Here is a 55081-nt window from a genome sequence, read left to right as displayed (position 1 = left end):
GTTGACCGCGACGGTCGGCACGATGCCGAGCCGGTCGAGCATCCGGGTCACCACCTTGCGGTTGACCGGGTCGTCCTCGACCACGAGGACGCTGAGCCCGTCCACCTCGGGGAGGTCCAGGGGCTCGTCGAGGACCGACGGCGCGAGGACGGAGCGCTCGTGGGCGATCCGCACCTCGACCCGCGTGCCGCGGCCGACCTCGGAGGTCAGCGCGATCGTGCCGCCCATGGCCTCGACCAGGCCGCGGGAGATCGCCAGCCCGAGCCCGGTGCCGCCGTGCTCGCGCGTGGTTGAGGCGTCCCCGCGCGCAAAGGACGAGAACAGCGCCGGGATCCGGTCGTCGGGGATGCCGATGCCGGTGTCGGTGACCGTGACCCGCAGCTCGGTGCGGCCGTCGCCGAGGTCCTCGGCGTCGCAGCGCAGCTCGACCGAGCCCGCCTCGGTGAACTTCACGGCGTTGCCGACGACGTTGACGAGCACCTGGCGCCACCGGGAGGTGTCGCCGCGGAGCGAGTCGGGGAGGTCGTCGGCGCAGACCAGCCGCAGGGCGACACCCCGGCGGGCCGCGACCGGGGCGAACCTCGCGACCGTCTCGTCGAGGAGCCCGCGCACCGAGAACGGCTCGTCGGCGTAGGAGATCCGGCCCGACTCGAGCGCGGAGTAGTCCAGGACGTCGTTGAGGAGCGCGAGCAGGTGGCCGCCGCTGTGGTGCGCGGTCCGGACGAAGTCGCGCTGGTCCTCGTCGAGGTCGGTGCGCAGGAGCAGGTCGGTGAGCCCCAGCACCGCGTTGAGCGGCGTCCGGATCTCGTGGCTCATCGTGGCCAGGAAGGCGGCCTGCTCCTCCGCGGCCAGCTCGGCGGTGCGCCGGGCCGCCTCGTGCAGCTGGGCCACCTCGTGCCGCTCGGTCAGGTCGGTGAGCACCGCGAAGTAGCCCTCGACGGCGCCCCCGGAGCCGTGCACCGGCGAGGCGCCGAGCGCCACCCAGGACTCGCGCCCGTCGGCGGCGTACAGCGCCAGCTCGACCCGGACGTGCTCCTCGCCCGCCATGCAGGCGTGCAGGTGGCGGACGGTGTCCGGGTCGGTCGCGGGGCCGTCGAGGAACTCCATGGCGTCGCGGCCCCGCACGTCAGCCAGCAGCCAGCCGGAGGACCGCTCGAAGGCCTTGTTGGCCCAGACGATCCGGCCCTCGGGGTCGGTCGCGATCAGCGCGCTGTCGGTCGCGCGCACCACGCGGGAGTAGAACGACAGCTCGTCGTTCACCGCCCGGAGCTCGCGCACCGCGCGCTCACGCTGGCGGAGCAGGACGACGACCAGGACGCCCGCCACCAGCGCGGCGACGAGCGGCACGCCGGGCATCAGGTCGGACACGTCCTCCACCGTGGCAGGGCTGCCGCAAGTCGGCCCCAAGGGACCGTGTGGATTCCGGCAAGACCGGGTGGGGCCTAGTCGCCGGACTCGAGGCGGTAGCCGATGCCCCGGACGGTGACGATCGGGTCGGGCGCGCCGGGGGCCTTGCGCAGCTTGCGGCGCAGGTTGCCGATGTGCACGTCGACGACCCGCAGGTCGCCGTGCGCGTGGCCCCAGACGTCCTCGAGCAGCTCGCGGCGGGCGAAGACCCGGCGGGGCGCGCCGGCCAGCGCCCGGAGCAGGTCGAACTCGATCCGGGTCAGCGGCAGCGGGTGGCCGCCGATGCTGACCTCGCGGGCGGCGACGTCGAGGACGATCCCGCAGGCGGTCCGCACCTCCGAGGCGCGCGGGGCGCGCGGACGGCGGCGCACGGCGCCGATCCGGGCGGCCAGCTCGGCCGGGGAGTACGGCTTGGTGACGTAGTCGTCGGCCCCGAGCCGGAAGCCGATCACCTTCTCGACCTCGGTGTCGTGGGCGGTCACGATCAGCACGTAGGCGTCGCTGAAGGTCCGCAGCTGGCGGACGACCTCGAAGCCGTCCATGCCGGGCAGCGCCACGTCGAGGAGCAGGAGGTCGTAGTCGTGCACCCGGGCGATGTCGATCGCCCGCTCCCCCGACTTCGCGATGTGCACCTCGAACCCCTCCCGCTCCAGGATCCGCGCCGAGATCCGGACGAACTCCTCGGCGTCCTCGACGACGAGGGCCGTCGGCCGGTTGGCGGGCGCGCGACGGGACCGGTCGGCGGCATGCTCGAGGGAGTGCGCGGCGGTCATGCCGGGGTCATCGGCACGTACCCCCCTCCGTATGAGGGCTCCGGCGCGAGGAGCTACAGAGCCGCGAGCACCGCGGCGGCGCGCTCCGCGTCGTCGCGGGACACGTCGAGGTGGGTGACCAGCCGGACCGCCGTGGGCCCGACCGTGCTCACGAGCACGCCGGCCTCCCGCGCGCGGGCGACGTACTCGGTGGCGTCGGGGCGGTCGACCACGACGATGTTCGTCTCGACGGTGGCGGGGTCGCCGCCGCACGCCTCGGCCAGCAGCCGGGCGTGCTCGTGGTCCTCGGCGAGCCGCTCGACGTGGTGGTCGAGCGCGTGCAGGCCCGCGGCCGCGAGGATGCCGACCTGGCGCATGCCGCCGCCCATCCGCTTGCGCCAGACCCGGGCCTCCGCGATCGCGTCGGCGGTCCCGATCATCAGCGACCCGACCGGCGCGCCCAGACCCTTGGACAGGCAGACGGCGAGGACGTCGGCGAGCGCGCCGTACTCGCGCAGCGGGGTGCCGGTGGCGACGTGGGCGTTCCAGATCCGCGCGCCGTCCACGTGCACGGCGGCACCGGCGGCGGTGGCGAACTCGCGCAGGTCCTGGAGGTCCTCGAGCGGCAGCACCGCTCCCCCGGCGAAGTTGTGGGTGTTCTCGACCGAGATCGCCGCCGTCGGCACGAAGAACGGGCCCATGTCGGGAGCGAACAGGCTGCGCACGACGGGCAGGTCGACCTGGCCGCGCGGGTGGATCCAGGTGCGCATCGTGATGCCGGAGTACGCCGCGTGCGCGCCCAGCTCGGCGCGCGCGATGTGGGCGCGCGACTCGCAGAGCACCTCCTGGCCGGGACCGACCAGGGACCGCACGGCGAGCACGTTGGCCATCGAGCCGGTGGGCGTGAACAGCGCCGCCTCGTGGCCGAACAGGTCGGCGACCCGCTCCTCGAGGGCGCGGACGGTCGGGTCCTCGCCGTACACGTCGTCGCCGACCTCGGCGCGCGCCATCGCGGCGCGCATCGCCTCCGTGGGCCGGGTGAGCGTGTCGGACCGGAGGTCGATCACGCCCGTCAGGCCTTGCGCAGCATCTGCGCGACGAGGAAGGACAGCTCCAGCGACTGCACGCGGTTGAGGCGGGGGTCGCAGACCGACTCGTAGCGGTTGCCCAGGTCGACCTCGGCGAGGTCCTCCCCGCCGCCGACGCACTCGGTGACGTCGTCGCCGGTGAGCTCCACGTGCACGCCGCCGGGCCAGGTGCCGAGCGCGCGGTGCACGTCGAAGAAGCCCTGGACCTCCTCGATGACGTCGTCGAAGCGCCGGGTCTTGTAGCCCGAGCTGGCCTCGAAAGTGTTGCCGTGCATCGGGTCGCAGACCCAGGCCACATCGATGCCGGACGCCGCGACCTTCTCCACGAGGTGCGGCAGCCCCTCGCGGATCTTGCCGGCGCCGAAGCGGGTGATGAACGTCAGTCGCCCGGGCTCGTTGTCGGGGTTGAGCCGCGCGGCGAGCGCGAGCGCGTCGTCGGGCGTGGTCGTGGGGCCGAGCTTGACGCCGATCGGGTTGCGGATGTGGCGCAGCAGCTCGACGTGCGCGCCGTCGAGCTGGCGGGTGCGCTCGCCGATCCACAGGAAGTGGCCGGACACGTCGTAGGGCAGCTGGGTGCGCGAGTCGATGCGGGTCATCGCGTGCTCGTACTCCATCACCAGCGCCTCGTGGCTGGAGTGGAAGTCGACGCGGTGGAACTCGTCGGGGTCGGCACCGATGGCCTGCATGAAGGTCAGCGCGCGCTCGATCTCGTTGGCCAGCTGCTCGTACTGCTGGCCGACGGGCGACTCGCGGACGAAGTCGGTGTTCCAGGTGTGCACCTGGCGCAGGTCGGCGTACCCGCCGGTGACGAAGGCGCGCACGAGGTTCAGCGTGGCCGCCGAGGAGTGGTAGACGTCGACCAGCCGCTGCGGGTCGGGCACGCGGGACTCGGGGCTGAACTCGAAGCCGTTCACGGCGTCGCCGCGGTAGGCCGGCAGCGTGAGCCCGTTGCGGGTCTCCATGTCGCTGGAGCGCGGCTTGGCGTACTGGCCGGCGATCCGGCCGAGCTTCACGACCGGGACCGAGGCGGCGTAGGTCAGCACGACCGCCATCTGCAGCAGCACGCGGAGCTTGTTGCGGACGTTGTCGGCGGTCACCCCGGCGAAGGTCTCGGCGCAGTCGCCGCCCTGGAGCAGGAACGCCTCGCCGCGGGAGACCGCGGCGAGCTTGTCCTTGAGCTCGTCGCACTCGCCGGCGAAGACGAGCGGCGGCATCGTGCGCAGCCGCGCGACGGCGGCGTCGACCGCGCCACGGTCGGGGTAGGTCGGCTGCTGGGCCGCGCCGAGGGCGTGCAGGCTCGCGAGGTCGGGGATGCTGCTCACCCCTCCAGGGTACGGCGGGACGCCGCACGGCCCCGATTCGGCGGAGGGGCGTGAGACTGCCCCGGCCGGCGGGTCCCGGCCGGTCAGTCCTCGAGGTGCTCGATGTCGCGGAAGCCGGTCTTCTTCGCCCGGATGCCGCGGTTGGTCAGCCAGGTGAAGACCCACAGCACCAGGCCGACGACGAGCAGGCCGAGCGCGACGCGGTACTGGACCCAGTCCTCGCGGTCGCGCGCCCAGGGCCCGACCAGCGCCAGGCAGGCGAGCGCCCCGACGTACGGCGTCCAGGTCGGCGCCGTGAACCGGCCGTCGGGAACCCGGCGCAGCACCACGCACGCGATGTTCACGACCGCGAAGACGCAGAGCAGCAGCAGGGCGGTGGTGCCGGAGAGCGCCGCGATCACGGAGGTGTCGGCGAGGAAGGTGACCGCGATGATCAGGCCGAGCGCGAGCACGGTGGAGAACAGGATCCCGACCCACGGCGTACGACGGATGGGGAGGACCTTGCCGAGCGAGCGCGGCAGCACGTCCTGGCGGGCCAGGCCGTAGAGCAGGCGGCTGGCCATCAGCATGTTGATGAGCGCGGTGTTGGCCACGGCGACGACGGTGAGGAACGGGAAGATCTTGTCGATCGGCAGGCCCGGCGCGCCGGTGGTGACGACGTTGAGCAGGACCCGGCCCTCCTCGGCCACGACCGTCTCGATCTCGCCCTCGGGGATGACGGCGACGACGGAGATCGAGACCAGGACGTAGAAGACCACGGCGATGCCGAGGCCGGTGAGCATGATCCGCGGGAAGGTCCGCTCGGGGTCCTTGACCTCCTCGACCATGTTGACCGAGTCCTCGAAGCCGACCATCGCGAAGAACGCGATCGCCGTCGCGACGGTGACCGCGAGGAAGAGGCCGCGCTCCGAGCCGGACTCGAAGACCACCATCCGGCCGAGGTCGCCGTCCCCGCGACCGACCACGACGAGGCCGATGACGATCACGATCACCAGGGCGCTGATCTCGATGAGGGTCAGGATGACGTTGAACTTCACGCTCTCGCCGACGCCGCGGAGGTTGATGCCCGCGAGCACGACCATGAACCCCATCGCCACCACCGTGATCGCGGTGTTGCTCTCGCTCGGGATGCCGTCGATCCCGGCGGAGTCGAGCCCCGCCAGCAGGTTGGTGGCGAGCAGGTTCGACGCCGTGGACGCGCTGGTGATGCCCGAGCAGATCACCGCGAAGGCCACGAGGAACGTGACGAAGTGGATGCCGAACGCCTTGTGCGTGTAGAGCGCGGCGCCCGCCGCCTCGGGGAACTTGGTGACCAGCTCGAGGTAGGACATCGCGGTCAGGGTGGCGACCGCGAACGCGACGAGGAACGGCACCCAGACGATGCCGCCGACCTCCAGGGCCATCTCGCCGGTCACGGCGTAGATGCCGGCGCCGAGGATGTCGCCGACGATGAACAGCAGGAGCAGCTTGGGCCCCATCACCCGCTTCAGCTCGGGCTCGGAGTCCTGCTCGCCGACGGTCTCCGCGCCGCTGCTGGTGCTCATGTGATCAGGGTCCCCTCAGTCGTTAGCAGGAAACGTTGCGGCGGGCTCGATGACGCCGAGTCGCTCGAGCAGCACCACGAACGCGACCGCGAAGTCGTTGCCTTCAGTCTCCCGCCGGACCTCGTCCCAGTCGACCTGCTCGCGCACCGCGCGGGCCACCGGCAGCACCGTGCCGAAGTCGCAGGCGTGCTCCTCGAGCGCGTTGAGCTTGTGGCCCATCAGCGCGGTCGCGGAGAGCACCGGCATCCGGACCGACTCGACCTCGACCTCGTCGACCTCCGCCAGCGCGCCCCGCTCGACGGTGCGCCCGTTGACGCGGAACAGGACGTCGACCATCGAGCGGCCGACGTACACCTTGAACAGCCAGTCCTCCGGCGGCTGGACGACCTCGAGGTCGCGCTCGGCCAGCAGCTCGGCGGCCCGCGCGGCGTCGTCCTCGGCGACGACGAAGTCGACGTCGTGGTCGGGCTCCGGGCCGCCGCGGGCCCACAGCGCGTAGCCGCCGGCGAGCGCGAACGGGACGCCGCCCTCCTTGAGGGTCACGGCGACCAGCTTCAGCGCCTCGCGGAGCTCACGGCGCACGTCGGCGACGGGGTCAGCAGCGGGGTCGGTCACGCCGCGGTGTACCCCCCGGGTGCGGGCCGCATGCCGGGACGGCCGGCGGGGGTACCCCTGCCGCAATGCGCCTCGTCACCTTCAACATCCTCAACGGACGCTCCCCCGACGACGACCAGGTCGACCTGTCGGCCTTCCAGGACGCGATCGCCTCCCTGGACGCCGACGTCCTGGCGCTGCAGGAGGTGGACCGCAACCAGCCGCGCTCGCAGCACGCCGACCTCACCGCCGCCGCCGCGGAGGCGATGGGTGCGGCCGACCACCGGTTCGTGGCGGCGCTGAACGGCAGCCCGGGCGCGACCTGGGTCGCGGCGACCGGCGAGGAGCAGCCCGACGCCGCGGCGTACGGCATCGCGCTGCTGAGCCGGCACCCGGTCACGTCCTGGGAGATCGTCCGGCTGCCGGCCCTGCGCACCCGGGTGCCGATGTGGTTCAGGGGCAGCCGGGTCCCGACGATGGTCGGCGACGAGCCCCGGGTGGGGGTGGCCGCGCACGTCGAGGGACCGGGCGGCCCGCTGACGGTGGCGAACACCCACCTGTCGTTCGTACCGTGGTGGAACAGGCGTCAGCTGCGGGCGCTGACCGGCGCCCTCACCGCCGCCGCGCGACCGCTCGTGCTGGTCGGCGACCTCAACATGGGGCCGGACCGGGCGCGGTCGATCACCGGCATGCGGTCGCTGGTCACGGCGCCGACGTTCCCGGCGCAGCGGCCCTGCCTCCAGCTCGACCACGTGCTGGCCGACGGCCCGCTCGAGGTCGCGCACGCCGAGGCCCGCCGGCTCCCGCTCTCCGACCACCGCGCCCTGGTCGTCGACCTCGACCTCGCCACCCCCGCCGAGTCGGCGTGAATGTTCGGGTTCTCCACAGCTCGCCTGTGGGGAACCCGGACATTCACGCCGACTCGGCGTGCAGGTTCCACGGGCGGGGTCAGCCGAAGAAGACCTCGGCCTCGGCGTACTCCTCGGGGCTGACCAGCTTGAGCTCGCCGGTGCCCTCGATGAGCGGGAGCCGGACGATCCTGGTGCCCTGGAGGGCCATCATGGTGCCGAAGTCGCCGTCGGCGACCGCGTCGATCGCCTGCAGGCCGAAGCGGGTCGCCAGCCAGCGGTCGAACGCCGTGGGGGTGCCGCCGCGCTGCACGTGGCCGAGGACGACGGCGCGCGCCTCCTTGCCGGTGCGGTGCTCGATCTCGCTCGCGAGCCGGTCGCCGATGCCGCCGAGCCGGACGTGGCCGAACGCGTCGACCTCGCCCGAGGCGAGCGTCATGTCGCCGCCCTCGATCGGGACCGCACCCTCGGAGACCACGATGATCGGCGCGTAGTGGGTCTCGAACCGGGTCTCGACGTGGGCGCAGATCGCCTCGATGTCGAAGGGCTGCTCGGGGATCAGGACGGCGCTCGCGCCGCCCGCGATGCCGGCGTGCAGGGCGATCCAGCCGGCGTGCCGGCCCATCACCTCGACGACCAGGACGCGGTGGTGCGACTCGGCGGTGGTGTGCAGCCGGTCGATCGCCTCGGTGGCGACGTTGACCGCGGTGTCGAAGCCGAAGGTGAAGTCGGTGCCGCTGAGGTCGTTGTCGATCGTCTTGGGGACGCCGACCACCGAGACGCCGAGGTCGGCGAGCTTGGTGGCCACGCCGAGCGTGTCCTCGCCGCCGATCGCGACCAGGGCGTCGACGCCGTCCGCGGCGAGGTTCTCCCGGATCCGCTCCACGCCGCCGTCGATCTTGAACGGGTTCGTCCGCGAGGAGCCCAGGATCGTGCCGCCGCGGGGCAGGATGCCGCGGCACTCCTCGACGCCGAGCGGCATGGTGAGGCCCTCGAGCGGGCCCTTCCAACCGTCGCGGTAGCCGACGAAGTCGAAGCCGTGCTGCTGCACGCCCTTGCGGACCACCGCCCGGATGACGGCGTTCAGGCCGGGGCAGTCCCCGCCCCCCGTGAGCACTCCGACGCGCATCGACACTCCTCTGCAGAACGGGCCGACCCCTCGTTGGATCGTTCACAGGGACCCTAGTGGCGCAGCCTCCCGGCGGCTACCGGAAGACGCCGACCCTCCTGACTACGCTGCGGCCATGACGTTCTCGATCGTGGCCCGGTCCGCCGACGGAGAGTCCTGGGGGGTGGCGGTCGCCTCGAAGTTCCTCGCGGTCGGGTCCGCCGTGCCGGCCGCGGTCGCCCAGGTGGGCGCGATCGCCACCCAGGCCGACGCCAACGTGGCCTACAAGGGCCTCGCGCTCTCCCACCTCGACGAGGGCGCCACCGCCCCCGTCGCGCTGCAGCGGCTGCTCGAGGAGGACGACGGGCGCGACCACCGCCAGGTCGGCCTGGTCGACGTCGACGGCGGCGCGGTCACCCACACCGGGTCCGCGTGCCTGGACTGGGCGGGCGGCCTCACCGGCGACGGGTACGCCGTCCAGGGCAACGTGCTCACCGGCGAGGAGGTGGTGCTCGCGATGCGCGACGCCTTCGAGGCCTCCGCCCCCGACCTCCCGCTGGCCCACCGGCTGCTCGCGGCGCTGGCCGCCGGCGACGAGGCGGGCGGCGACAAGCGGGGCCGTCAGTCGGCCGCGCTGCTCGTGGTCCGCGACGGTGCCGGGTACGGCGGGCGCGACGACGTCGCCGTCGACCTGCGGGTCGACGACCACGCCGCTCCGGTGACCGAGCTGGCCCGCCTGCTCGACCTCAACGACCTCTACCTCACCGCCTCCACCGAGGAGGAGAAGGTGCCGGTCACCACCGAGCTCGAGGCCGAGCTGGCGGCGTACGCCGAGGCGCAGGGCCACCGCGACTTCGCCGCGTGGGTCGGCACCGAGAACTACGAGATGCGGGTCGCCGACGACCTGTCCTGGATCGACGAGAAGGTCCTCGCGGTGGTGCGGGGCGAGTCGTGACCGTCCTCGCGATCGACGCCGGCACCACCGGCGTGACGGCGGTCGTCGTCACCCCCGAGGGCACCATCGAGGCGACCGCGACCGAGGAGTTCGCCCAGCACTTCCCCCACCCCGGCTGGGTCGAGCACGCCCCCGAGGGGATCTGGCAGGCCACGCTGGACGCGGTGCGCTCCGTGCTCGCCCAGGTCGACCGCTCGGCGCTCACCGCGGTCGGCATCACCAACCAGCGCGAGACGGTGCTGCTCTGGGACCGGGAGACCCTCGGCTCCCCGCGCCGGGCGATCGTCTGGCAGGACCGCCGCTCGGCCGACATCTGCACCCGGATGCGCGACGCGGGCCACGAGAAGCGGGTCGGCGAGCTGACCGGCCTGCGGCTGGACCCCTACTTCTCCGGCACCAAGCTGCGCTGGCTGGCCGAGGAGGAGCCGCACACCTGGGCGCTCGTCGAGTCCGGCCGGTACGCCGTGGGCACGGTCGACTCCTACCTGATCGCCCGGATGACCCGCGGCACCTACCACGTCACCGACGTCTCCAACGCGTGCCGGACGCTGCTCTTCGACCTCGCCGAGGGTGACTGGAGCGACGAGCTCTGCGGCCTGTTCGGCGTACCCCGCGACGCGCTGCCGGAGCTGGTGCCCAGCTGGGGGGAGGTGGCGGTCACCGACCCCAAGACCTTCCTGGACCTGTCGCTGCCGATCTCGGGGATCGCCGGCGACCAGCAGGCGGCGCTGTTCGGGCAGACCTGCTTCGACGTGGGCGACTCCAAGTGCACCTACGGCACCGGCTCGTTCATCCTCACCAACTGCGGCACCGAGGTGCCGCGCTCCGACGCCGGGCTGCTCTCGACGGCCGCGTGGCGCTCCCCCGACGGCGAGCTGACCTACGCGCTCGAGGGCTCGATCTTCGTGACCGGGGCGGCCGTCCAGTGGCTGCGCGACGGCCTGCAGATCGTCGGGTCCGCCGCCGAGACCGCCGCGATCGCGGCCACCGTCGACTCCAGCGAGGGCGTGGTCTTCGTGCCGGCCCTCACCGGGCTCGGCGCCCCCCACTGGGACCCGCACGCCCGCGGCCTGATCGTGGGGCTGACCCGGGGCACCACGCGCGCCCACCTGGTGCGGGCCACGCTGGAGGCGATCGCCTTCGAGGTGCGCGACGTCCTGGAGACGATGCCCGCCGACCTGTCCTCGCTGCGCGTGGACGGCGGCGCGTCGGCCAACGACCTGCTCTGCCAGATCCAGGCCGACCAGATCGGCGTCCCCGTCGAGCGGCCGCGGCTGGTCGAGACGACCGCGCTCGGGGCGGCGTTCCTCGCCGGCCTCGGCACCGGCGTCTGGGGCTCCACCGACGACCTGCGCGAGACCTGGCAGCTGGACCGGTCGTTCACGCCGGGCCCCGACCGGGCGGGCGCGGACGCGGCGCACGCCCGGTGGAGCGCCGCCGTCGACCGCTCGCGCGGCTGGGCGCAGGTCTAGCCCTCGAGCTTGTCGAGCGCAGCGCGCGCGGCGTCGCGCGCCCGGGTCGCCTCGGCGAGGGCGTCCTCGGCCTCGCTCCGGCCGTCCTCGGCCTCGGCGAGCTCGTCGTCGACCTCCTCGGCGGCGGTCTCGAGCTCGGCCAGCCGGCGCCGCAGCTCGTCGGCCTCGGCCTGCACCTGCATGGTGCGCGCCTCGAGCTCCTTGACCGAGGCGACCACCTCGTCGAGCGCCGCCCGGGCGGCGGCGACCTCCTCCTCGGCGCCCTCGAGGACCTCCTCGGCGGCGGCGCGCGCCTTCGCGTCCGCGTCGGGGTCGGGCACGACCTTGAGGTCGGGCCGGGCCGGCGCCTCGACCTCGCGCGGGGTGGCGCTGAACCCGAGCGCGTCGGGCACCGCCACCGCGCCGGCGAGGTCGACCTCGTCGACGCCGGTCGCCGCCAGCGCGGTGACCAGCAGCCCGCTGCGCACCGCGGCACCGCACCGCTCGTCGACCATCGCCGCCGTGAGCGTCGCCTCCACCTGGTCGGCCACCGCCTCGGTCACCTTGACGCCGCGGTCGCGGGCGACGCTGCGGGCCTGCGTCGTGATCGCCGCGGTCAGCTGGCGGCGCTGCCGGGTCAGCGCCCGCAGCTCCTCGCCCGACATGTCCGCCTGGGCCTGCCGGAGCGCGGCGCCGACGGCCAGCACCTGCTCGACCTGCTCGGTCTCGTGCCGCACCAGCACGTTGACCACCCAGGCCGCCGTCGACGCCTTGCGCAGCGCCTTGACCTGCTGGGCGAGGTCGGTGCCCCGGTGCTGCTTGGCCAGCGCGTCGCGGGCGGGCGTGAAGTCGGCGAGGGCGAGCCCGTAGAGCTCGTCGGCGATCTCGAGCAGCGCGCTCACCGCAGCTCGTCGTCCTCGTCGAGACCCTGCTCGATGGCGTAGCGGGTCAGCTCCACCCGGTTGTGCATCTGCAGCTTCCGCAGGGTGTTCTGCACGTGGTTCTGCACGGTGCGGTGGGAGAGCACGAGCCGCTCGGCGATCTGGCGGTACGAGAGCCCCTTGGCCACCATCTTGAGCACCTCGGTCTCGCGCTCGGTGAGCTCGGGGTTGGCGGGGCCGGACGCCGCGGGCTCGCTGAGCCGCCGGTACTCCCCCAGCACCAGGCCGGCCAGGCCCGGGGTGAACACGGTGTCGCCCGCGGCCACCCGGCGTACGGCGTCGAGCAGCTCCTCGCGCGACGCCGACTTCACCAGGTAGCCGGTCGCGCCCGCCTTGACCGCCTCGAGGACGTCGGCCTGCTCGCCCGACGCGGACAGGATCAGCACCCGCGCCGCGGGGTCCTGGCGCAGCACCTCCGCGGTCACCTCGACCCCGCCCGGCGCGGGGATCTGCAGGTCCAGCACCAGCACCTGCGGGCGCACCGCGGGGAACCGGGCGAGCGCCTCCGGCCCGTTCGCCGCCACCCCGACCACGTCGAAGCCGGCGGCCTGCAGGTCGCGCTCGACCGCGTCGCGCCACATCGGGTGGTCGTCGACGACCATCACCCGGATCGGCTCGTCCGTCATGGCCGGGACCCTAGTGGGTGCCGGGGCTGCCGGCGCGCACCCAGCGACCCCGCCGGTGGGCGAGCGGGTCGTCGTCGTCGCCGACGTGGACCTCCTCGACGACGCAGGTGAGCAGGTCCGACCAGCCCACGGACGCGGACGACTCGACGACGAGGCCGGCCCACACGGTGGTCCCGACGAGCCGCGGCCCCCAGGGCGTCTGCTCGAACGGCGCCGCGCGGAACGGTCCGCCGGGCGCCGGCGCGGTGCCCGCGAACGCCTCGGCCAGGTCGCGGTGCCTCCAGGACAGAAGCTGGACCACGCAGCGCCCGGTGTCGGCGACGACGTCGGCGAGGTCGGAGTCGGGGTCGACCAGCGCGAGCAGCCGAGCCGGCTCCCCGGCGGCCACCATGAGGGAGGTGACCGTCAGCCCGGCCCGGCCGTGCGGGTCGTCGAGCGCGCCAGCGGTCCACAGCGAGACCGCGCCGCCGAGCCGGCCCCGGAACCGGCGGACCGGGTCGGGCTCGGGGTCGGCGAACGGGTGGGTGTCGTGGATGGTCATCGGTCCTCCCGGGGCACGCAGAGCTCCCACTCGGTGCCGTCCGCGCCGGTGGTGAGGGTGGCGGTGCCGCCGAGGTCGAGCACCCGGCCGCGGACCGACTGGCTGACCCCGAGCCGGCCCTGGTCCTCGGCCGCCGCGAGCCGGCCCGCGGGGATGCCCGGGCCGTCGTCGCGCACCGCGACCTCCACCCGGTCGGGCAGCTCCTCGAGCAGCACCCACGCGGTCGAGCCGGGGGCGTGCCGCGTCACGTTGTCCAGGCAGGCGCTCACCGCGGCGGTCAGCTCGTCGACGACGTGCGCGTCGAGCTCGACCGGGGCGCCCGGCCCCACCACGACGACGCCCGGCCGCTCGAGGCGGGCGAGCTCGGCGGCGAGGTCGCGCCGGCCGCCCGGCACGCCGGCGCCGGAGGGTACGGCGTCCTGCGCGCGGATCAGTCGCCGCAGCTCGGCCTCCTGCTCGCCGGCCAGCCGCCCGAGCTCGGCCGCGTCGCCGCCGAGCTCCGCACCCCGGCGCTGCACGAGCGCGAGCACCTGGAGCACGCCGTCGTGGACCGCGCGGGCCAGCCGGGCGCGCTCCCTCGCGGCGGCCGCCTCGTGCTCGGCGCGGTCACGCTGCTCGGCCATCCGGTGCAGCGACTCGGCCATCCCGCCGATCACCACGCCGCCGATGACCAGCAGGTAGACGTTGCCGTAGTTGGTCTGGCTGACGTCCTCGCGCACCGACAGGTCGACGACGGCCAGCGCGAGGGCCGCGACCAGCCCGCCGCGCCAGCGCAGGTGGATCGCCCAGGCGAGCAGCGCGGCCATCACCCAGAACCCCGGCACGCTGGCGCTGAACCCGTCCCCCTTGACCAGGGGCGTGACCGCGAGCGCCCCCAGGGCGACCAGCAGGTCGAGCACCAGCACCGGCAGCGTGCGGCGGGCCGGGTCGGCGTACGCCCAGACGGTGAACGCCGTCCACGCGACCATGACCAGCACGACCAGCAGGCCCGCGACCGGGCGCTGGAAGTTCTCGGCGCGGTAGAGGTTCAGCCCCACCGCGTTGAGGAGCAGGACGACCCGCAGCACCGCCAGCGACCGGAACAGCCGGTCCTCGACGGTCGCCTCCGGACGGCGCCAGCCGACCGGTCGGGTCAGGACGCCTTCCTCTGGTCGACCGCGTCGCGCTCGTCGCGGGCGTCGCTCGCGGCCTTCTCGGCCTTGCGGGACTCCTCCTTGGCGCGGGAGGCGTACACGTCGACGTACTCCTGGCCGGAGAGCTTCATGATCTCGTACATGATCTCGTCGGTGATCGAGCGCAGGATGTAGCGGTCGTTCTCCATGCCCTCGTAGCGGGAGAAGTCCAGCGGCTTCCCGAAGCGCACGACGGGGCGGGTGAACCGGCCGAACTTCTTGCCCGGGGGCGCCACCACGTCGGTGCCGACCACGGCGACCGGGATGACCGGGACCCCGCTCTCGAGCGCGAGCCGGGCCACGCCGGTCTTGCCGCGGTAGAGTTTGCCGTCGTGGGAGCGGGTGCCCTCGGGGTAGATGCCGAACAGCTCGCCCTGGTCCAGGATCCGCTTGGCCGCCGACAGCGCGCCCTCGGCGGCGCTGGCGCCGCTGCGGTCGATCGGCACCTGGCCGGCGCCGGAGAAGAACAGCCGCTGCAGGCGGCCCTTGACGCCCGGCGTCGTGAAGTACTCGGCCTTCGCGACGAACGTGACCCGCCGCGGCAGGGTCAGCGGCATGAACAGCCAGTCGGCGTACGAGAGGTGGTTGCTGGCCAGGATCGCCGGCCCCTCGACGGGGACGTGGTCGGCGCCCTCGGCCTGGGGGCGGAAGACCACCCGCAGCACCGGGCCCAGCGCGATCCACTTCAGGAACCAGTAGAACACCGAGCAACCCACCCTCCACCGACCGACCGAGACACCGGAACTGTAGACCTAGAGTGCCGCCATGACGATCCACCCGCTCGCGTCCCCGCTCTCGGTCCCCGCCCGCCCCGAGCTCACCGACGGCCGACGGGTCGCCGTGCTGCTCAGCCACGGGTTCACCGGCCAGCCGGCGTCGGTCAAGCCGTGGGGCGAGCACCTCGCCGAGCGGGGGTACGCCGTGGAGGTGCCGCGGCTGCCCGGCCACGGCACCACCTGGCGGGAGATGAACGCCACCACCTGGGAGGACTGGTACGGCGAGCTGGCGCGGGTCTTCGACAAGCTCTGCCTCGACAACGACGCCGTGGTCGTCGGCGGGCTCTCCATGGGCGGCGCGCTGAGCCTGCGCCTGGCGGCCGAGCACCCCGACCGGGTCTCCGGCGTCGTGGTCGTGAACCCCGCCGTCGCCACCAAGCGCCTGGACGTCAAGCTGCTGCCGGTCCTCAAGCACCTCGTGCCCTCGCTGCCCGGCATCATCAACGACATCAAGAAGCCCGGCGTCGAGGAGCACGGCTACACCCGGACGCCGCTCAAGGCGGCGCACACGATGTTCCGCGCCTGGCCGACGCTCGCCGCCGACCTGCCGAACGTCACCGCGCCGCTGCTCTACTTCCGCTCCACGGTCGACAACGTCGTCGACGAGCTGTCCGAGCCGCTGATCACCCGCTCGGTCTCCTCCCGCGAGGTGCGCGTCGTGCGCCTGGAGGACAGCTACCACGTGGCGACCCTCGACCACGACGCCCCGCGGATCTTCGCGGACACCGCGGAGTTCGTCGCGCGGGTGAGCGCCCCCTAGCCAGCGGGAGGTACGGCGGGCTGGGGACTCCGCGTCCGACCGCCTACGCTCGCAGGGTGCAGCGGGACGAGGACGAGGACGCCGTCTGGCGCTCCATCGTCGACAACTACGGCGAGCGTCCGGCCCTGGACGGCGAGGCCGGCGCCGCTGCTGAGCCCGCAGCGGAGCCCGCGGCAGAGACCGCGGCGGAGCCCGTGCCGGACCCGGAGTCCACGCCCGAGCCGGAGCCGGACTGGTTCAGCTCGACCTCGGTCGACCCCGAGGACCGGTTCGTCCCGCCGCCCGCGCCGCCGCTCCCCCGGCCGACCCGCGACCGGCTGTTCGCCTGGCTGGGGGTCTTCGGCTCCCCGACGGTGCTGCTGGTGTGCCTGGTCGCCGGGATCTCGCTGCCGCGGCTGATCGCCTACCTGCTGGTCGCGTCGTTCGTCGGCGGCTTCCTCTACCTCGTCTGGCAGATGCCGCGCGGCCCCCGGGACCCCTGGGACGACGGCGCGCAGGTCTAGGCAGGTCCAGGCAGGTCCAGGCGCGGTCAGGCCAGGGAGTCGCGGGCCAGGTCGGCCGCACCCACGGCGCCGGCCTCCGGCCCGAACCGGGCCCGGACCACCGGCGGCACCGTCCGGTGTCCGCCGCCGACCAGCGACCGGGCCAGCGCGGTGCGGGCCGGCTCCAGCAGCCGGTCCCCCGCTGCGGACACCCCGCCGCCGATGACCACCAGCTCGGGGTCGAAGGCCGCGACCAGGTTGGCGAGGCCGACGCCGAGCCACTCACCCACCGAGGCGAAGGCGCCGCGCGCGACCAGGTCGCCGTCCTCGGCGGCCGCGGTCACCATCGGCCCGACCAGCAGGTCCGGGTCGCCGGAGCAGAGCTCCTCCAGCAGCGTGGGCTCGTGGCCGAGCCTCGCGCGGGCGTGCCGGACCAGCGCGTTGCCGCTGGAGTACTGCTCCCAGCAGCCGCGGCCCCCGCACTCGCAGGCCCGGCCGTCGGGGACGACCTGCATGTGGCCGAACTCCCCCGCCATGCCGTTGCGCCCCCGGTGCACCCGGCCGCCGAGCACCACGGCGCCGCCGATGCCGGTGCCCATCGTGACGACCAGGACGTCCCGCGCGTCCCGGGCCGCGCCGTACCGCAGCTCGGCGCGGGCGGTGCAGTTCGCGTCGTTGTCCAGCGCCACCGGGACGCCCCACAGGTCGGTGAGCCGGCGGCGTACCTCCTCGCCGCGCCAGGGCAGGTGCGGCGCGAACATCACCCGCTCGCCCGCGGCGTCGACGAACCCGGCCGCGGCCAGGCCGACCCCGTCCACCTCGCGACCGGCGGCGACCTCCTCGACGGCCTCGGTGAGCGCGGCCTCCAGGAGGCGTACGTCGACCCGGCGGCCCGGCGTCGAGCGGCGGGCCGTGCGCGCCACGGCGCCGGTCGCGTCGACCTCCGCGGCGAGCACCTTGGTACCGCCGACGTCGACCCCGACGAAGAGCCCCACCGCGCTACCGCCGCGCGAGGTCGGCGGCGCCGATCAGGCCCGCGCGGTTGCCGAGCCGGGCCTTGCGGATCTCCAGCGACGGACGGTGGCCGCGACCGGTGAGCTGCGCGGCGAACGCCGCCCGGGCCGGCCCGATCAGCAGGTCGCCCGCCTCGCTGACGCCGCCCCCGATCACCACGACCGCGGGGTCGAGGATGGCGGTGAGCGAGGCGATCCCCTCGCCGAGCCAGCGGCCGAGCTCGGCGAGCGCCTCGACCGCGAACGGGTCGCCGGCGCGGGCCGCCTCGGTGACCAGCGGGCCGGTGATCCGCTCCGGGTCGCCGCCGGCGAGGTCCAGGACGTGGCGGGCCAGCAGCGAGCCGCCGCGGGCCGAGGCACGCACCTCGCGCACCATGGCCGAGCCGCTGGCGTACTGCTCGAAGCACCCGTGGTTGCCGCAGCCGCAGAGGATCCCGCCCGGGACGACGCGCATGTGCCCGATCTCGGCGCCCACCCCGAACGCGCCGCGGTAGAGCGAGCCGTCGAGGACGACGCCGCCGCCCACGCCGGTGCCGACCGTGACCAGCAGCAGGTCGTCGACGTCGTGGCCGGCGCCGTACCGGAACTCGCCCCACGCGGCCGCGTTGGCGTCGTTCTCGACGACGACCGGGAGGTGCACGCGCTCCTCGAGCTCGGACTTCAGGTCGACGTTGCGCCAGGCGATGTTGGGGGCGAACATCACGACCGCCCGGGCCTTGTCGATGTAGCCGGCGGCGCCGACGCCGACCGCGGAGATGTCGTGGCGCGAGCGCAGCTCGAGGACCAGCCCGGCGATGGCGTCCTCGATGGCCTCGGCGTCGGTGGCCGGCGACACGACCCGCAGCTCCTCGAGGATGGCGCCGTCCTCGTCGACGACCCCGCCGGCGATCTTGGTGCCGCCGACGTCGACCCCGCAGGACAGGGTCATGCGTCCTCCGCCCACTCGTCCGCGTCGTCGAGGTCGATCGGCTCCACCCCCGCGCCCTGCGCGCGGGCGCGCGTCTCGTCGGGCACCGCGGTCGCCAGCAGGCCGGCGGCGGCCTGGGCCAGCGACGAGACCGCGGCGCTCAGGTGCGCCCGGACCTCGGGGCTGGTGCGGCGCAGCACGTGCACCGTCCGGCAGACCGGGCACAGGGTGCACTCGGGGCTGTCGGTGGCGACGTGCTCGCCGACGTCGTGGAGCGTGGCGGCGGCGCGGTCGGCGAGACCGGAGACCCCGGCACCCAGGTCGGCGCCCTGGTCGCGTGCGAGGTCGGCGAGCACGCCGAAGAGCTTGGCCGCCTCCTCCCCGACGCTTCCGGTCTCCTCGGTGCTCATCCGTGTCGCCTCTCTGCGGTGCCTGCGGTGCCTGCGGTGTCTGTCGTGTCTGTCGTGTCTGTGGTGGTCTCGGTGGTGGGTCCGGTGGCCGCCGGTGTCTCGCGGAACCGCACCTGCAGCTCGCCGTCCACGACCCGGGCGCCGGCCACCTGGAAGCGGGCCAGCCCGGCGGGCAGCGTCAGGAGCCGACGGTAGGACCCCACGGTGACGACCAGCTCCTCGCCGTTGCGCGCCAGGTCGACGTCGTCGCGCGAGACGCCGGGCAGCGCCAGGTGGAGCACCGCCCCCGTGGCGGTCCGCTGGACACGGAACGGCCCGTCCCCGGCCGGGGGCGCGAGCGGGTCGGTGCCGGCGTACACCTCGCGGGCCAGGGCGGTCAGCGCCTCGACCCCGATCGGCTCGCGCGGGCGGTAGACCGAGCGCCACACCGGCAGGTCGCCGAAGGACTGCTCGACCTGCGCGAGCACCTCGTCCTGGGCGAGCACCCAGCCGGCCCGCCAGTCGTCGGCGTCCTCGGCGGGGAAGACCCGGTTGGCGACCACGCCGTCGACGCGGTAGCCGTACAGCGAGAGCGTGGTGTGCGAGCGCCGGGCCTCGGCGAGGACGACGGACTCGGGCGTCAGCACGATCCGCACGCTCGAGCCGGGGCCGGACAGCAGCTGGCGCACCTCGTCGAGCTCGGCGTGCAGCCGCTCGACGGCGTCGAAGACGTCGTCGGCGGGCATCGGCACCCCGGCGGCGCGGGTCAGCACCGGGCGCAGCGCCTTGACGATCCGCCGCTCGGCGGGGAACACCCGCTGCATGTACCAGCCGAGCGCCTCGGGCAGGGCGAGCAGCCGCAGCGTCTCGGCGGTCGGGGCGCAGTCGACGACCACGACGTCCCAGGCGCCGGAGAGCGCGTGCAGCCGCAGCTCGAGAAGCGCCAGCACCTCCTCGGCGCCGGGGATGACCGTCAGCTCCTCGGCGGCCACCGGGTCGACGCCGGCGACGTCGAGCACCGAGAGCAGGTAGCCCTGGATCTCCGCCCAGGACTGCTGGAAGCGCAGCTGCGCGTCGACCTGCTGGACGAAGAGCCGGTCGGCGACCTGGGTGGGCTCGGCGCCGACGGGCACGCCGTACGCGTCGGCGAGGGAGTGCGCGGCGTCGGTGGAGAGCACGAGCGTGCGGTGCCCTCCGGCCGCCGCGAGCGCGGCCGTGCCGGCCGCGATCGTCGACTTGCCGACGCCGCCCTTGCCGGTGAAGAGGAGGATGCGCACGCGGGTCAGAGCGACTCGACGCGCTTCTTGAGCCCCTTCAGCGCGGTGTCGATGAGGATCTTCTCGCCCTTGCGCTTGAGCATGCCGATGAGCGGGATCGAGACGTCGAGCGCCAGCCGGTAGGTCACCTCGGTGGACCCGTCGCCGCGGTCGCGCAGGACGTAGGCGCCGTCGAGCGCCCGCAGCATCTTGCCCTCGACGAGGGTCCAGGTGACCTCGCGGTCGCCGTCCCAGTCGTAGGCGAGGGTGTACTCGTCCTTGATCGGCGAGACGTCGAGGGCGAAGAACACCTGCTCGGCGCGGCCGTCGACCCCCGCGGTGGTGACCTCGGCGACCGTGACGCCCTTGGCCCACTGGGGGTAGGACTTGAAGTCGGCGATCACCGCCATCACGTCGGCAGGGGGGGCGTCGACGACGATCGAGGAGGTGGTCTGCTCGGCCACGGGTGCCCCCAGTTCCGGTGCGGGTGTGCGGTGCGGTGTCGTGCGGGCGGCGCAGGGCCGGTCGGTCAGGCAGCGTACCGGATGAGGAGCCCCCCGCCACCCGGCGGTAACCTGCCCCGGGGCGCCGCTCGGGGCGGCTCCCGTGACCCGCGCCGTCGGCGCGACGAGGAGGAAGAGTGCGGGAGTACTCCACGCCCCTGACCATCGAGGTGCCGACCACCGGCAACCTCACCGACGACGTGGTGCGCAACGCCCGCGACGCCGGGGACGCGGTGGCCTTCAGCCGCCCGGTGGGCGAGGCCTGGCAGGACGTCACCTGCGCGGAGTTCCTCGTCGAGGTCAGCGGCGTCGCCAAGGGGCTCGTGGCCGCCGGCATCGAGCCCGGCGACCGGGTCGCGCTGATCTCCAAGACCCGCTACGAGTGGACGCTGCTCGACTACGCCATCTGGTTCGCCGGGGCGGTGACGGTGCCGGTCTACGAGACGTCCTCGACCGAGCAGATCGCCTGGATCCTCCAGGACTCCGGAGCGCGGGCGATCGTCGCCGAGACCCCCGACCACGTGTCCCGGGTCGCCGAGGTCCGCAGCGACCTCGAGCACCTCAACCACGTCTGGTCGATCACCGACAACGCGGTCGACGTGCTCCGCCGGCTCGGCGCCGACGTGAGCGACGAGGAGCTGGAGAAGCGGCGGACGACGGCCACGCCGCTCGACCTGGCGACGCTCATCTACACCTCGGGCACCACGGGGCGGCCCAAGGGCTGCATGCTCACCCACGGCAACTTCATGTTCGAGCTCGGCGTCGCGGTCGACGAGCTCGAGCGGCTCTTCGAGACCGAGGGCGCCTCGACGCTGCTGTTCCTCCCGCTCGCGCACGTCTTCGCGCGGATCATCCAGATCGGCTCCGTGCGGTCCCGGGCCCGGCTCGGGCACAGCGCCGACATCAAGAACCTCCTCGCGGACCTGCAGTCGTTCCGGCCGACGTTCATCCTCGCCGTCCCGCGGGTCTTCGAGAAGGTGTTCAACACCGCCTCGCAGAAGGCCACCGCCGACGGCCGCGGCAAGATCTTCGACCGGGCCGCCGAGACCGCCATCGCCTACTCCCGCGGGCTCGACAAGGGCCGGCCCTCGCTCGCCGTCCGCGCCCGGCACGCGGTGTTCTCGCGCCTGGTCTACGGCAAGCTCCGCGCCGCCCTGGGCGGCGAGTGCTCGTACGCCGTGTCCGGCGGCGCGCCGCTCGGCGAGCGGCTCGGCCACTTCTACCGCGGCATCGGCCTGACCGTGCTCGAGGGCTACGGGCTGACCGAGACCACGGCGGCGCTCACGGTGAACCTGCCCGACGCCGTGAAGATCGGCACCGTGGGCCGCCCGCTGCCCGGCACCGCCGTGCGCGTCGCCGACGACGGCGAGCTGCTGTTCCGCGGCGGCCAGGTCTTCGCGGGCTACTGGGACAACGAGACCGCCACGGCCGAGGCGCTGGAGCGCGACGGCTGGTTCCACACCGGCGACGTCGGCGAGGTCGACGACGAGGGCTTCGTCCGGATCACCGGGCGCAAGAAGGAGCTGATCGTGACCGCCGGCGGCAAGAACGTCGCCCCCGCCGTCCTCGAGGACCGGGTGCGCGCGCACGCGCTGGTCGACCAGTGCCTCGTGGTCGGGGACGGCCAGCCGTTCATCGCCGCGCTGGTCACCATCGACGCCGAGTCCTTCCCGGTCTGGGCCGTCGCGCACGGCAAGTCCGGCCCGGTCTCCGCCCACGTCGACGACTCCGACCTGCGGGCCGCGATCGAGCTCGCGATCGAGGACGCGAACAAGGCGGTCTCGCGGGCCGAGGCGATCCGGAAGTTCGTCATCCTGCCCGGTGGCTGGACCGAGGAGGGCGGCCAGCTCACCCCGAGCCTCAAGCTCAAGCGCCAGGTCGTCATGCGCGAGCACCGCGAGGACGTCGAGGCGCTCTACTCCTGACCGCTACTCCTGACCGCTGCCGACCCGCTCGGCGAGGGCGATCCGGACGAGCACGGTCGGGTGGCTCGCGAACCACAGCCGCTCCCAGGCCGGCGGCGTCGGGTCCGCGAGCGATCGGATGGCGAGCTGGCGCTGCAGCTCGATGAACGCCTCCGGGTCGCCGGTCGCCCGCAGCGCGTCGACGTCGGCCCGGAGCTCGAGCTGCCGGCTGATGCCGTTCTGCACCGGGCTGCTCACCAGCATCGCCAGCAGGTAGAGCGCGAGCACGAGCGGGACGACGGCCGGGCCGGTCGTCGCCACGCCGCGGCGACGGGCCGCACCCCAGGCCAGACCGAGCAGGCCGATCGCGAAGCAGGTGCCGGCGGCCCCGAGCACCGTGCCGATCACCACGTCCCCGTGCCGGGCGTGGGCCAGCTCGTGGGCGACGACGGAGAGGACCTGCTCCGGGGGCTGGTCGGCGACCAGGTTGTCGTAGACCACCACGCGGCGGGTGCCCCCGATCCCGGAGACGTAGGCGTTGAGCGTCGTCGTGCGCCGGGAGGCGTCGGACACCAGGATCTCGTCGACGTCGACGTCCTCCTCGTCGGCCAGCTGCAGGATCTGGGTGCGCAGCTCCCCGTCGGGCAGCGGCTCGAAGTCGTGGAAGAGCGGCTCGACCAGCAGCGGGTAGGCGATCGAGCCCACCACGACCAGCAGGGCCGCCACCGAGCCGGCGATCGCCGGCCAGGCCCGCTGCCAGCGCCGCGCGCACCCGATGAGCAGCAGCAGCGCCACCGACCCCACGGCGATGTCGACCGCCTCGCCCTTGACCAGGTCCAGCGCCCAGGTCGGCCACGACTGGGTGCTCAGCCCGTAGGCCAACAGCTGGCGGCGCACCAGCACCGCGAACGGCAGGGTCACCACCCGCAGCACGACCTCGAAGAGCGCGACCGCCAGGACCACCCCCGCCCACCAGGGACCGGGGAGCCGCGCGAACACCGCCCTCCCCCGCCGGGTCAGCCCCAGCAGGCAGGCGAGCAGCACCCGGACGGCGAGCGAGAGGTGCGACCAGGGGTCGGTGCGCGACGCGAACCGCTCGGCGCGCTCGATCTGCTCGGGGGTCAGGACGGCACCGGGGTCGACGGCGGGCAGCGGCCCGCCCGGCACCGGGTCCCACGGCACCAGGACGGCGGCCAGGACGGCGAGGACGAGCCCGCTGAGGACCGTCACCCCGAGGGCGACCCTGCGCTCGGGCGACGTCACGCGGCCAAGTCTGTCAGGCGCTCCCGCCACGCCGAGACCAGCGCCGCCTCGCTCAGCCCGGCGTGCCGGCGCAGCGCCGGCCCGAGCGGGCTGCCATCGGCGAGGTCGCGGTTCAGGGCGACCAGGGCGCGCTCCCCCGCACGCTCGACGATCACCTCGCACGCCAGCCAGGCGCTCTCGTAGACCGCACCGAGGTGCCCGGCGCGGACGTCGAACTCCGCGGGGCCGGGCAGCGCGTCGGGCGGCCCGTCGCGCCGGACCTGCTCGATGGCCTGGGCCGCGGTGCGGGTCACCGGGAGCGCGACGTCGCGCAGCGCGACGTGGTCGGCGAAGCCCTCGAGCAGCCACAGCGGGGTGCGGCTGGTCGGCGCCCCGGTCGCGACGTGGGTCGCCTCGTGGCTGATCACGACCTGCGCGCCGGTCGGCTGCAGTCGGCCGAGCTCCTCGGGGTTGACCAGGACGTGCACCGGGCTGCCGGGCGCGAAGGACCCGTCGACGCTGGTGGTGACCGCCGCGATGCCGGCGTACGTGCCCGGCTCGGCGCCCAGGGCGAGGTCCAGGTCACCGGCCGTGGCCGGGACCTCGACGACCAGGCGGGGCCGCCACCGGTCCAGGACCCGGCGCACCACCGGCACCGCGGCGGTCGCCAGGTCGGCGTAGCGCTCCGCGTCGGCCGCCTCGGCGGCGAGGACGAGCGTCCCCGGCGTACGGCGCACAGTGACCGGCGCGGTGAGCCACACCGGGGCGCGCGCCCCGCCGTCGCCGACCGAGACCAGGTGCACCTCGCCGGCCCCGGACCGCAGGCCGAAGCCGACCTCCGTCCGGGCGGGCCGGCGGTCGAAGCCGGCGAACCGCCAGGTGACGTCGGCCCGCGCCGTCCAGGTGCCGTCGGCGGCCACCGGCCCCGCCCGGTCGACGTAGCGCAGTGCGAGGTCGCGCACCCGCAGCTGCTCGGCGTTGGCGACCAGCGCCGCCAGCAGGTCCGCGGCGGCCGGGTCGTCCGGCGGGGCGAGCGCGCGGGCCGCGTCGGCGTCGCCGGTGGCGGCGGCGTCGGCGAACTGCGTCAGCAGGTCGCGGGCGGCCGCGGTGTCGACCTCGCCCGCCGGGGCGGCGGGCGGCGGCGCGGCGACGTACGGGTCGTCGTTGAGGACCTGCCAGGTGACCAGCCCGGCGACGAGCACCAGGGCGAGCGAAAGGCCGGCCGCCCACCGAGGTGGACGACCGGCCTTCGACGACGGGAGGTCAGCCAGGGCGGACGGCCCCGACGTACGGCATCGAGTGGAGCGGGGCCACCGTGACGCCGCTGCCGGGGTTGGCCGCGTGCACGATCATGCCGTCGCCGATGTACATGCCGACGTGGCTGATCGGGCTGTAGTAGAAGACCAGGTCGCCGGGCTGCAGGTCGCTCGTGCCGACGCGCGCGCCGGAGGAGTACTGGGCGCTCGAGGAGTGCGGGAGTGCGACGCCGGCCTGGGCCCAGGCCATCATCGTCAGGCCGGAGCAGTCGAACGCGCTGGGGCCGGCCGCGCCGTAGACGTAGGCGTCGCCGACCTGGGCCATGGCGTACTGGACGGCCGCGCCCGCGCGGCCGGACTCGGGCGCCGGGGCGGGCACCGAGTCCGGGACCCGCGGGGAGGAGTCACGCGACAGCAGCTGCTCGCGCTCCTCGTCCTCGAGACGGGAGAGCAGGGACTCGGCCTCGGCGAGCTTCTCCTCGGCGGTGGCCTTCTCCTCGGCCAGCGCCTCCTCGGTCTTCTCGACATCGTCGGCGCGCCGCTCGGTGGCCCCGCGACGGATCGCGAGCGCCTCGACCTCGGCGGTGTAGGTGCCGATCAGCTCGCCCTGGAGGTCGTTGTAGGAGGACACCGTGGAGAGCTGGGTGAGGAACGCGGACGGGTCTTCGGCGACGAGGACCTCGGCGGCCGCGGAGACGCCGCCGGAGCCGGAGTACTCGTGCACGAGGGAGTCCGCGACCTGCTCGCGGACGGACTCGAGCCGGTCGTCCTGGCGGCGCTCGTCGGCACGGAGCGCCGCGAGGTCGCGCTCGAGCTCGTCGAGCTCGATCCGGGCGTCGTTGTAGCGCTCCGAGGCCTGCTCGGCCTCGTGGTACAGCTTGTCGACGCGGGCCTTGACGTCGGCGATCTCGGGCTCCGCCTGGGCTGGCGAGGCCGGGACGAGCCCGACCGAACCTGCGAGGGCGAGGCCGACGAGGGCCGTGATGTATCGCTTCCGACCGTGGAGCAAGGCGGACGGTCTCCCTAGGGTGTCGTACGTCTACCAGGTCAGCTGACGGGTTCGGGCACGACTTGCCCTACTCCCGCTCCTCGTACGACGCCCGAGCGCCGCCGCCTTGCGGGAGATTCACCCCAGAATGTTGGGTCCCCGGCTCCCGGACCGCACGCGGTCCGGAACTCGACGCGGTGCTCGCGCGAACCTGGTCGGTCCACTTCCACGGGCACCTGAGTGCGACACGGTAGTCGTCCCCGTGGGGACCGGCCAAACCTTCGGTCCAGGTGGTGGTGGATTTAACTCCCGGGTCTCACGCGGACTCCACGATCGGGGGGTCCACCGGCCGGACGAGGCGCAGCGGCGGGACCAGCCCGCCCTCGGCGAGGACGTCGAAGGCGCGCTGCTCCTCGTCGTCGAAGGTGAGCTCGGGCGGCGGGCCCAGCAGGACGGTGACCACGCAGTCGTGGCACGCGAGGCCGCGCACCACGCAGCTGTCGCAGTCGATTCTCGTCGTCATGCGGCACACGCTGCCAGCGACCACCGACAGTCCCTCAGGACGAGCGGGCCAGCAGCGCGAGCAGCGCCTCGGACGCCACCGAGCGGGCACCCGCCCGGGCGACGTCGCGGGCGACCTCCCGGTCGCTGGAGACCACCACGACCACCCGCCCCCGGGGCTCCGCGGCGACCAGGTCGCGCAGCACGTCGTCGGCGATCACGCCCTCCGGGCTGAAGACGACCTTGACCCCCCGCGGGGTGTGCACCACCGGCCGGGTCGAGGAGGACGCGGCGTCGAAGACGACGGTGGTCTCGGCGCCGGTGCGCGCCACCACGGCCGCCAGGGCGGCCAGCAGCCGGGTGCGCTGCGCCTCCAGGGACGACTCCGGCCAGGCGGTCTTGCTCACGTTGTAGCCGTCGACGAGCAGCCGGGCCCGCGGGAGGCCGAGGAACTGCTCGAGCATCGTCGCCGTGGCCCCGCCCGGCACCGGGCCGGCGGTCGCGGAGGGGGCGCCGGCCGCCGCCAGCTCCTGTTCGACCCGGTCGCCGGGCGCGCCGGAGACCGGCGGGAGCGCCAGCTCGCGCTGCAGCCCCCCGGCGGCCTCGAGGACGGTGTCGAGCAGCATCCGGGCCCGCAGGGTCCCCTCGTCACGGTCGTGGCGCGCGGCGCGGCGCCCGGCCGCGAGCTCGGCCTCGGCCCGCTCCACCTGCGCCCGCAGCCGGCGTACCTCCTTGTCCTGGGCGGCGGCGAGCGCCTCCGCGCCCGTGCGCGCCTCGGCCGCCGCGCGCAGCGCGTCCTCGGCCTCGGCCCGGGCGGCGCGCTCGGAGGCGCGCGCCTCGCCCAGCTTGCGGCGGAGGGTCGCGATCTCGGCCTTCTGCTCCTCGACCTGCACCCGGTGCGCGGCCCGCTGCTCCCGGGCGGCCTGCTCGGCCTGGCCGAGGCGCTCGCGGAGGCGGGCGGTCTCGGCGACCGCGCGCTCGTCGGCGTCGGTGCGCTCGGCGAGGGCGGCGGTGGCCTCCTCCAGGGTCGCGGCCCAGTCCGCGGGCCGCACCAGCCAGGCGTACGCCGCCCGGTCGGCCGGCTCGGTCGTCGCCGGGTCCGTCGCCGCCGGGGTGGTGCGGGCGACCACCTGGGTGGCGACCCGCTCGCGCAGCTCGTCGTCGGCCAGGGCGGCGGCGATCGCGCCGGCCCCCAGCCGGGCCCGGCGGGAGGGCGCGAACTCCGCGACCCGCCGCAGGGCGGGCGGCAGCCGCACGACCTCCGGGAGCACGTCGGCGGTCAGCCCGACGACCCGCGCCCGCGCGGCCGCGGGCAGCGCCTCCAGCGCCGGGCCCGACGTCCCCTCCGGCATGTCGACCTCAGCCCACCGCCGGGTCGTCGGCGAGCGCGGCGTCGGTGCGGGAGACCAGCTCGATCGCGTCCGCGCGGCCGCACCAGCGGCAGGTCACCGAGGACACGGTCTCGTCGTCGACCGACATCTCCTCGACCCGGTGCTCGCCGGCGAGGTCGAAGTGCCAGTACTCCGTCGTGCGGCGGGTGCGCGTGACGTCGAAGCGGGTCAGGTTGCCACAGCCGGCGCAACGCCAGCGGTGGGCCGCGTCGGGGATCACGGTGCTCACAGGGGACTCCTCGCTCGGTGCCTCGGTCGTGCCGGCGGGCGTGCCGTCCGCCGCACCAACCCTAGGGCGGCGCCCCCCGGCCCAGGCGCGCCGCCCACCGATTGTCGGTGGCCGGACCTACGTTCGTCGCCATGAGCAGCGCCACCCACGGTGCGCGCTCCCGCTGGGAGTCGCAACGCACCTTCGACGAGCTGGGCCGGCGGCTGAGCGACCTGACCTTCTGCGTCGTCGACCTCGAGACGACCGGGGGCTCCGCGCAGGGCGGGTCGATGATCACCGAGATCGGGGCCGTGAAGGTCCGCGGCGGCGAGGTCCTCGGCGAGTTCCAGACCCTGGTCAACCCGCACACCGCGATCCCGCCGTTCATCGCGGTGCTCACCGGCATCAGCAACTCGATGGTCGCCGACGCCCCCTCGATCGAGTCCGCGCTGCCGGCGTTCCTGGAGTTCGCGGCCGGCTGCGTGCTGGTCGCCCACAACGCGCCGTTCGACGTCGGGTTCCTCCAGCACTTCGCCGCCCAGCAGGGCCGGCCCTGGCCGTCGTTCGAGGTCCTGGACACCGCCCGCCTGGCGCGCCGGGTGATCACCCGCGACGACGCACCCAACTGCAAGCTCTCCTCGCTCGCCCGCGTGTTCGGCTCCACCACCACCCCCAACCACCGCGCGCTCTCCGACGCCCGCGCCACCGTCGACGTCCTGCACGGCCTGATGGAGCGCCTCGGCGGGCTCGGCGTGCACACCCTCGAGGAGCTGCAGACGTTCTCGGCCCGGGTGAGCACCGCCCAGCGCCGTAAGCGCCACCTCGCGGAGGGCCTGCCGCACTCCCCCGGCGTCTACCTCTTCCGCGACGACGCCCGGCGCGTGCTCTACGTCGGCACCTCCCGCGACCTGCGCACCCGCGTCCGCTCCTACTTCACCGCCTCCGAGACCCGCTCCCGGATGGGCGAGATGGTCGGGGTGGCCACCGAGGTCACCGGCATCGAGTGCGCGACGGCGTTGGAGGCCGAGGTGCGCGAGCTGCGGCTGATCGCCGAGCACAAGCCGCGCTACAACCGACGCTCCCGGTTCCCGGAGAAGGTCCACTTCGTCAAGCTCACCCGGGAGACCTGGCCCCGGCTGTCCCTGGTCAAGCGGGTCCTCGACGACGACGCCGACTACCTCGGGCCGTTCGGGTCCCGCAAGACCGCCGAGAAGTGCCTCGCCGCGCTCCACGACACCTTCCCCCTGCGCCAGTGCTCGGACCGGATGGGCCGCGTGCCGTCCCGGGCGCCGTGCGTGCTCGCCGAGCTCGGTCGGTGCCTGTCCCCGTGCGACGGCAGCGTCGACGCCGCGACGTACGCCGAGGTCGTGCGCCGGCTCCGCGACACCCTGCTGCGCCGGCCCGACGAGGTGGTCGAGGCGATCAACGTCCGGATGGCCGCGCTGGCGGCCGACGAGCGCTTCGAGGAGGCGGGCGCCCACCGCGACCGGCTCGCGGCGTTCGTCCGGGCCGCGGCGCGCACCCAGCGGCTCTCCGCGCTGTCCCGGTGCGCCGAGGTGGTCGCCGCCCGGCGCGAGGACGACGGCCGCTGGGCGGTCCACGTCGTCCGGCACGGCCGGTTGGCGGCGGCCGGGGTGATCCCGCCCGGCGCCGACGCCCACCAGTTCGTCCGTGAGCTCCGCGCCAGCGCCGAGACGGTGGCCGACGCTCCCGGGCCGGTGCCGGCCGCGACCGCCGAGGAGACCGAGAAGGTGCTGCGCTGGCTGGAGTCGCCGGGCATCCGGCTGGTCGAGGTCGACGGCGAGTGGGTCTGCCCGGTGGCCGGCGCCACCCGGCACCTCGCGCTGCACGACGCCGTCGCCGAGTCGCGCCGCACCCTGGTGCCGTTCGCCGAGCGGCGCGACCTGGTCCCGGTCCACCAGCCCGCACGGTGAGTCGCGATAGGTTCGCCCCATGATCACCGCCATCGTCTTCGTCAAGGCAGACGTCGCCCGGATCCCCGAGGTGGCCGAGGCGATCGCCGCGCTCGACGGGGTCAGCGAGGTCTACTCCGTCACCGGGCAGATCGACCTGATCGCGCTGGTGCGGGTGCGCGACCACGACGACGTCGCCTCCGTGGTCGCCGACCGGCTCAACAAGGTCGCCGGCGTCACCGCGACCGAGACCCACATCGCCTTCCGCGCGTACTCCCGCCACGACCTGGAGTCGGCGTTCTCCCTCGGGCTCGACTGAGCTCGCGCGATGTGGCTCGACCTGCTCGGCTGGGGCGGGAGCGCGCTGCTGGTCTACTCCCTCCTCCAGGCGCGGGTGCTGCGGTTCCGCGCCCTGAACCTCCTCGGCTGCCTGGTGCTGCTGGTCTTCAACACGCTGATCGAGGTGTGGCCGATGGTCGGGATGAACGCCGTCCTGGTGGCCATCAACGTCTGGTTCCTCGTCAAGCTCCTCGGTGAGGCCCACGACCAGGCGGTCTTCGAGGTCCTCGAGGTCGGCACCGACGACGCCTACCTCGCCCACGTGCTGCGCGGGCACGCGGCGGACATCGCGCGCTTCCAGCCCGACTGGCACGGCGTGCGCCCGGGCGACCACGCCTTCGTGGTGCAGCGCGGGGACGAGACCGTGGGCGTGTTCGTGGTGCGCCCCGACGGGGACGTCGCCCGGGTCCGGCTCGACTACGTGACCCCGAGGTACCGCGACTTCACGCCCGGGGAGTTCGTCTGGCGGCGCAGCGGCGCGCTGGGCGAGCTGCACGAGGCCGGCTTCCGCCACGTCCTCACCTCGCCGCACATGGTCGGCGCGTACTACCAGCGGGTCGGCTTCCGCCCGCAGGGCCGCGAGTACGTCCTCGACCTCTGAGGCCGCTGGGAGGGCTGCGGACCCGGCTCAGGCCGAGGAGGCCGCCACCCAGCGGTCCAGCAGCGCCGCGGCCGCCCCGCTGTCGACCGCGGCCCGGGCCCGCTCGATGCCGGCCGCCAGCGCGGTCTCGACCGGCTCGCCGGGCGCACCGTGCACCGCGAGGGCCGCGCCGGCGTTGAGCAGCACCGCGTCGCGCACCGGTCCCTGCTCCCCCGCGAGCAGCCGGCGCACGACCTCGGCGTTGTGGGCGGCGTCGCCGCCGCGGAGGTCCTCGGTGGTCGCCGGCGCCAGGTCGTACGCCGCGGGGTCGACGCGCGCCGTCGTGACCTGGCCGTTGTGGACCACCCAGAGCGACGAGGTGGTCGTGGTGGTCAGCTCGTCGAGCCCGTCGTCGCCGCGGAAGACCCACGCGTCGACGCCGCGCGCGGCGAACACGCCGGCCATCACCGGCGCCATCCGCGGGTCGGCGCAGCCGATCGCCTGCGCGGCGGGTCGGGTGGGGTTGGTGAGCGGGCCGAGGAAGTTGAACGTGGTGCCGATGCCGAGCTCGCGCCGGGCGACCGCGGCATGCCGCATCGCCGGGTGGAAGGCCGCGGAGAAGCAGAAGGTGATGCCGGCCTCGACGGCGACCTCCGCGACCCGGTCGGCCGGCAGGTCGAGCCGGATGCCGAGCTGCTCGAGGACGTCGGCGGAGCCGGACTGGGAGGACGCGGAGCGGTTGCCGTGCTTGACCACCCGGGCCCCGGCACCGGCGGCCACGATCGCCGCCATCGTGGAGATGTTGACCGACATCGAGCGGTCGCCTCCGGTGCCGACCACGTCGAGGAGCCGGCCCTCGACCGAGATCGGCGTCGCGCGGGCGAGCATCGCGTCGGCGAGGCCGGTGACCTCCTCGATCGTCTCGCCCTTGGCGCGCAGCGCGACCGCGAGCCCGGCCACCTGCACCGGGGTGGCGGCGCCGGCGAGCAGCTCGCCCATCGCCCACGCCGTCTGGTCGGCGGACAGGTCGGAGCCCGCGACGAGCGCGCCCAGGACCTCGGGCCAGGTCGTCACCGTCAGCCGGTGGAGGACGTGGCGGCGGGGACCCGCGGGCGCAGCAGCGCGACCACGGTGTCCGCCAGCTGGATGGGGTCGATCGGGTGCGGCACGGCGGCCTCCGCGCGCGACCAGGTGGCCAGCCACGCGTCCTGCGGGCGGCCGGTCAGCACGACCACCGGCGGGCACTGGTAGATCTCGTCCTTGAGCTGCTTGGCGATGCCCATGCCGCCGGCCGGGACCGCCTCGCCGTCGAGGATCACCAGCGCGATCTGCCCGGCGTCCATGTTCTGGATGACGACCGGCTCGGTCGCGACCTCGACGTACTCCACCTCGGGCAGGTCGGGGTGCGGGCGCCGGCCCAGGGCCAGGATCACCTGCTGACGGGTGTTGACGTCGTCGCTGTAGACCAGCACCCGGAGAGGCTTCGTCGCGTCGCTCACGGCCGCGATGCTACCGCTCGGCCGGTACGTCGGGGGCCGGGGCTCGACTCGGGGCGGCCGCGCGCGCCTCCGCCAGGTCCAGGCGCCGGTCCTCCCGCTCGGCCTCCTTCATCGAGGAGCGGACCCACTGCACGAACAGCACGCCGAAGAACAGCAGGCCCACCAGGTCGCCGGAGGCCCAGAGGATCCCGCCGGCCAGGTGCTGGTTGTCGGCGATGTCCGGCAGCCACGACGCCATCGGCCCCTCGCGCAGGGCCAGGTAGTGCTCCTCGCCGATCAGCGTCTCCTGGCCCATGATCGTGACGCCGAGGAAGGCGTGGAACGGCAGCGTGAGCACCGTCAGCGCCACCCGGAAGGGGTAGCCGACGCGGCCGGGCACCGGGTCCACGCCCATCAGCGGCCAGAAGAACAGCGCGCCCACCATCACCAGGTGCAGGTGCATCATCTCGTGGACGTACGTCGAGCTGAGCGAGGCGTCGTACCAGCCGGTGAAGTAGAGCGCCCACGGGGAGATCACGTAGAGCCCGAAGGTCAGGGGCGGGAAGGACAGCACCCGCGCCACCCGCGAGTGCAGCACCGCGAGCAGCCACCGGCGGGGACGCACCGGGAGGGTCCGCAGCGCCAGGGTCACCGGCGCGCCCAGGGCGAGGGCCATCGGCACGACCATCGACAGCACCATGTGCTGGATCATGTGCATGCTCAGCAACGTCGTGTCGTACGCCGCGAACCCGGACGAGGTGGCGAGGTGGAAGGCCCCGAGGCCGATCCCGACGAAGGCCAGCGTGCGGCCCACCGGCCACCGGTCGCCGCGGCGGTGCAGGACCCGGACGCCGAGCAGGTAGAGACCGCCGAGCCAGACGGTGACGACGAACGGGAGCGGGGGCAGCGACCACTCGCTCAGGAAGGCTCCGAAGGAGGGCTCAGGAAGCGTCGCGGCGGCCTCCAGCACAGTGGTGGTGAGGGCGCTGGGCATGGTGGAAAGTTTAAGACCCCCCTGGACGAGGGGGGCGTGGTGGTGGTCGGGGCGGGTCGGGACATAATGGCCCGGTGGCGACAGCAGCAGTCATTCCGGCATCCCGTCTGCACGGGCATCACGACCGGCCGAGCATGGTCAGCGTGGGGACGATCATCTGGCTCGCAAGCGAGCTGATGTTCTTCGCGGCGCTGTTCGCCGCCTACTTCACGATCCGGTCCGTCAGCCCCGACCTGTGGGCGGCGAACACCGAGATCCTCAACGTCCCGTTCGCGGCGGTGAACACCACGATCCTGGTGCTCTCCTCGCTCACCTGCCAGCTCGGCGTGTTCGCCGCCGAGCGCGGCCAGGTCGGGCGCACCGGGTCGGTCTTCGCCGTCAAGGGCTGGGGCCTGCGCGAGTGGTTCGTGCTCACCTACGTCATGGGGGCGATCTTCATCGCCGGCCAGGTCGTCGAGTACGCCACGCTCGTGCAGGAGGACATGACCATCCAGAGCTCGGCGTACGGCTCGATGTTCTACCTCACCACCGGGTTCCACGGCATCCACGTCACCGGCGGTCTGATCGCGTTCCTCTTCGTCCTCGGACGCACCTACCTCGCACGCCGCTTCACCCACGAGCAGGCGGTCAGCGCGATCGTCGTCTCCTACTACTGGCACTTCGTCGACGTCGTGTGGATCGGGCTCTTCGCCACGATCTACCTCGTCAAGTAGCCCGCCCGCCGACACCGCCAAGGACTCCCACGTGCGTCTCCTCAACCGCTCCGCCGGTCGACTCTCGCGGTACCGCCGCAGCCGCCTCGCCGGACTGGTACTTCTCCTGCTCGGCCTCGTGATCACCGGCGGCCTCACCTACGCGGTGATGCCGACCTCCCAGGCCGACTCCGCCCAGACCAACGCCGTCGAGGTCGAGGAGGGTCGCAAGCTCTTCCTCCAGGGCTGCTCCTTCTGCCACGGACAGAACGGCGAGGGCGTCCGCACGATCAACGGCGACAACCTCGGCCCCTCCGTCGTGGGCGCCGGCGCCGCCTCGGTGCACTTCCAGGTCGGCACCGGCCGGATGCCGATGACGCGTCCCGGCGTGCAGAGCCAGACCAAGCCGCAGGTCTACAACGAGGAGGAGATCCGGCAGCTCGCCGCGTACGTCGCGTCGCTGGCTCCGGGCCCCGCCATCCCCGAGGAGCAGGACTACACCTTCGAGGGCCTCGACGAGGAGGAGCGGGAGGCCGCGATCGCCCGCGGCGGCCAGATCTTCCTCACCAACTGCACCGCGTGCCACAACTTCGCCGGCAAGGGCGGCGCGATGCCGCGCGGCGGCTACGCGCCCTCTCTCGATGGCACCAGCGCCATCCACATCTACGAGGCGATGCTCACCGGCCCCGGCCAGATGGACACCTTCTCCAACGGCAACCTCTCCCCTGACGACAAGCGCGACGTCATCGGCTACCTCTACTCGCTGCGCGAGCAGCCGGCGTACGGCGGGTTCACCCTCGGGTCCCTCGGTCCGGTCACCGAGGGCCTGTTCGCCTGGCTCGTCGGGATCGGCGGTCTGGTGGCGTTCGCCGTCTGGATCGCCGCCCACACCACCCGTACGTCGAAGAAGAAGAAGGTGGAAGCGTGAGCGGCCACGGCGACAACCTCCCCGCACTGCCGGAGGAGGAGCCGATCCCGAACCCCGGCCTGCCGGAGCACACCTGGCGTCCGACCGACGTCGACCCGAAGGCCGCGAAGCGCGCCGAGCGGCAGGTCGCGGCCCTCTTCGGCCTCTCCGCCGTCTTCACGGTGCTCTTCGTGGTCGCCTACTTCGCCTTCGAGATCGGCGACAACCACGACACGATCCTGGGCCTCGGCGCCTCGACCGTCGCCCTGGGGACCACGCTGGGCATGGCGCTGCTCCTCATCGGCATCGGCATCATCCAGTGGGCCCGCAAGCTGATGGCCGACCACGAGATGGTCGAGATGCGCCACCCCGCGGCCTCGAGCGACGAGGACCGCGCGGAAGCGGTCGCCGCGCTGCAGGCCGGTCTCGAGGAGTCCGGCATCGGCCGGCGCCCCCTGGTCCGCAACTCGCTGCTCGGTGCCGTCGCCCTCCTCGGCGCGCCCGCCGTCGTGATGCTGCGCGACCTCGGTCCCACGCCCCAGCAGGTCGCCGACAGCGGCGGGATCGGCGCCGGCCTGGAGCGCACCGTCTGGGAGCCCGGCATGCGCGTCGTCCGCGACGTCGTCGGCACCCCGATCCGGCCCTCGGACCTCGAGATCGGCGACCTCGTCAACGCCGAGCCGGCGATCATCTTCGAGACCGACGAGGACGGCGAGCCGATCCTGAACGGCATCGAGATCCAGGTCGCCAAGGCCAAGGCCGCGGCGCTCCTGCTCCGGATGGAGCCCTCCGACATCATCCCCGGCCCGGGCCGGGAGAACTGGACGATCGAGGGCATCACCGCCTACTCCAAGATCTGCACCCACGTGGGGTGCCCGATCTCGCTGAACGAGCGCAAGACCCACCACCTGCTCTGCCCGTGCCACCAGTCCACCTTCGACCTGGCCGATTCGGGCCGGGTCATCTTCGGGCCCGCCGCCCGAGCCCTGCCGCAGCTGCCCATCGAGGTCGACGCCGAGGGGTACATCGTCGCCCAGAGCGACTTCACCGAACCCGTCGGACCGAGCTACTGGGAGCGTGACTCCGAATGAGCATCGACACGAGCAAGGTCGCGCGGACCAACAGCTCCGCCGCGACCGCCTCGAAGCCCGGCCGTGCCGGTGCCGTCGCGACCTGGGCCGACGAGCGCCTGGGCCTCGCGTCCGCGATGAAGAAGAACCTGCGCAAGGTCTTCCCCGACCACTGGTCCTTCATGCTGGGCGAGATCGCCCTGTGGAGCTTCGTGGTGCTGCTGCTCAGCGGCGTCTTCCTCACCTTGTGGTTCAACCCGAGCATGGGCGAGATCCACTACGAGGGCTCCTACGACCAGCTCCGCGGCGTCGCCATGTCGGAGGCCTTCGCCTCCAGCCTGGACCTCTCCTTCGACGTCCGTGGCGGCCTGCTCATGCGGCAGATGCACCACTGGGCGGCGATGCTCTTCATCGCCTCGATGATGATCCACCTGCTGCGCGTCTACTTCACGGGCGCGCACCGCAAGCCGCGTGAGCTCAACTGGGTGATCGGCTCGCTGCTGCTGCTCCTCGGCACCCTCGAGGGCTTCACCGGCTACTCGCTCCCCGACGACCTGCTCTCCGGCACCGGCATCCGGGCCGCCGACGGCTTCATGAAGTCGATGCCCGTCGTGGGCACCTACATGTCGTTCTTCCTCTTCGGCGGCGAGTTCCCCGGTGACGCGATCATCCCGCGGCTCTACATCGTCCACGTGCTGCTGATCCCCGGCCTGCTGCTCGCGCTGATCGCGGCGCACATGCTGCTGCTCGTCTACCACAAGCACACCCAGTGGCCCGGTCCCGGCCGCACCGAGCAGAACGTCGTGGGCTTCCCGATGCTGCCGGTGTACGCCGCCAAGGCCGGCGGGTTCTTCTTCATCGTCTTCGGCGCCTCCGCGCTCATGGGCGGCCTGATGACGATCAACCCGGTCTGGATGTACGGCCCCTACGACCCGTCCAAGGTGACCGCGGGCTCCCAGCCCGACTGGTACATGGGCTGGCCCGACGGCGCGCTGCGGATCATCCCGGGCTGGGAGTCGCACTTCCTCGGCGTGACGCTCTCCTGGAACATCTTCCTGCCGATCATCGTGCTCCCGGGCCTGATGTTCACGATCCTGATGCTGCTGCCGTTCCTGGAGTCCTGGATCACCGGCGACAAGCGCGACCACCACCTGCTCCAGCGGCCGCGCGACGCTCCGACGCGCACCGCGGTCATGGTCGCCCTGATGACGTTCTACGGCCTGCTCTGGGCCGCCGGCGGCAACGACATCATCGCCATCACCTTCGACCTCTCGATCAACCAGATCACCTACTTCATGCGGGCGGCTGTGTTCATCGGACCGGTGATCGCGTTCTTCATCACCCGTCGTTGGTGCATCTCGCTGCAGCGTCACGACAACGAGAAGCTGCTGCACGGCTACGAGACCGGCGTGATCATGCGCTCCCCGGAGGGCGGCTACTCCGAGAAGCACCTGCCGCTCGACCCGAACGAGGCGTACACGCTGACCGCTCGGGACCGCGACGAGGTCTACACGCCCGACGCGGAGACCGACAGCAACGGCGTCCCGGCGCCGAGCAGCCGCAAGAAGGCACTGCGGGCCCGGCTCTCCCGGCTGTGGTTCGGCGACAACGAGCAGAAGCCCACGGCCCAGGAGCTCGAGGAGGCCCGGCACCACCTCGAGCACGACCAGGCCGAGCTCGCCCCGCTCGAGGGTCACCCCGCTGACGGCCACCAGTTCGACGGCCTCCACGAGGTGGAGAGCGAGACGCTCCGCGGCGACAAGCACTGAGCGATCGGCACACCACGAGGGCCCCGGGATGATCCCGGGGCCCTCGTGCGTTGTCCGGCCGTGACCACCCTCCAGCTCGGCCTCGACACCTTCGGCGACGTCACCGTCGCCCACGACGGCTCCCCGATCCCCCACGCCCAGGTGGTCCGCGACGTCGTGGAGCAGGGGGTGCTGGCGGACCGGGTCGGCGTCGACGCGTTCGGCGTCGGCGAGCACCACCGCGACGACTACGCGGTCTCCGCCCCCGAGGTCGTGCTCGCCGCCATCGCCGCCCGCACCACCCGGATCCGGCTCGGCAGCGCGGTGACCGTGCTCAGCTCCGACGACCCGGTGCGGGTCTTCGAGCGGTTCGCCACCCTCGACGCGATCTCGGGGGGCCGGGCGGAGGTCACGCTGGGCCGGGGCTCGTTCACCGAGTCCTTCCCGCTCTTCGGCTTCGACCTCGCCGACTACGAGGTGCTGTTCAGCGAGAAGCTCGACCTCTTCGCGCGGCTGCGCGCCGAGGGCCCGGTGACGTGGGAGGGCACCGTCCGCGGGCCGCTCCGCGGTGCCGAGGTGTTCCCCCGGACGGCGTCCGGCGCGCTGCCGACCTGGGTCGGGGTCGGCGGGTCACCGGAGTCGGTCGTCCGCACCGCGCGCCACGGCCTGCCGATGATGCTGGCGATCATCGGCGGCGAGCCGACCCGGTTCGCGCCGTACGCCGACCTGTACCGCCGGGCGCTCGCCGAGCTCGGGCAGCCGGACCAGCCGATCGGGGTGCACTCCCCCGGCTTCGTCGCAGAGACCGACGCCGAGGCGCGCGAGCTGCTCTGGCCGCACTTCCGGGCCAACCGCGACCGGATCGGGCGGGAGCGCGGCTGGCCGCCGGCGACCCGGCAGCAGTTCGACGCCGAGGCCGACCACGGGTCCCTGTACGTCGGGTCGCCCGAGACCGTGGCCGGACGGATCGCGGCGACCGTGCGGGCGCTGGGCGTCCAGCGCTTCGACCTCAAGTACAGCAACGGGCCGATGCCGCACGACCACCTGATGCGGGCGGTCGAGCTCTACGGCACCGAGGTGGCGCCGCGGGTGCGCGAGCTGGTCAGCGGGCGCTGAGCGCCGAGCCCTGCCGGTAGTCCGCGAACGAGGTGTTCCAGTCGCCGTACCCGTTGTCGAGCGTCATCGGGCGGTCGGTGCCGGTGTACTCGACGACGTCCCCGCGGCGGGTCATCGCGTAGAGCCACGCGGCGTTCTCGGTGCTCATGCCGGTGCAGCCGTGGCTGACGTTGGCGTACCCCTGGGAGCCCTCGGACCAGGGCGCGGCGTGGATGAACTCACCGGAGTAGGTCAGCCGCATCGCGTAGCGCACGTCGTTGATGTCGTAGGCCTCCGAGCTGCCCGCGGGGATGCCGACGGTCTCGGAGTTCATCCGCCGGGTCTCGAACTTCTCGACGATCACCTTGGTGCCCGAGCGGGTGGTGAAGCCGGACTTGCCCAGCGTGATCGGGATGGAGCGCAGCAGCTCCCCGTCGGAGAACACGCGCATCTGGTGGGTGCGGGCGTCGACGCGGTAGACGTGGGCGGCGCCGACCTCGAACTCCACCTGGCGGCTCTCCTGGCCGTAGACCCCGCCACCGGCGTGCACGGAGTTGATGTCGACGTCGACGTCGACCTCGGTGCCGGCCTCCCAGTAGCGCTTCGGGCGCCAGTGCACCTCGGTGTCGCTGAGCCAGTGCCAAGCGCCGGCCTGCTTCGGCGTGGAGGTCACCGTGAGGTTCTCCTCGATCGCCGCGCGGTCGGTCACCGGCACGTCGAAGCCCACGACCACCGGCATGCCGACGCCCACGGTCTCCCCGTCGAGCGGGGCCACGGACGGGTAGGTCTGCTGGTCGAGGCTGAGGTCCTGGGTCTGGAACCGGGTCGTCTGCCGGGCCGGCGTGCCGTCGGAACCCTCGGCGCGCACCCGCACGGCGTACGACGTGCCGGGCTCGAGGCGCGCGGACGCGGTCCAGGTGGTGCCGTCGGCACCGAGCTCCCCGGGGACCGGTCCGGACCCGGAGGAGACGTCGACGCCGCGGAGGGTGCCGCCCGCGGCGCGCACCTCGACGACCTTGTCGACGGGCACGTCCTGGGCGCCGGCCCGCACGTTGGTGACCAGCCGGGGCGGCTCAGCGGCCTCGGCCGCACCGTCGCTCTCGGCCCCCGGGGCGGCGGACGAACCCGGATCGGAGCCCGGCGTGGCCGAGCCGGCGTCGCAGGCCGTCAGGGTGGCGGCCAGGGCGAGCGCGGTCGCGGCGGCGAACGCCGAGCGCGTACGGCTCAGGGTCATGCGGTACTCCCAGGATCTCGGATCATCCGCACGACGAGCCGTCGACGAACACCTGAGAGCCTAACCGCGCCCGCCCGTCGAATCCGAAACCACGGCCGGAGCCGCGGCGTGCCTCAGTGCGCGTGCTCCCCGCGGTAGTACTCGAAGACCAGCCCGCTCAGCGCCACCGCGCCCAGGACGCCGCCCATGATCACGAGCCACCAGGCACCCATCGCGATGCCGTAGACCATGAAGCCGAGGGTGGCGGCGCACCACAGCGGCCACCACGAGTACGGCGGGAAGAACCCGAGCTCGCCGGCACCGTCGGCGATCTCGGCCTCCTTGAGGTCCTCCGGCCGCGGGTCCATCTTCCGCGCGTGGAAGCCCAGGTAGAGGGTCACCATCGCGGTCAGCAGGGTCGTCATCGCCAGCGCCGAGGTTCCGGTCCAGTCGCCGCCGCTGCTGCCGGCCTCGGTCACGAGCCAGTACGCCGGGGTCACCAGCACCAGGAAGATGGTGCAGGCCCCGAAGATCCACGCCTCGGCCTTCATCAGGACTTGCCCTCCGTGGTGTCGGTCGTGCCGTCAGCGGTGCGGTCGTCGATCATCCCGGCGCGGCCCTTCATGTCGGGCGCGTCCGCGAGCCCGCCCTCGGCGGCCGTCTGGTTCTGCTCGAGCTCGATGGCGACGATCTCCGGGTGGTGGAGGTCGAAGGCCGGCGACTCCGAGCGGATCCGCGGGAGGGAGACGAAGTTGTGCCGCGGCGGCGGGCAGCTGGTGGCCCACTCCAGGGACCGGCCCCAGCCCCACGGGTCATCGACGAGCACCTTCGGCCCGCGCCGGGACACGTAGACGTTGTAGAAGAACGGCAGCGTCGACGCGCTCAGCAGGAAGGCACCGATGGTGGAGACCTGGTTGAGCGTGGTGAAGCCGTCGCCGGGCAGGTAGTCGGCGTACCGGCGCGGCATGCCCTCGACACCCAGCCAGTGCTGGACGAGGAACGTCGTGTGGAAGCCGACGAAGGTCAGCCAGAAGTGCAGCTTGCCGAGCCGCTCGTCGAGCATCCGGCCGGTCATCTTCGGCCACCAGAAGTAGAACCCGGCGAACATCGCGAACACCACCGTGCCGAACACGACGTAGTGGAAGTGCGCGACCACGAAGTAGGAGTCGGTGACGTGGAAGTCCAGCGGGGGGCTGGCCAGGATGACGCCGGTCAGGCCGCCGAAGAGGAACGTGGTGAGGAAGCCGATCGACCACAGCATCGGGGTGTCGAAGGACAGGGACCCGCCCCACATCGTCCCGATCCAGTTGAAGAACTTCACTCCTGTTGGCACCGCGATCAGGAATGTCATGCCCGAGAAGAACGGTAGATCGACTGCTCCCGTCGGGAACATGTGGTGCGCCCACACCGCCACGGACAGGATCGCGATGCCGAGCGTGGCGCCGACCAGGCCGACGTACCCGAAGATCGGCTTGCGGCTGAACACCGGCAGGATCTCGGTGACGATGCCGAAGAACGGCAGCGCGATGATGTAGACCTCGGGGTGCCCGAAGAACCAGAACAGGTGCTGCCACAGGATCGGTCCGCCGTGGGCGGTGTCGAAGACGTGGGCGCCGAGCTGTCGGTCGGCCTCCAGCATCAGCAGCGCGCCGGCCAGCGTCGGGAACGCGATCAGCACCAGCAGGCTGGTGATCAGCGCGTTCCAGGTGAACAGCGGCATCCGGAACATGGTCATGCCGGGGGCGCGCATGCAGATGATCGTGGTGATGAAGTTGACCGCACCCAGGATGGTGCCGAGACCGGCCATCCACAGACCCATGATCCACAGGTCGCCGCCCGCGCCCGGCGAGCGCACGGCGTCGCTGAGCGGGGTGTAGGCGAACCAGCCGAAGCTGGCGGCGCCGGAGTGGGTCAGGAAGCCCGAGGCGGCGATCAGTCCACCGAACAGGAACAGCCAGTAGCTGAACATGTTCAGGCGGGGGAAGGCCACGTCGGGCGCGCCGATCTGGATCGGCATGATCACGTTGGCGAACCCGAAGAACAGGGGGGTCGCGAACAGCAGCAGCATGATCGTGCCGTGCATGGTGAAGAGCTGGTTGTACAGCTCGTCGTTGACGACCTGGTTGCCCGGGAACGCCAGCTCGGACCGGATGAGCAGCGCCATCAGTCCGCCGATCAGGAACCAGGCGAACGACGTGATCAGGTACATCTTGCCGATCAGCTTGTGATCGGTCGTGGTCATGATCCGGACCAGCTGCTGGCCCAGGGACTTGCGCGTCGACCCGACGGGGCCGGCTGCGACGGCGGCGCTCACTCTTGCGCTCCCTCGGAGTCGTCTTCTTCGGGGCCGGAGTCGAGTCCGACCTGGCTGTCCGCGTACTCGCCGCCGAGGAGCGGGGTCGGCGAGACCTGCCCCTCCTCGACCAGAGTCTCGACGTACGCGTCGTACTTCTCGGGGCTGACGATGTCGACGTTGAACAGCATGCGCGAGTGGTAGACCCCGCACAGCTCGAAGCACTTGCCCGCGTAGAAGCCCTCTTCCTTGGTGGTGATCTCGAAGGAGTTCACGCGACCCGGGATGACGTCCATCTTGAACAGGAACGTCGGGACACCGAAGTTGTGGATGACGTCGGGCGAGTGCAGGTTGAACCGGATGGTCTCCCCCACCGGCAGGACCAGGGTCGGGATGTCGGACCCGGTGCCGGCGACGTAGGCGTACTCGGCGTAGGGGAACTCGTCGTCCGCGGACTCCTCGTCGGCGGCGTAGTCGACCTCGCCGACGCCGTGGTTGAAGGTCCAGCTCCACTGCTGCGCCGTGACCTCGATGATCTGGTCCGGGTCGTCGGTGCGCTCCAGCAGGACGTTCTGGGTCTCGACGGTCTGCTGGAAGAAGACGATCACCATCATGATCGGGGCGATCGTGTAGAAGATCTCCAGCGGCAGGTTGTAGCGCGTCTGGATCGGGATCTCGTCGTCGCTGCGGCGGCGGTAGCGCACGACGACCCAGAAGATCAGCCCCCACACGACGAGACCGGTGACCAGGGCCGCGACCCAGGCGCCCTGCCACAGGTCAAGCGTCTGCTTGCCCTGGACGGTCACCGGGTCCGGCATCGCCAACTGCTTCCAGTCGTCGCTGTTCTCCGAGCCGCAACCAGCCAGGACCACGACGCTGACACCGAGCACGGGGAGCAGGAGCAGACGGCGGATGGCTCCGCGGCCCCCTGTCGCGTGCCGGGGGAGTTGCAGACTCAACGCTGGAGCCTTCCTCTTGGGCGATCACAAAGTACTCGTGAACAGTATCCGAATCGCCCCCCGGCGTCGGGGCCGGGTCGCCCGGTAGGTTCCCCGTGTGACAAATGCCGCGGACCGGTCCGGGGTACCCCCCCGCACCTACCTGGACACCGCCTCCGGGGAGCCGCTCCACCCCGCGGCCCGGGACGTCCTGATGGCGGCGCTCGACCGCGGCTGGGCCGATCCGCGGCGGCTGCACTCCCCCGGCCGCGACGCCCGGCTCGTGCTCGACAACGCGCGCGCCGTGGTGGCGGAGTGCCTCGGGGTCCGGCCCGACGAGGTCTCGTTCACCGCCTCCGGCACCGACGCGGTGCACCGCGGGGTGCTGGGCCTGCTCGCCGCGCGCCCCGAGCGTGGTTCCCGCGTGGTGATGACCGCCGTCGAGCACTCCGCGGTCGCGCACGCGGCCGCGTGGGCGCGCGGCGCCGACCACGCGGACCGGCCCGAGAGCCCCGTCGAGGTCGCCGTCGACCGGCACGGCCGCGTGGCCCCGGACGAGGTGGTCCGGGCCGCGGGGCAGCCGGGGGTCGGGGCGGTCGCCGTCCAGTCCGCCAACCACGAGGTGGGCACCGTGCAGCCGGTCGCCGAGGTGGCGGCCGCGCTGGCCGGTTCGGGCGTGCCCCTCTTCGTCGACGCCTGCGCGTCGATGGGCCGGCTCCCGCTGCCGGCGGGCTGGTCGACCGCGGCGGGGTCGGCGCACAAGTGGGGCGGCCCCGCCGGCGTCGGCGTGCTGCTGGTCCGCAAGGGCACCCGGTGGACGACGCCGTTCCCGCTCGACGACCGGGTCGACGAGCGGGTGGCCGGGTTCGAGAACGTGCCGGCCGCGCTCGCCGCGGCCGCGGCGCTGCGTGCCGTGCTCGCCGACGGCGAGGCCGTGGCGTCGCGGCAGGCGGCGCTCGTCGACCGGCTCCGCGCCGGCGTCGGGGCGGTGCCGGACGTCGAGGTGGTCGGTGACCCGGTCGACCGGCTCCCCCACCTGCTGACCTTCTCCTGCCTCTACGTCGACGGCGAGGCCCTCGTCGAGGGCCTGTCGCGTCGGGGGTACGCCGTGGCGAGCGGCTCGGCCTGCACCGCCTCCACGCTCGAGCCGAGCCGGGTGCTCGCCGCGATGGGCGCGCTGACGCACGGCAACGTGCGGGTCTCCCTGGGACGGGACGCGACCGAGGCCGAGGTCGACGGGTTCCTCGCCGCGCTCCCCGAGGTGGTCGCCGGGATCCGGGCGGACGCGGGCCTGTGAGCGCCGAGCACGTCGACCTCGAGCTGGACTGCCGCGGGATGCTCTGCCCGCTGCCGATCATCGAGCTCGGCCGCCGGGTGGGCGAGGTGCCGCTCGGCGGGGTGGTCGCCGTCGTCGCGACCGACCTGGCCGCGCGCCACGACGTACCGGCCTGGTGCCGGATGCGGCAGCAGGAGTACGTCGGCGAGGACGCCGCCGCCGACGGGGTGCCGCGCTACCTGGTGCGGCGGCTCAGCTGAGCGTCACTTCACCAGGCTGAGGTGCGGCTGGAGGTCCTTGGCGGCCTCCGGCCCGTAGGACTCCTCGATCCGACCGAGGAACTGGTCGGCGGTGAAGGAGTACTCCTGGGTGCCGATCGTCTCCACGACGTACGCCGCGAGCACGCAGCCGACCTGGGCCGCGCGCTCCAGCGAGACGTCCCAGGCGAGGCCGGCGAGGAAGCCGGAGCGGAACGCGTCGCCGACGCCGGTCGGCTCGACGGCGGTGACGTTCGTGGCCGCGGGCAGGACGATGTCCGGCTCGCCGCGGCGGCTGATCCGGACGCCCTGCGCGCCGAGCGTCGTGACCTGGGTGCCGACCCGGGAGAGGACCTCCTCGGCGGACCAGCCGGTCTTCTGCTCGATCAGGTGCGACTCGTACTCGTTGGAGAACAGGATCGTCGCCCCGTCGACCAGGTCGCGGATCAGCTCGCCGCCGCTGAACGCGAGCTGCTGGCTCGGGTCGGCGATGAACGGGTAGCCGCGCTGGCGGCACTCCTCGGTGTGGCGCAGCATCCCGTCGGGGTCGTCGGCGCCGATGAGGACGTACGTCGGCTCGCCGACCCGCTCCGCGATCGGGCCGAGCTCGATCAGCCGCGCCTCGCTCATCGCTCCGGGGTAGAAGGACGCGATCTGGGCGCCGGTCGGGTCGGTGGTGCAGACGAACCGGGCGGTGTGCCGGGTCTCGGAGATCCGCACCGACGAGCAGTCGACGCCGTGCCGCTCCAGCCAGGAGCGGTAGTCGGCGAAGTCCTCGCCGGCGGACCCGACCAGCACCGGTCGCAGGCCGAGCCGGCCCAGGCCGAAGCACATGTTCGCGGCGACGCCGCCACGGCGGATCTCGAGGTCGTCGACGAGGAAGGAGAGGGAGATCTTGTCCAGCTGCTCGACCACCAGGGAGTCGGAGAACTTCCCCCCGTAGCCCATCAGGTGGTCGGTGGCGATGGAACCCGCGATGAGCAGCGACATGTCAGCGAACACTACCGGTCGGTACTGGTGGGGCTACCCCGCAGTAGCCCCTAGCGTCGTCCGCATGAGCCGCGACGCGTACGACGACCTGGGCCCGCTCGTGCAGATGCACGCCGACTGCGAGGCCGCCGCCCGGCGCCTGGACCTGACCGCTCCCTCGCTGCGGTACGACGACTACCCGCGCGAGGTCGTCAAGCGCGACATCGAGATCACCGAGGCCGCGGCCCGGATCGCGAACGCGCTGCACCTGCACCTCGACTGACCCCGCCCGATTCCCGCCTGACCGGTCGTCGCCGGGCCCTGCTCCTCCCAGCGGAGCCCGGCGGCGACCGCCCACCCGGGCCCTTCCCGCAGCTTCGTCCGGGTGCTGCAGCAGCCGGCGGCTGGGCGGTGGCGGTTTCCCCGGTGAACCGGGGAAACCTGATGTTCCCGGCCATCGCGATGCCCCCGAACGTCAGGAAAACCCTGAGAAGTGGCCGCACCCGGGGGCCCGGGCCGCACTCCGAGCCTCCCGCGCAACCACCCAGGCACCGCAGCAGCCGGGACGGCGCAGTTTCCCCGGTGAACCGGGGAAACCTGATGTTCCCAGCCAACGCCTCCAGGCCGGCAGCACCAGACCCCCGCGCCGATCGGCGCGGGGGTCTGGGTGGTGCAGTGGTGCGGAGCGACTCAGTGGAAGGAGTCACCGCACGCGCACGAGCCCGTGGCGTTGGGGTTGTCGATGGTGAAGCCCTGCTTCTCGATGGAGTCGACGAAGTCGATCATCGCGCCGTTGAGGTAGGGGACGCTCATCCGGTCGACGACGACAGCCACGCCGTCGAAGTCGGTGACGACGTCACCGTCGAGGGTGCGCTCGTCGAAGAAGAGCTGGTAGCGCAGGCCCGAGCAGCCGCCCGGCTGCACGGAGATCCGCAGCTGGAGGTCGTCGCGACCCTCCTGGTCCAGGAGGCTCCTGATCTTCCCCGCGGCCACAGGGCTCAGGTTGATCTGGTCGGTGCGCCGCTCCGTGGTGGTGTCAACCTGCTCGCTCATGTGTGCTCCCAGATAGGTGCGGGGGGTGTCGGTACTGGCTCAATGGTCGCACACCGGGGGTTATTCCCGGGCCCCCGTGCGGCTCAGTGCGACCAGGTGCGGGCGACCCGCGCGGCGAGGTCGGCGAGGGCGCCGGCGGGATCGGCGAACGCGCGCTCGGTGCCGACCAGGTCGACCATCGCGTACGCCGACTCGACGCCGAGCGCCCGCATCTCCCGGGCACCGACCAGCACCTGCCCGGCGAGCGCCACGCACGGGCGGAGCGCGGACTCGGCGACCTGCGCGACGCCGTACGGCACCTTGCCGGAGCGGCTGGAGAAGTCGAAGGCGCCCTCCCCCGTCAGCACCAGGTCGACGGCGCGCGCCCGGGCGGCGAGCCCGACGGCGTCGGCGACCAGCTCGATGCCCGGGGCCCGGGTCGCCCCGAGGGCGAGGAGCGCGAAGCCGAGCCCGCCCGCGGCGCCCGCCCCCTTCTCCAGGGAGGTACGCCGGTCGGTCGCCGCGGCGAGCTGCTGGAGCCAGCCGTCGACGAGGGCCATCCGCTCCTCGGGGATGCCCTTCTGCGGACCGAAGGTCTTGGTGGCGCCGAAGAGGCCGGTGAGCGTCGCGTCGACGTCGCTGGCCGCGACCAGGCGGACCGGGACCTCCGGCAGCACCACCTCGGTGATGCCGTCCAGCCCGGCCGCACCCCGGTCGAGCGGGCGGTCGGCGGTCGCGCCGAGCGCGGCGAGCAGCCCCGCGCCGCCGTCGTTGGTGCCGCTGCCGCCGAGCCCGACGACGACCGTCCGCGCGCCGGCGTCCGCGGCGGAGAGCACCAGCTCCCCCACGCCGTACGTCGTGGCCTCCTCGGCCCGCTCCGCGCCGGTCAGGTGCAGCCCGCAGGCCTGCGCGCTCTCGACGTACGCCGTGTCGCCGACCAGCAGGACGGTGGCCGGCACGGCGACGCCGAGCGGCCCGCGCACCGTGACCGCGAGCAGCGAGCCGCCGAGGGCGGCGTGCAGGACGTCGACGAACCCCGGCCCCCCGTCGGACATCGGCGCCAGGTCGAGCTCGTCCCCGGGCGCGTGCCGTCGCCAGCCGGTCGCGATCGCGTCCGCCGCCTCGACGGCGGTGAGCGTGCCCGCGAACTTGTCCGGGGCGACGAGGATGCGCATGTGCCCATCCTGGCCGGTCCCTAGGGTCGAGGCATGGGCGACCTCCTGATCCGGCCGATGACCCTCGACGACGTCGAGGACGCCGAGCGCGTCAGCGACGAGGGGTTCTTCGAGCTCGAGACCCGGATGCGCCGGGTGGGCGACCCCGCGCCCGAGCACCGGTCCGCGGCGCACCGCCGGCGCTGGCTGGAGCGCACGAGCCACCTCGTGCGCACCGACCCGGGCGGGTGCTGGGCGGCCGAGGACGGCACCGGGACGGTCGGGATGGCCACGTCGCTGCGCCGCGAGACGCTCTGGTGCCTGGCGACGTACGCCGTGCTGCCGCAGCGCCAGGGGCAGGGCATCGGCAAGCCGCTGCTGGCCGCGGCGATGACCCACGGGCAGGCCTGCACCCGCGCGATGCTCTCGGCCTCGATGGACCCGCGGGCGGCGCGGGTCTACCACCAGGCGGGGTTCGCGCTGCACCCGCAGATGCACTTCACCGGGACCCTCGACCGGTCCGTGCTCCCCGTGATCGAGAAGGTCCGGGAGGGCAGCGGCGGCGACGTCGACCTGATGGACTCCCTCGACCGCGCGACGCGGGGCGCCGGCCACGGCGTCGACCACGAGCTGATGCTGCGCGAGCAGCGGTTGCTGGTCTCCGACACCTCCACCGGGTCGGGCTACGCCTACCTCGACGAGCGCGGCCGGGTGGCCCTGCTGGCGGCGTCCAACCGGCGCACGGCGACCCGGCTGCTCTGGGCCGCGCTGGCCGAGGGACCGGACGAGGTGGTGCTCCGGCACCTCACCGGAGCCAACCAGTGGGCGCTCGACGTCGGGTTCGCCGCGCGGCTCCAGCTGCACCAGGCGGGCTATCTCGCGCTGCGCGGGATGAATCCGCCGGCGCCGTACGTTCACAGCGGTGCCCTGCTGTGACGTTTGCGGCCCCGCCCGAGCACAGGAATACGATGCGACCATGACGACCGTCGACCTGCCGCTGCTGCCCCTGGGGCGCGGCGTGGACCCCGCCTCCGAGCGGGGCGTGGAGTGCCCGGGCGACCTGCCCGCCGCCTCCGACCCCGCGCTCGTCGAGCGCGCCCGGGCCGCGAAGGCGGCCCTCGGCGACCGGGTCTTCGTGCTCGGCCACCACTACCAGCGCGACGAGGTCATCCAGTTCGCCGACGTCACCGGCGACTCCTTCAAGCTCGCCCGCGACGCCGCGGGCCGCCCGGACGCCGAGTTCATCGTCTTCTGCGGCGTGCACTTCATGGCGGAGTCGGCCGACATCCTCACCGCGCCGGACCAGAAGGTGATCCTCCCCGACCTCGCCGCCGGCTGCTCGATGGCCGACATGGCCCGGCTCGGCCAGGTCGAGAGCGCGTGGGACGCGCTGACGGCGGCCGGGGTCGCCGACTCGGTCGTGCCGGTGACGTACATGAACTCCAGCGCCGACATCAAGGCGTTCTGCGGCCGCAACGGCGGGGTCGTCTGCACCTCCAGCAACGCCGAGGTCGCGCTGGAGTGGGCCTACGCGCAGAAGCCGGACGCGAAGGTCCTCTTCCTCCCCGACCAGCACCTCGGGCGCAACACCGCCGTGCTCAAGATGGGGCTCTCGCTCGACGACTGCGTCGTGTGGAACCCGCTCAAGCCGAACGGCGGGCTCACCGCCGAGGAGCTGCGCGACGCGAAGATGATCCTCTGGCGCGGCCACTGCTCCGTGCACGGGCGCTTCTCCCCCGACGTCGTCGACGAGCTGCGGGCGAGCATCCCCGACGTCCAGATCCTCGTGCACCCCGAGTGCCAGCACGAGGTCGTGCTCAAGGCCGACCTCGTCGGCTCCACCGAGTTCATCATCAAGACGATCGAGGCCGCCCCCGCCGGGTCGAGCTGGGCGATCGGCACCGAGCTGAACCTGGTGAAGCGGCTCGCCGCCGCCCACCCGGACAAGCGGATCACGTTCCTCGACAAGACCGTCTGCTACTGCTCGACGATGAACCGGATCGACCTGCCGCACCTGGTGTGGGCGATGGAGAACCTGGTCGCCGGCACCGTCGTCAACCAGATCCAGGTCGACCCCGAGACGGAGAAGTGGGCGCTGGTCGCCCTGCAGCGGATGCTCGACCTGCCCGGCCGGTCCCACAAGGACTGACGGGCCGCCACCGCGGCCGGGTACGGCTAGTCGCCGACCCGGGCGACGGTCAGCAGGTCGTCGATGAGCAGCTGCATCCGGCGGGTGCCGTTGCGGGCTCGGTCGAGGAGGAAGCGCCGCCCGGCGTCCTCGTCCGCGCCCTCCTCGTCGAGCATCGACAGCGCCATGGTCAGCGCGGTGAGCGGGTTGCGCAGGTCGTGGCTGACCTGCCCGGCGAAGGCCGCGAGCGCTGCGTTCGAGCGCTCCAGCTCAGCCTGGGCACGCCGGAGGTCCTCGACCGTGGCGGTCAGCTCGCGGGTGCGCAGCTCGAGCTCGAGCAGGTCGACGACCCGGTCGGCCAGCCCGGCCAGGGCGCGGGCCTGTCCCGAGGTCAGCTCGCGGGCGCGGGTGTCGAAGACGCAGAGCGCGCCGATCGCCGTGCCGTCCGGCGTGACCAGCGGGTGGCCGGCGTAGCTGCGGACCGCGCCGAGCGCGCCGGCGACGGACGGGTCGTCGCGGAACCGCGGGTCGGCGACGGCGTCGGCCACCACGACCGGCTCGCCACCGGCGAGGACGACGTCGCACATCGAGCCCGCGCGGGCGCAGACCGACCCGTCGAACCCGACCGCCGCGACCTGGTGCTGCTCGGTGTCGGTGACCAGGGTGATGGCGGCCATCGGGACGTCGGCGGCCAGGGCGGCGATCTCGACGAGGGCGACCAGGTCGGCGCGCGGCGGCCGGTCGAGGACCTGGTACCGGCCGATCCGGGCGATCCGATCCCCGTCGCTGTCTGCGAGCAGGCTCACCGGGCGCCCCCGGGCCGGAGCCCGGGCGCACCCCAGATCGCCAGCCAGCGGGAGAGGTCCTGCTCGACGGGCAGCTCCTCGGCCAGCTCGTTGCGCACCTGGATCTCCATCAGGTTGTCGCGCTGCTGGGGGCCGGTCGGCACGAACGGGTAGAACGTGCCCTGCTTGTAGAGGTAGACCAGTCCCAGGGTGCGCCCCGTGGGGTCCTCGAACGTCACCACCGTGCAGAGCAGCCCGGGCCCGAACCCCTGCGCCTCCAGCGCCGTGTTCACGGCGTGCAGCGCGGTGCACAGCCCCTCGACGCCGGAGCCCGGCTCCCGGTCGACCTCGACCCAGGTGTAGCCGAACTCGTCGCGGGTCACCCGCACGTCCGGCGCGTCCCCGGTGCTGCGCAGCAGCTCGACGACCTCGTCCTCGGTCTCCGCGAACGCGACCCCGGCGGCGCCGCGGTAGCAGACCGAGCCGTCCCCGGTGGGCACCAGGCCCAGGGTCGTCTGCAGCGTGATCGCCGCGCTCGGCACCAGGAACAGCGAGTCCAGGTTGGCCTGGCGCGGCCGCGAGCGCCCCATCAGCGAGTCCCAGAGACCCATCAGCGGAGGCCCATCAGGGGGCGCGGCGTCCGAGGTCGGCCTGGATCTGCGCGAGCTGCTCGAGCCGCTGCTCGAGGCTCGGGTGCGTCGAGGTCAGCGTGCGCAGCGAGACGCCGCGGATCGCGGGGGCGATGAAGAACGCGTTCATCGACTGCGAGGCGCGCAGGTCGCGCTGCGGGATGGTGTTCATCTCGCCGGTGATCTTCTGCAGCGCGGAGGCCAGGGCCTGCGGCTTCATGGTGAGGTACGCGCCGGCGCGGTCGGCGGCCAGCTCGCGGTAGCGCGAGAGCACCTTGAGCAGCACGAAGCTGACCGCGTAGGTCACCATGCTGATCAGCAGCACGACCAGCCACACCGGCAGCGCGCTGTTGTTGTCGCGCCGGCCGCCGCCGAGGAACGCGCCGTACTGCGCTCCCTGGGTGAGCATCCCGGCGACGATGCCGGCCGAGGACGCCACGGTCATCACCAGCACGTCGCGGTGGGCGACGTGGGAGAGCTCGTGGGCGAGCACGCCCTCGAGCTCCTCGGCGGTCAGCGTGCCGAGGATGCCGGTCGTCACGCAGACCACGGACCTGCTCGGGGAGCGACCGGTGGCGAACGCGTTGGGGATCGCCATGTCCGCGATGCCGACCCGCGGCTTGGGCATGTCGGCCATCGCGCAGAGCCGGTCGATCATGCCGTGCAGCTCGGGGGCCTGCTGGGGGGTGACCTCCCGGGCCCGCATCGCGCGCATCGCCACCGTGTCGGAGGAGTACCACTGGTACCACGCGATGCCGAGGCCGGCGACCCCGATGAGCAGCGCGAGCGGCGAGCCGCTGAACGCGTACATCAGGCCCACGATGAGCGCGACGAACAGCGCGCCCAGCAGGAACATCACCAGCGTCATCCGGGCGGTGAGACCCCGGTCAGGGGCGAAGCGGCTGTGGGCCATACGTCAGCGGGGCTCCTCGGTCGGTCGTTCCGTGGCCGGCTGCTCGTAGCGCACGCCGTTCTCGCCGGCACCGGGCTCGATCGCCGCGGGCTGGGCGGACCCGCCCTTGAGCCGGCGCAGCTCGTCCTCGACCTCGGACTGGGAGCTCATCGACTCCAGCTCGCGGGCGATGTCGTCGCCGCGGCCGACCGCGCTGACGTCGTCGAGCGCGCCCGAGGCGATCAGCTCGTCGATGGCGCCGGCCCGCGCCTGCATCTGCGCGGTCTTGTCCTCGGCCCGCTCCACGGCCTGCCCGACGTCGCCCATCTCGTCGCCGATGCCCGACATCGCCTCGTTGATCCGGGTCTGGGCCTCGGCGGCGGTGTACGTCGCCTTGATCGTCTCCTTGCGGGTGCGGAAGGCCTCGACCTTCGCCTGCAGCCGCTGCTGGGCCAAGGTGAGCTTCTCCTCCTCGCCCTGGAGCTGGGCGTGCTGGGCACGCAGGTCGTTGATCTGGGTGGTCAGCGCCGACTTGCGGGTGAGCGCCTCGCGAGCGAGGTCCTCGCGCTCCATGTCGATGGCCTTCTGCGCCTGGCCCTGGAGCTTGGCCGCCTGCTGCTCGAGCTGGGTGACCTGGAGCTCCACGCGCTTGCGGCTGGTCGCCACGTCGGCCACCCCGCGGCGTACCTTCGACAGCAGCTCGATCTGCCGCTGGTAGCTGTAGTCGAGCGTCTCGCGCGGGTCCTCGGCGCGGTCGAGGGCCTTGCTGGCCTTCGACTTGAAGATCAGGCTGATGCGCTTCATCAGGCTCATGGGGGTCCCTCTCGGTGGTGATGCGGTGCGGCTGCCCCGTTGTCCTCACCCTAGAGCCGGTCGCCAAGGCCTGGCGACCGGCGTCGGTGTGGTGCTCGCGCGGACGCTCCGATCCGGGCCGGTAGGCTGGGCGAGCCCGCCGTCAGCCCGTCCGAAGGCCCCCGTTGTTACGTCGCAGCAAGACCGAGACCCCCTCGCCCGAGGCCGTCACCACGAAGCCGGGCGGCAAGGGCCGCCCCACGCCGAGCCGCAAGGAGGCCGAGGCGGCCGCCCGGGCGCGCGCCAAGACCCCGCGCAACCGCAAGGAGCTGGCCAAGGCCCAGCGGCAGGCGCGGGCGGAGTCGAGCCAGAAGGTCCGCGCGGCGATGAAGTCCGGCGACGAGCGCTACTACCTGCCGCGCGACAAGGGCCCGGTGCGCCGCTTCGTGCGCGACTTCGTGGACTCGCGCTTCTCCTTCATCGAGCTGATGATCCCGCTGCTGATCTTCTCGATGGTCCTCGGCTACTCCGGCAACGAGCAGCTGATGAGCCTCGGCAGCGTGATGCTGCTGGCGACCTTCGTGCTCATCGTGCTCGACATGGTCTTCCTGCGGATCCGGCTGCGCCGCGAGCTCGGCCGGCGGTTCCCCGACGAGAGCCACAAGGGGACGACCTACTACGCGATCACCCGCGCCCTGCAGATGAAGTTCATGCGGATGCCCAAGTCCCAGGTCAAGATCGGGCAGCGCCTCCCCGACACCTACCGCTGACCGCGCCGTGACCAGCGACCAGGTCTACGGCCTGGTGGCCGGTCTGCTCAGCGCCGCCGTCTTCGGCGTCGCCGCGGTCGCCCAGGCCCACGGCGTACGACGCACCGGTGCGGCGCCGGACCGGCTGGTCGCCTTCGTGGCGCGCTCGGTGCGCGACCCGTGGACGTGGGCGGTCCTGGTCGCCTACCTGGTCGGGTTCCTGCTGCACGCCGTCGCCATCTGGCTGCTGCCGCTCTACCTCGCGCAGGCGACGATCGCGATGTCCCTGCCGGTCACCGCGTTCACCTCGCGCCGCCTCGCCGAGCGCCTCGACGCGCGCCAGTGGTCGGCGATCGGGCTGGTCACGGGCGGCCTGGTGCTGCTCTCCCTCGGCGCGGGCGACGCGGGCGAGGTCGTCACCACCACCGCCTTCGTCGCGTCCCTCTGGGCGGGCGTCGCCCTGCTCACGGTCGCCTCCCTGCTGGCCGGTCGCCTGCACGGCGCCGGCCTGGGCGCGCTCGCCGGCCTGGGGTACGCCGGCTCCGCGATCGCCGTCCGCGGCGTCACCACCCCGATCGACACCGGCGTGGTGCTCGCCGCGCTCGCCGTACCGTCCCTGAGCCTGATCGCGTTCTGGCTCTACTCGCGCGGCATGCACGGCGACGGCATCACGACCACCACCGCGCCGATGATCGTCATGCAGACCTTCGTGCCGGCGCTGCTGGGCGTGGTGCTGCTCGGCGACGGGGTCCGCGACGGCTGGTGGTGGTCGGTCGTCCTCGGGCTGGTGCTCTCGACGGCCGGGGCCGTCGCGCTCACCCACGCCCAGGCGGTGCCCGCGAGGGCGTCCGAGGTGTCCTGAGTCAGTCGCGGGGCGGCGACTGGGTCTTCGCCGGGTCACGCTCGACCACCGGGCCGACGGCGTCGTCGATCGCCGCGAGGACGTCGGCGTCCAGGCGCACCCCGGCGGCCTTGACGTTGTCGGTGACCTGCTCGGGACGGCTGGCGCCGATGATCGCGCTGGAGACGTTGTCGTTCTGCAGCACCCACGCGACGGCGAGCTGGGCCATGCTCAGCCCGGCGTCGGCGGCGATCGGCTGGAGCCGCTGCACCCGCTCGAGGACGTCGTCGCGCAGCCACCGGCTGATCATGTCGGCGCCGCCCTTCTCGTCGGTCGCCCGCGAGCCGCTCGGCGGCTGCTCCCCCGGCCGGTACTTGCCGGTCAGCACGCCC

Annotated in this window: 59 protein-coding genes and 1 riboswitch (2 of these 60 running past the window's edge); of the genes, 21 read left to right on the top strand and 38 right to left on the bottom strand. The window is 73.3% G+C overall.

Features of this window, described 5'->3' with window-relative positions; all coding sequences use genetic code 11:
- The 6 genes from H4O22_RS07125 to H4O22_RS07100 form a co-directional block, all read right to left on the bottom strand.
- Positions 1-1368 carry the 5' portion of a PAS domain-containing hybrid sensor histidine kinase/response regulator gene (locus tag H4O22_RS07125; RefSeq protein ID WP_182526320.1) on the bottom strand. Its footprint begins 288 nt before the window's first position, so 1368 of the gene's 1656 nt are visible here — the first part of the coding sequence; it begins with the start codon at positions 1366-1368; the stop codon falls past the left edge of the window.
- Positions 1369-1442: 74 nt separating this feature from the next.
- The gene (locus H4O22_RS07120; protein ID WP_182526319.1) at positions 1443-2180 is read right to left on the bottom strand and encodes a response regulator transcription factor; all 738 of its coding nucleotides are present in this window, start codon (positions 2178-2180) and stop codon (positions 1443-1445) included.
- Positions 2181-2233: 53 nt separating this feature from the next.
- Positions 2234-3226 carry a threonine aldolase family protein gene (locus H4O22_RS07115; protein ID WP_182526318.1) on the bottom strand — a complete coding sequence of 331 codons (993 nt, stop codon included), beginning with the start codon at positions 3224-3226 and terminating at the stop codon, positions 2234-2236.
- 5 nt (positions 3227-3231) lie between these two features.
- A complete protein-coding gene (locus H4O22_RS07110) occupies positions 3232-4569 on the bottom strand; it encodes a class II 3-deoxy-7-phosphoheptulonate synthase (protein WP_182526317.1) in 1338 nt (445 codons plus the stop codon).
- Between the two features lie 83 nt (positions 4570-4652).
- Entirely contained in the window at positions 4653-6113 is a 1461-nt protein-coding gene (locus H4O22_RS07105) for an APC family permease (RefSeq protein ID WP_182526316.1), read from the bottom strand.
- A 15-nt stretch (positions 6114-6128) separates the two neighbouring features.
- Positions 6129-6728: a hypothetical protein gene (locus tag H4O22_RS07100; RefSeq protein WP_244963142.1), complete on the bottom strand. Its 600-nt coding sequence runs from the start codon at positions 6726-6728 to the stop codon at positions 6129-6131.
- 65 nt (positions 6729-6793) lie between these two features.
- Between H4O22_RS07100 and H4O22_RS07095 the strand changes: the two genes are divergently transcribed.
- Complete coding sequence (locus H4O22_RS07095) at positions 6794-7576, top strand: endonuclease/exonuclease/phosphatase family protein (RefSeq protein WP_182526315.1); 783 nt, start codon at positions 6794-6796, stop codon at positions 7574-7576.
- A 79-nt stretch (positions 7577-7655) separates the two neighbouring features.
- Here the strand turns inward: H4O22_RS07095 and H4O22_RS07090 are convergent, their stop codons facing one another.
- Entirely contained in the window at positions 7656-8684 is a 1029-nt protein-coding gene (locus tag H4O22_RS07090; RefSeq protein WP_182526314.1) for a 6-phosphofructokinase, read from the bottom strand.
- A gap of 115 nt (positions 8685-8799) precedes the next feature.
- Between H4O22_RS07090 and H4O22_RS07085 the strand changes: the two genes are divergently transcribed.
- Positions 8800-9618, top strand: a complete 819-nt coding sequence (locus H4O22_RS07085) for a DUF1028 domain-containing protein (RefSeq protein WP_182526313.1) — start codon at positions 8800-8802, stop codon at positions 9616-9618.
- Positions 9615-11090: a glycerol kinase GlpK gene (gene glpK / locus H4O22_RS07080; protein ID WP_182526312.1), complete on the top strand. Its 1476-nt coding sequence runs from the start codon at positions 9615-9617 to the stop codon at positions 11088-11090. The genes H4O22_RS07085 and glpK overlap by 4 nt, the downstream gene beginning before the upstream one ends.
- Here glpK and H4O22_RS07075 read toward each other — a convergent pair.
- Genes H4O22_RS07075 through H4O22_RS07055 form a run of 5 tightly spaced genes read right to left on the bottom strand, consistent with a single transcriptional unit; the run spans position 11087 to position 15053 of the window.
- The gene (locus H4O22_RS07075) at positions 11087-11971 is read right to left on the bottom strand and encodes a hypothetical protein (RefSeq protein WP_182526311.1); all 885 of its coding nucleotides are present in this window, start codon (positions 11969-11971) and stop codon (positions 11087-11089) included. The two genes, glpK and H4O22_RS07075, sit on opposite strands and share 4 nt — an antisense overlap.
- Positions 11968-12636 carry a response regulator gene (locus tag H4O22_RS07070; protein ID WP_182526310.1) on the bottom strand — a complete coding sequence of 223 codons (669 nt, stop codon included), beginning with the start codon at positions 12634-12636 and terminating at the stop codon, positions 11968-11970. The genes H4O22_RS07075 and H4O22_RS07070 overlap by 4 nt, the downstream gene beginning before the upstream one ends.
- Positions 12637-12646: 10 nt before the next feature.
- Positions 12647-13177, bottom strand: a complete 531-nt coding sequence (locus H4O22_RS07065; RefSeq protein ID WP_182526309.1) for a flavin reductase family protein — start codon at positions 13175-13177, stop codon at positions 12647-12649.
- The gene (macS, locus tag H4O22_RS07060) at positions 13174-14313 is read right to left on the bottom strand and encodes a MacS family sensor histidine kinase (RefSeq protein WP_182527007.1); all 1140 of its coding nucleotides are present in this window, start codon (positions 14311-14313) and stop codon (positions 13174-13176) included. The genes H4O22_RS07065 and macS overlap by 4 nt, the downstream gene beginning before the upstream one ends.
- The gene (locus tag H4O22_RS07055) at positions 14310-15053 is read right to left on the bottom strand and encodes a lysophospholipid acyltransferase family protein (RefSeq protein ID WP_182526308.1); all 744 of its coding nucleotides are present in this window, start codon (positions 15051-15053) and stop codon (positions 14310-14312) included. Before H4O22_RS07055 ends, macS begins: the two co-directional genes overlap by 4 nt.
- Positions 15054-15114: 61 nt before the next feature.
- On the opposite strand from H4O22_RS07055, the gene H4O22_RS07050 reads away from it, so the two are divergent.
- Together H4O22_RS07050 and H4O22_RS07045 are read left to right on the top strand one after the other, a co-directional pair.
- Complete coding sequence (locus tag H4O22_RS07050) at positions 15115-15885, top strand: alpha/beta hydrolase (RefSeq protein WP_182526307.1); 771 nt, start codon at positions 15115-15117, stop codon at positions 15883-15885.
- A gap of 56 nt (positions 15886-15941) precedes the next feature.
- A complete protein-coding gene (locus H4O22_RS07045; RefSeq protein ID WP_182526306.1) occupies positions 15942-16388 on the top strand; it encodes a hypothetical protein in 447 nt (148 codons plus the stop codon).
- 26 nt (positions 16389-16414) lie between these two features.
- Here H4O22_RS07045 and H4O22_RS07040 read toward each other — a convergent pair whose 3' ends face one another.
- From H4O22_RS07040 to H4O22_RS07020, 5 genes are read right to left on the bottom strand one after another with little or no spacing between them, the layout of a single operon-like run.
- Positions 16415-17362, bottom strand: coding sequence for an ROK family protein (locus H4O22_RS07040; protein WP_182526305.1), 948 nt, complete (start codon positions 17360-17362; stop codon positions 16415-16417).
- A gap of 4 nt (positions 17363-17366) precedes the next feature.
- Entirely contained in the window at positions 17367-18308 is a 942-nt protein-coding gene (locus H4O22_RS07035) for an ROK family glucokinase (protein ID WP_182526304.1), read from the bottom strand.
- Positions 18305-18697, bottom strand: a complete 393-nt coding sequence (locus H4O22_RS07030) for a hypothetical protein (protein ID WP_182526303.1) — start codon at positions 18695-18697, stop codon at positions 18305-18307. Before H4O22_RS07030 ends, H4O22_RS07035 begins: the two co-directional genes overlap by 4 nt.
- Positions 18694-19953 (bottom strand): ArsA family ATPase, encoded by a 1260-nt coding sequence (locus tag H4O22_RS07025; RefSeq protein ID WP_182526302.1) that lies wholly within the window; start codon positions 19951-19953, stop codon positions 18694-18696. The genes H4O22_RS07030 and H4O22_RS07025 overlap by 4 nt, the downstream gene beginning before the upstream one ends.
- A gap of 5 nt (positions 19954-19958) precedes the next feature.
- Positions 19959-20396 (bottom strand): SRPBCC family protein, encoded by a 438-nt coding sequence (locus H4O22_RS07020; RefSeq protein WP_182526301.1) that lies wholly within the window; start codon positions 20394-20396, stop codon positions 19959-19961.
- Between the two features lie 176 nt (positions 20397-20572).
- Between H4O22_RS07020 and H4O22_RS07015 the strand changes: the two genes are divergently transcribed.
- Positions 20573-22360, top strand: coding sequence for an AMP-dependent synthetase/ligase (locus tag H4O22_RS07015; protein ID WP_182526300.1), 1788 nt, complete (start codon positions 20573-20575; stop codon positions 22358-22360).
- A gap of 3 nt (positions 22361-22363) precedes the next feature.
- Here H4O22_RS07015 and H4O22_RS07010 read toward each other — a convergent pair whose 3' ends face one another.
- The 6 genes from H4O22_RS07010 to H4O22_RS06985 all read right to left on the bottom strand — a co-directional run bounded on the left by H4O22_RS07010 (position 22364) and on the right by H4O22_RS06985 (position 27946).
- Positions 22364-23602 carry a M48 family metallopeptidase gene (locus tag H4O22_RS07010; protein ID WP_182526299.1) on the bottom strand — a complete coding sequence of 413 codons (1239 nt, stop codon included), beginning with the start codon at positions 23600-23602 and terminating at the stop codon, positions 22364-22366.
- Complete coding sequence (locus H4O22_RS07005; protein ID WP_182526298.1) at positions 23599-24783, bottom strand: hypothetical protein; 1185 nt, start codon at positions 24781-24783, stop codon at positions 23599-23601. Before H4O22_RS07005 ends, H4O22_RS07010 begins: the two co-directional genes overlap by 4 nt.
- A 61-nt stretch (positions 24784-24844) precedes the next feature.
- Positions 24845-25846, bottom strand: coding sequence for a C40 family peptidase (locus tag H4O22_RS07000; protein ID WP_182526297.1), 1002 nt, complete (start codon positions 25844-25846; stop codon positions 24845-24847).
- A gap of 26 nt (positions 25847-25872) precedes the next feature.
- A riboswitch (cyclic di-AMP (ydaO/yuaA leader) is annotated at positions 25873-26020 on the bottom strand.
- 121 nt (positions 26021-26141) lie between these two features.
- Positions 26142-26348, bottom strand: a complete 207-nt coding sequence (locus H4O22_RS06995; protein WP_182526296.1) for a hypothetical protein — start codon at positions 26346-26348, stop codon at positions 26142-26144.
- 34 nt (positions 26349-26382) lie between these two features.
- Positions 26383-27678 carry an NYN domain-containing protein gene (locus tag H4O22_RS06990; protein ID WP_182526295.1) on the bottom strand — a complete coding sequence of 432 codons (1296 nt, stop codon included), beginning with the start codon at positions 27676-27678 and terminating at the stop codon, positions 26383-26385.
- 7 nt (positions 27679-27685) lie between these two features.
- Positions 27686-27946: a hypothetical protein gene (locus H4O22_RS06985; RefSeq protein ID WP_182526294.1), complete on the bottom strand. Its 261-nt coding sequence runs from the start codon at positions 27944-27946 to the stop codon at positions 27686-27688.
- Positions 27947-28077: 131 nt separating this feature from the next.
- Between H4O22_RS06985 and H4O22_RS06980 the strand changes: the two genes are divergently transcribed.
- From H4O22_RS06980 to H4O22_RS06970, 3 genes are read left to right on the top strand one after another with little or no spacing between them, the layout of a single operon-like run.
- The gene (locus H4O22_RS06980) at positions 28078-29859 is read left to right on the top strand and encodes a DEDD exonuclease domain-containing protein (protein WP_182526293.1); all 1782 of its coding nucleotides are present in this window, start codon (positions 28078-28080) and stop codon (positions 29857-29859) included.
- Positions 29860-29878: 19 nt separating this feature from the next.
- Positions 29879-30157 carry an Lrp/AsnC family transcriptional regulator gene (locus tag H4O22_RS06975; protein WP_182526292.1) on the top strand — a complete coding sequence of 93 codons (279 nt, stop codon included), beginning with the start codon at positions 29879-29881 and terminating at the stop codon, positions 30155-30157.
- Between the two features lie 9 nt (positions 30158-30166).
- Complete coding sequence (locus H4O22_RS06970) at positions 30167-30778, top strand: GNAT family N-acetyltransferase (protein ID WP_182526291.1); 612 nt, start codon at positions 30167-30169, stop codon at positions 30776-30778.
- A gap of 27 nt (positions 30779-30805) precedes the next feature.
- Here the strand turns inward: H4O22_RS06970 and trpD are convergent, their stop codons facing one another.
- From trpD to H4O22_RS06955, 3 genes are read right to left on the bottom strand one after another with little or no spacing between them, the layout of a single operon-like run.
- The gene (gene trpD, locus H4O22_RS06965; protein WP_182526290.1) at positions 30806-31831 is read right to left on the bottom strand and encodes an anthranilate phosphoribosyltransferase; all 1026 of its coding nucleotides are present in this window, start codon (positions 31829-31831) and stop codon (positions 30806-30808) included.
- A gap of 2 nt (positions 31832-31833) precedes the next feature.
- Positions 31834-32256: an Rv3143 family two-component system response regulator gene (locus H4O22_RS06960; RefSeq protein WP_182526289.1), complete on the bottom strand. Its 423-nt coding sequence runs from the start codon at positions 32254-32256 to the stop codon at positions 31834-31836.
- Between the two features lie 10 nt (positions 32257-32266).
- Positions 32267-33229: a cytochrome c oxidase assembly protein gene (locus tag H4O22_RS06955; RefSeq protein WP_182526288.1), complete on the bottom strand. Its 963-nt coding sequence runs from the start codon at positions 33227-33229 to the stop codon at positions 32267-32269.
- A 74-nt stretch (positions 33230-33303) separates the two neighbouring features.
- Between H4O22_RS06955 and ctaE the strand changes: the two genes are divergently transcribed.
- The 5 genes from ctaE (at position 33304) to H4O22_RS06930 (ending at position 38762) form a co-directional block, all read left to right on the top strand.
- Positions 33304-33942: an aa3-type cytochrome oxidase subunit III gene (gene ctaE / locus H4O22_RS06950; RefSeq protein ID WP_182526287.1), complete on the top strand. Its 639-nt coding sequence runs from the start codon at positions 33304-33306 to the stop codon at positions 33940-33942.
- 94 nt (positions 33943-34036) lie between these two features.
- Entirely contained in the window at positions 34037-34849 is an 813-nt protein-coding gene (gene qcrC, locus H4O22_RS06945) for a cytochrome bc1 complex diheme cytochrome c subunit (RefSeq protein WP_227466192.1), read from the top strand.
- Positions 34846-35919, top strand: a complete 1074-nt coding sequence (gene qcrA, locus H4O22_RS06940; RefSeq protein ID WP_182526285.1) for a cytochrome bc1 complex Rieske iron-sulfur subunit — start codon at positions 34846-34848, stop codon at positions 35917-35919. The genes qcrC and qcrA overlap by 4 nt, the downstream gene beginning before the upstream one ends.
- Positions 35916-37667: a cytochrome bc1 complex cytochrome b subunit gene (gene qcrB / locus H4O22_RS06935; protein WP_182526284.1), complete on the top strand. Its 1752-nt coding sequence runs from the start codon at positions 35916-35918 to the stop codon at positions 37665-37667. The genes qcrA and qcrB overlap by 4 nt, the downstream gene beginning before the upstream one ends.
- A gap of 60 nt (positions 37668-37727) precedes the next feature.
- On the top strand, positions 37728-38762 hold the full coding sequence (locus H4O22_RS06930) for an LLM class flavin-dependent oxidoreductase (protein ID WP_182526283.1): 1035 nt from the start codon (positions 37728-37730) through the stop codon (positions 38760-38762).
- Here H4O22_RS06930 and H4O22_RS06925 read toward each other — a convergent pair.
- The 4 genes from H4O22_RS06925 to ctaC form a co-directional block, all read right to left on the bottom strand.
- Entirely contained in the window at positions 38749-39975 is a 1227-nt protein-coding gene (locus tag H4O22_RS06925) for a L,D-transpeptidase (RefSeq protein WP_182526282.1), read from the bottom strand. The genes H4O22_RS06930 and H4O22_RS06925 overlap by 14 nt on opposite strands.
- 113 nt (positions 39976-40088) lie before the next feature.
- Positions 40089-40505: a cytochrome c oxidase subunit 4 gene (locus H4O22_RS06920; RefSeq protein ID WP_182526281.1), complete on the bottom strand. Its 417-nt coding sequence runs from the start codon at positions 40503-40505 to the stop codon at positions 40089-40091.
- On the bottom strand, positions 40505-42268 hold the full coding sequence (gene ctaD, locus H4O22_RS06915; RefSeq protein WP_182526280.1) for an aa3-type cytochrome oxidase subunit I: 1764 nt from the start codon (positions 42266-42268) through the stop codon (positions 40505-40507). The genes H4O22_RS06920 and ctaD overlap by 1 nt, the downstream gene beginning before the upstream one ends.
- Entirely contained in the window at positions 42265-43206 is a 942-nt protein-coding gene (gene ctaC / locus H4O22_RS06910) for an aa3-type cytochrome oxidase subunit II (RefSeq protein WP_182526279.1), read from the bottom strand. The genes ctaD and ctaC overlap by 4 nt, the downstream gene beginning before the upstream one ends.
- A gap of 97 nt (positions 43207-43303) precedes the next feature.
- Between ctaC and H4O22_RS06905 the strand changes: the two genes are divergently transcribed.
- Together H4O22_RS06905 and H4O22_RS06900 are read left to right on the top strand one after the other, a co-directional pair.
- Positions 43304-44482: a cysteine desulfurase family protein gene (locus H4O22_RS06905; protein WP_220451310.1), complete on the top strand. Its 1179-nt coding sequence runs from the start codon at positions 43304-43306 to the stop codon at positions 44480-44482.
- Positions 44479-44721: a sulfurtransferase TusA family protein gene (locus H4O22_RS06900; protein ID WP_244963139.1), complete on the top strand. Its 243-nt coding sequence runs from the start codon at positions 44479-44481 to the stop codon at positions 44719-44721. Before H4O22_RS06905 ends, H4O22_RS06900 begins: the two co-directional genes overlap by 4 nt.
- Before the next feature lie 3 nt (positions 44722-44724).
- Here H4O22_RS06900 and H4O22_RS06895 read toward each other — a convergent pair whose 3' ends face one another.
- Entirely contained in the window at positions 44725-45708 is a 984-nt protein-coding gene (locus H4O22_RS06895; RefSeq protein ID WP_182526278.1) for a carbohydrate kinase family protein, read from the bottom strand.
- A gap of 64 nt (positions 45709-45772) precedes the next feature.
- Here H4O22_RS06895 and H4O22_RS06890 point away from each other — a divergent pair, with 64 nt between their 5' ends.
- Positions 45773-45970 (top strand): hypothetical protein, encoded by a 198-nt coding sequence (locus H4O22_RS06890; RefSeq protein WP_182526277.1) that lies wholly within the window; start codon positions 45773-45775, stop codon positions 45968-45970.
- 407 nt (positions 45971-46377) lie between these two features.
- On the opposite strand, the gene erpA is transcribed toward H4O22_RS06890, so the two are convergent.
- Positions 46378-46740 carry an iron-sulfur cluster insertion protein ErpA gene (gene erpA, locus H4O22_RS06885; protein WP_182526276.1) on the bottom strand — a complete coding sequence of 121 codons (363 nt, stop codon included), beginning with the start codon at positions 46738-46740 and terminating at the stop codon, positions 46378-46380.
- An 83-nt stretch (positions 46741-46823) separates the two neighbouring features.
- Positions 46824-47894, bottom strand: a complete 1071-nt coding sequence (locus H4O22_RS06880) for a glycerate kinase family protein (protein ID WP_182526275.1) — start codon at positions 47892-47894, stop codon at positions 46824-46826.
- A gap of 33 nt (positions 47895-47927) precedes the next feature.
- Here H4O22_RS06880 and H4O22_RS06875 point away from each other — a divergent pair, with 33 nt between their 5' ends.
- Together H4O22_RS06875 and nadA are read left to right on the top strand one after the other, a co-directional pair.
- Positions 47928-48809, top strand: coding sequence for a GNAT family N-acetyltransferase (locus tag H4O22_RS06875; RefSeq protein WP_182526274.1), 882 nt, complete (start codon positions 47928-47930; stop codon positions 48807-48809).
- A 40-nt stretch (positions 48810-48849) separates the two neighbouring features.
- Positions 48850-50022: a quinolinate synthase NadA gene (nadA, locus tag H4O22_RS06870; protein WP_182526273.1), complete on the top strand. Its 1173-nt coding sequence runs from the start codon at positions 48850-48852 to the stop codon at positions 50020-50022.
- A 26-nt stretch (positions 50023-50048) separates the two neighbouring features.
- Here nadA and H4O22_RS06865 read toward each other — a convergent pair whose 3' ends face one another.
- From H4O22_RS06865 to H4O22_RS06850, 4 genes are read right to left on the bottom strand one after another with little or no spacing between them, the layout of a single operon-like run.
- Positions 50049-50807 carry a histidine kinase dimerization/phospho-acceptor domain-containing protein gene (locus H4O22_RS06865; RefSeq protein WP_182526272.1) on the bottom strand — a complete coding sequence of 253 codons (759 nt, stop codon included), beginning with the start codon at positions 50805-50807 and terminating at the stop codon, positions 50049-50051.
- A complete protein-coding gene (gene pspAB, locus H4O22_RS06860) occupies positions 50804-51397 on the bottom strand; it encodes a PspA-associated protein PspAB (protein ID WP_182526271.1) in 594 nt (197 codons plus the stop codon). Before pspAB ends, H4O22_RS06865 begins: the two co-directional genes overlap by 4 nt.
- Before the next feature lie 13 nt (positions 51398-51410).
- Positions 51411-52328, bottom strand: a complete 918-nt coding sequence (htpX, locus tag H4O22_RS06855) for a zinc metalloprotease HtpX (RefSeq protein WP_182526270.1) — start codon at positions 52326-52328, stop codon at positions 51411-51413.
- Positions 52329-52331: 3 nt separating this feature from the next.
- Complete coding sequence (locus H4O22_RS06850) at positions 52332-53120, bottom strand: PspA/IM30 family protein (protein WP_182526269.1); 789 nt, start codon at positions 53118-53120, stop codon at positions 52332-52334.
- A 164-nt stretch (positions 53121-53284) separates the two neighbouring features.
- Between H4O22_RS06850 and H4O22_RS06845 the strand changes: the two genes are divergently transcribed.
- On the top strand, positions 53285-53869 hold the full coding sequence (locus tag H4O22_RS06845) for a DUF3043 domain-containing protein (protein WP_182526268.1): 585 nt from the start codon (positions 53285-53287) through the stop codon (positions 53867-53869).
- A 7-nt stretch (positions 53870-53876) separates the two neighbouring features.
- Positions 53877-54710 carry a hypothetical protein gene (locus tag H4O22_RS06840; RefSeq protein ID WP_182526267.1) on the top strand — a complete coding sequence of 278 codons (834 nt, stop codon included), beginning with the start codon at positions 53877-53879 and terminating at the stop codon, positions 54708-54710.
- A 1-nt stretch (position 54711) separates the two neighbouring features.
- On the opposite strand, the gene H4O22_RS06835 is transcribed toward H4O22_RS06840, so the two are convergent.
- Positions 54712-55081, bottom strand: the 3' portion of a protein-coding gene (locus tag H4O22_RS06835; protein WP_182526266.1) for an aldo/keto reductase family protein. It continues 629 nt past the right edge of the window; 370 of the gene's 999 nt are visible here — the last part of the coding sequence; its start codon lies beyond the right edge, outside the window; its stop codon occupies positions 54712-54714.

It is taken from the genome of Nocardioides dongkuii (genome assembly GCF_014127485.1).
GTDB classification, from domain to species: domain Bacteria; phylum Actinomycetota; class Actinomycetes; order Propionibacteriales; family Nocardioidaceae; genus Nocardioides; species Nocardioides dongkuii.
Note: the sequence above shows the minus strand (reverse complement) of the source record. Positions and strands in the feature narration are given on the sequence as shown.

Bases quoted from the DNA above. Each gene is read 5' to 3' on its own strand.
- H4O22_RS07120 (WP_182526319.1), bottom strand. From the start codon at position 2,180: ATGACCGCCGCGCACTCCCTCGAGCATGCCGCCGACCGGTCCCGTCGC.
- H4O22_RS07105 (WP_182526316.1), bottom strand. From the start codon at position 6,113: ATGAGCACCAGCAGCGGCGCGGAGACCGTCGGCGAGCAGGACTCCGAG.
- H4O22_RS07095 (WP_182526315.1), top strand. From the start codon at position 6,794: ATGCGCCTCGTCACCTTCAACATCCTCAACGGACGCTCCCCCGACGAC.
- H4O22_RS07090 (WP_182526314.1), bottom strand. From the start codon at position 8,684: ATGCGCGTCGGAGTGCTCACGGGGGGCGGGGACTGCCCCGGCCTGAAC.
- H4O22_RS07085 (WP_182526313.1), top strand. From the start codon at position 8,800: ATGACGTTCTCGATCGTGGCCCGGTCCGCCGACGGAGAGTCCTGGGGG.
- H4O22_RS07070 (WP_182526310.1), bottom strand. From the start codon at position 12,636: ATGACGGACGAGCCGATCCGGGTGATGGTCGTCGACGACCACCCGATG.
- H4O22_RS07065 (WP_182526309.1), bottom strand. From the start codon at position 13,177: ATGACCATCCACGACACCCACCCGTTCGCCGACCCCGAGCCCGACCCG.
- H4O22_RS07050 (WP_182526307.1), top strand. From the start codon at position 15,115: ATGACGATCCACCCGCTCGCGTCCCCGCTCTCGGTCCCCGCCCGCCCC.
- H4O22_RS07035 (WP_182526304.1), bottom strand. From the start codon at position 18,308: ATGACCCTGTCCTGCGGGGTCGACGTCGGCGGCACCAAGATCGCCGGC.
- H4O22_RS07030 (WP_182526303.1), bottom strand. From the start codon at position 18,697: ATGAGCACCGAGGAGACCGGAAGCGTCGGGGAGGAGGCGGCCAAGCTC.
- H4O22_RS06995 (WP_182526296.1), bottom strand. From the start codon at position 26,348: ATGACGACGAGAATCGACTGCGACAGCTGCGTGGTGCGCGGCCTCGCG.
- H4O22_RS06990 (WP_182526295.1), bottom strand. From the start codon at position 27,678: ATGCCGGAGGGGACGTCGGGCCCGGCGCTGGAGGCGCTGCCCGCGGCC.
- H4O22_RS06980 (WP_182526293.1), top strand. From the start codon at position 28,078: ATGAGCAGCGCCACCCACGGTGCGCGCTCCCGCTGGGAGTCGCAACGC.
- H4O22_RS06975 (WP_182526292.1), top strand. From the start codon at position 29,879: ATGATCACCGCCATCGTCTTCGTCAAGGCAGACGTCGCCCGGATCCCC.
- H4O22_RS06970 (WP_182526291.1), top strand. From the start codon at position 30,167: ATGTGGCTCGACCTGCTCGGCTGGGGCGGGAGCGCGCTGCTGGTCTAC.
- H4O22_RS06955 (WP_182526288.1), bottom strand. From the start codon at position 33,229: ATGCCCAGCGCCCTCACCACCACTGTGCTGGAGGCCGCCGCGACGCTT.
- qcrB (WP_182526284.1), top strand. From the start codon at position 35,916: ATGAGCATCGACACGAGCAAGGTCGCGCGGACCAACAGCTCCGCCGCG.
- H4O22_RS06925 (WP_182526282.1), bottom strand. From the start codon at position 39,975: ATGACCCTGAGCCGTACGCGCTCGGCGTTCGCCGCCGCGACCGCGCTC.
- H4O22_RS06920 (WP_182526281.1), bottom strand. From the start codon at position 40,505: ATGAAGGCCGAGGCGTGGATCTTCGGGGCCTGCACCATCTTCCTGGTG.
- H4O22_RS06895 (WP_182526278.1), bottom strand. From the start codon at position 45,708: ATGTCGCTGCTCATCGCGGGTTCCATCGCCACCGACCACCTGATGGGC.
- H4O22_RS06890 (WP_182526277.1), top strand. From the start codon at position 45,773: ATGAGCCGCGACGCGTACGACGACCTGGGCCCGCTCGTGCAGATGCAC.
- erpA (WP_182526276.1), bottom strand. From the start codon at position 46,740: ATGAGCGAGCAGGTTGACACCACCACGGAGCGGCGCACCGACCAGATC.
- H4O22_RS06880 (WP_182526275.1), bottom strand. From the start codon at position 47,894: ATGCGCATCCTCGTCGCCCCGGACAAGTTCGCGGGCACGCTCACCGCC.
- H4O22_RS06875 (WP_182526274.1), top strand. From the start codon at position 47,928: ATGGGCGACCTCCTGATCCGGCCGATGACCCTCGACGACGTCGAGGAC.
- nadA (WP_182526273.1), top strand. From the start codon at position 48,850: ATGACGACCGTCGACCTGCCGCTGCTGCCCCTGGGGCGCGGCGTGGAC.
- pspAB (WP_182526271.1), bottom strand. From the start codon at position 51,397: ATGGGTCTCTGGGACTCGCTGATGGGGCGCTCGCGGCCGCGCCAGGCC.
- htpX (WP_182526270.1), bottom strand. From the start codon at position 52,328: ATGGCCCACAGCCGCTTCGCCCCTGACCGGGGTCTCACCGCCCGGATG.
- H4O22_RS06850 (WP_182526269.1), bottom strand. From the start codon at position 53,120: ATGAGCCTGATGAAGCGCATCAGCCTGATCTTCAAGTCGAAGGCCAGC.